Here is a 50,076-nt window from a genome sequence, read left to right as displayed (position 1 = left end):
TCCCGGCAGTCCTGCCAGCCGATGCCTTTCCGGCCGCTGCCACCACGCCAGGTCCGGGCCCGGTAGAGCAGCCCTGGGCCGCCACCCGGGGCGGTAGCAGACCATCGGCGACCACACTCACCCGTCCGGACCCGCCCGGCCGGGTACCCGCACCACCGGTGTTCGCCCACGTCGACCCCAGGTCCGTGCCCGTGGCGGCCTGCGGCTCTGTCCTGTCTCGCCGAGGAAACCCGGCCCAGGCCGCTTGCTCCAGACAGTGCGGGGGCGTGGTTTGTTGCCTGTCACGCAGCGGGCGTGTCGGTGCCGCGCAGGATGTAGAGATCGTCGCCGAAGACGGCGGTGATCTGGATCTGGCCGCCGAGGGCCTGGACGTAGCGGGCGATGACGTCGACGGTGGAGACGTCGCCGCGTTCGATCTGGGAGACCCGGCTCTTGCTGACACCCATGTGCTCGGCGACCTCGGTCTGGGTCAGGCCGAGGAGCCTGCGGCGTTCGGCGAGGCGGTGGCCGTCGATGTAGGCCTGGTTGCGCCTGCGGGCCTCGGTCAGGGTCTCCTCGGCGTCGGCGATCAGATCGGCGCGGACGTCGTTCCACCGGGGGAATCTGGTCATGAGCTGCCCTCCTCGGCTTCCCGTTCCTTCATGTACTCGGCGTACAGCGTCTCCGCGCGTGGGATCGCCGTGCGGTACCAGCCGGACCAGTCGCCCGACTTGTCCCCACCGACCAGCAGGATGGCGCAGCGCCAGGGATCGAAGACGAACAGGACGCGGATCTCCGAGGTGCCCGCGGAAGCTGGCCTGAGCTCCTTGAGATTGTGGATCTCCGAGCCGACCAGGCGGTCGACCAGTGGTCGGCCCAGGCTTGGCCCGGCATCGGCCAGCCGATCGATCGCGTCGACGACGAGCGCCCTGGACCTCGGATCGAGCTCGTTGACCCAGGCCAGGAACTCGTTCGTCACGCGGACTTCCCATTCGTCCACAGACAGAGTTTAGCAAATTCTCGACCTCGGACGTGGGAGCGGCGGCGCCGGGCTCGCTGTCTTNTACGTGGCCGGCCGTGGTGTCTCGACCTCGCGGACACGTAGCGTGGCCACGTCGCGTACCCGAGTTTCGGTGAAATCTGCGAGCAGATCTACTATCCCGTGCTTGAGGCAACCGTAGGCCGGCCGTACGCGCGGCAACAGCGACACCACCGGCGCGATCCGCGGCGGTGGTGTCACCACGGGGCTGAAGTGGAAGCGCCGGCGTGAGCCGCTGTCGATCGTCGGCGAAGTGGACGCCGCGGTACGCGAGGCGTGCTGGGAACTCGGCGCTATCGTTGCCGCCAGTCTGGCAGACGGCTTGAGCGCCGCCCCCGTTGGCCGTGTGGATCGGGAGCTAGCTGTGCGGCGCCGTCTGGGATGTCGGTGTTCGCCGGTACGGTGCCGCCATGTCGAGTCCGCCTTCGCCGCATGACGCGGTGTTCCGCCGGGTCCTCGGTGTGCCGTCGAACGCGGCGTCGCAGCTGCGCGCGACGCTGCCGGCGGCTCTTGTGGCCCGCCTCGACCTCGACCGGCTGGCGATTGTCCCCGGTAGCCTGGTCGACGCCACGCTGCGGTGGCGGCACACCGACCTGCTCTTCACCGCTCCGCTTGACGGCCATGAGGCGTTCATCTACGTCCTCGTCGAGCACCAGAGCAGCAGCGACCCGCTTATGGCGTTCCGGATGCTGCGTTACGTCGTGCGTGTTTGGGACCGCTACCTGGCAGACCATCACAAAGCGGCCCGGCTGCCAGCGGTGGTCCCGCTGGTCGTGCACCACAACGAGCACGCGTGGGTCGCCCCGACTCAGGTGCTCGACCTGGTCGACCTGGCTCCGGACCTCGCCGGCGCCTGGCGGGAGCATCTGCCCCGGTTCCNGTTCCTGCTCGATGACCTGGTTCGCGTTGACGAGCGGGAGCTGCGGGAGCGTCCGCTGACGCACTCGGTGCGGCTCACTCTGCTCCTCCTCAAGATCGTCCCTGGTAACCCCCGGCTCGCCCAGGACCTGCGACCGTGGGTCGACGAACTGCGCGCGGTCCTCGACGGCCCGGATGGCAGGGAGGAGTTCGCCACTTTGCTGCGTTACATTGAGCTGGTCGGAGAAGCGGACGCCCGCGACGAGTTGCATGACCTGATCGCCGGCCTTGGACCTGAGGCGGAGGATGCCTACATGACCATCGCAGAGATGCTCCGTGCCGAGGGTCGTGTCGAGGGTCGCGTCGAGGGTCGTGTCGAGTCGCTCCTCCAGCTGTTGACCCTCAAGTTCGGTCCGCTTCCCGAGGCCGCGCTCGCCGCTGTGCACGACGCCTCCGCCGGCCAGCTCCAGACCTGGACCGCTCGCGTCCTGATCGCCGACACGCTCGACCAGCTTTTCCTCTGACCAGCTGCAACGCCGCGGTAGCTCTCTTCGCGCGGGTTGCCTGTCAGCACGAGCACGCGTCCTGACGCGCCTTCAGCCCGGCCGCGGCGATGTTGGCCGGGTCGCCGCGGGGGATCGCGTCGGTGACCACGCGCACCAGGCGCACCCCCACCCATATGCACGTACTGGCCTTCCCGGACATGGATGATCCGTTCGGGTCCCCCGCTCCGACCGTGGTAGCCGGAACCCCCTGCTGTGCGAGATCATCCGGGCGCTCACCGCGACGGACCTGACAGCCGTCCCGCTGCGCTCGCTGCGGCAGGTGACCGAGCTACGGCTCGGCCTGCCCCAACCGCGCGACGACCGCGTCGCCGCGCTCACAGCGGCGCTGGCCGGTGATCCCGCCGATCCGCGGACTCGGGCCGAGTTCGGCGCCACCGTCGGGGCGAGTGAACGTACAGTGAACGTACCTTGAGCCGCCTGTTCCGTTGCCAGACCGGGATGACCTTCCCGCAGACCGTGCTCAGGTCCCCCAAACTCACCGGTCGACGGATCGCCGTCACCTTGGTATGTCGATTTATCCTGTATCGTCCCCAATGGCATCATGAGCGGGGTGCCCCGGGGGACCGGGGAGAATCGGGAAGCCGGTGAAAGTCCGGCACGGGCCCGCCGCGGTAACCGGGAAGTCGCCGTCCATGCGCGTCGCGCAGCCACTGGGCCCTCGGGTCCGGGAAGGCGGACGGCCGGCGTTGATCCGGAAGTCCGAAGACCGGCCCCGCATCGACGTCGCCCGTCGTCGTGCGGGCGGCCGGACAGCGGGAGCCTGCCATGCCCACCGACAGCCACCCCACCGACAGCCACCCCACGAACCTCCGCCCCACGGACCTCTACGATGTCCTGCACCGGCGGCGCGACGTGCGCGGCCAGTTCACCGGCGCGCCGATCCCCGCCGACGTGCTCGACCGGGTGCTCGGGGCGGCTCACGCCGCGCCGAGCGTCGGCCTCAGCCAGCCCTGGGACTTCATCCTCGTCACCGACGAGCGGTCCCGGCGGGCCTTCCACACCCATGTGCACCGCGAGCGCGCCGTCTTCGCCGGGGCCCTGGCCGGTGAGCGTGCAGCCCGGTTCGCCCGGATCAGGATCGACGGCATCCTGGAGTCGTCGTTGTCGCTGGTTGTGACCTACGATCCGCACCGCGGGGGGCCGGCGGTGCTGGGGCGGCACGCCATTGCCGACGCCGGCTTGTACTCGGTGTGCCTGGCGATCGAGAACCTGTGGCTCTCCGCAACCGCCGAGGGCCTCGGGGTGGGCTGGGTGTCGTTCTACCGGGAGCCGTTCGTTCGTGACCTGCTCGCCATCCCCGCCGACATCCGGCCCGTGGCGTGGCTCTGCCTCGGGCCGGTAACCCACCTTGAGCACGTTCCCGACCTCGAACGCCATGGCTGGGCCCGGCGGCGTCCCCTCGCCGACGCCGTCCACGCCGAGCGCTGGGGCGCGATGCCGTCCGGGGGCGCGATGCCGTCCGGGGGCGCGATGCCGTCCGGGGACGGTGCTCCCGCTGATCCTGGAATCGAGGGGCCAGCGGGTGTCCAACACTTGTTGGACTTCAGGTATGACTGTGGTGAGCATGCGGGATCTCAGCCACGCCGTGGGTACCTGGGTTGACCGTGCGCACGCGGGAGAATCGATCGTCATCACTCGCAACGGACGACCGTGGGCGAGGCTGGTGCCCGAACTGACGCAGACGGGCAGTGACTACCTGGACCAACTCGTTGCCGAGGGGCGCGTTACCGTCCCCACCGCGAGCCTGGCTGATCTCCCCGAACCGACGTCTACGGGCAGCTGGGACGGCCGTGACTCCGTGGACGTGGTGGCGGAGCTACGCGGGGAATCTTCTTGAATTATCTGGACTCCAGCGCATTGATGAAGTTGACCCATCCGGAGCGTGGGACGCGTGCGCTGCGCTCCTGGCTTGCCGTCCGGCCAGGCGTCGCGGTGTCGTCCGCGCTTGTGATGCTCGAAGTGACCCGAGCGTTGCGCCGCAGCGNCCCCGCCGCTCTTCCCCGTATCCCCGACGTCCCGTCGCGGATCACGCTCGTGCCCATCGACCAACCGATCATGGTCTCCGCCGCGGCCTTGACGGATCCGTTGCTGCGTTCGCCGGATGCCCTGCATCTCGCGACGGCGCTCCGGCTCGATGCGCCGTCACTGGTCTTCGTCAGCTACGACAAGCGCCTGTCGACCGCCGCCGCCCAGGAAGGCCTGACCGTTGCTGTGCCCGCCTGAGCCACCGGGCGCATGCCGAGCCTGGCTGGTTTCTTCGCCCGAGCCGGTGGCCGGCGTTGGGAGCGGACCATGCCTGAGGAAGGGTGGACCATGCCTGAGGAAGGGTGGACCATGCCTGAGCAAAACGTGGCGTCCGAGCAAAATATGGCGTCGGTGCTGCCCCGGTCCTTGGGTACTTCCTCGGATTCGCGCCGAGGATGGTGAGCCGGGCACCCCCGTTCGGCCCCACGTTTCCGTTCAGGTCGTGTTGAGCATTCCCGAAACCCGTGGCCAGGCTAGGCTCGTCCCACGTGAACGGCGTTCCCGAGCCACTGAACTAGCCGCTGAAAGGATCCTCATGCGACGGCGTCTGTCGATCACCCTGGCCGGCCTCGGCTTGTTCACCGCGTTGTTCGCCGCTGCGGCCTCGGCGGTGGCACCGGCGGCTCCGAGCGCCACGAGGGTCGTCGCGGAGCCGGTCGCGTTCACGACCTGGAACGAGAAGCAGCCACCGGCGGCCGTCACCTACGACCGGCATCTCGTTCCGGTCGGCGCCGGGGCGGTCGTACTGGCGGCCGGCGGACCTCGTACCGTGGTGGGCTTGGTGGTTCAGGGGCTGCTGCCCGGCCACAGGTACGGGGCGCATGTTCATCAGAAGGCGTGCGGCGCGACGGGTACGGCGGCCGGGCCGCATTACCAGAACGTGCCGGATCCGGTACAACCCTCTGTCGATCCGGCGTACGCCAATCCACACAACGAGGTCTGGCTGGATTTCAGTACGGACGCCGACGGCAACGGCCAGGCGTTCGCCGTCGTCGACTGGAACTTCCGAGCCGGCGGTGCCAGGGCCGTCGTGCTCCACGAGCACGGGACGAGTGGCATGCCCNGCGNAGCCGGATCCGCCGGTCCGCGGGCGGCCTGCATCACCGTTCCGTTCTCCTAAATTTTTCCTAGATCCGATCGCTTCGCTATCTTGTGGCGAAGCCGAAGGCGGCGGTCGCGTAGCCGGTTTGCCACAGTCAGAGTCTCCGGTGCGTGGTGGATGAGCACCAGGACGCCGGACAGTGGCGTGACGCGGCCGTGCGGCGGGTTCAGCAGGGCGGCCGTGCGGCGGGTTCAGCAGGGCGGTGCGGTCGTCGCGCCCCCGACTGGGGCGCCCGTCGGGCAGCTTGTCGCCGTGGTCGAGGCGCCCGGGCTCGGCGACGGGGNCGGCGCGACCGTCGGGGAGGCGCCCGTCGGCTGCGATGGCCGGCTCGTAGGCGTGGCGCTCGGCTGCGCGCTCGCCGTGGTGGGTACCGGTGTCGCAGTGCCCGGGTCCGTCGGTGTCATCGGCTGTTCGTCGCCGACCGGGGGTGGGCTGGCCGGGCCGGGCCGAGCCGGGCCGGGCCGGGTGCCCGGCGTCCACAGCGGAGCACCGGCCGGCGGCTGGTTCGCGGGGCCGCCGGGGGCCGCCGGGCCGAACGACGGGGCGGGGGCGGCCGGTTCCACCTGGGGATCGGAGCCGCCGGCCCCGATGAGCGCGGCGACGAGCCCGACGAGCCCGACGATTCCAGCGAGCAGGACGACCGGCAGCGCTCCGTGCGCGCCCGGTGCCTGCCGCCGCCAGGACGCCGGGAGCCGGCCGAGCAGCATGCCGAGGAGCCCGCCGTCCGCCGGGTGTCGCGGCGGACCGGCTGCGCCGCCGTCGGCGGGATCCTGCACCGAGCCGTCCGCGCCCCGGCGGGGCACCGGGACGGTGCGCCACGACTGGTCGTCGCCCGGCGGTGGCGTCGGCCGGTTGGCCAGGGGATGGGTCGGCTGATCGGGCCGGTCAGGGTCCAGCGGCGCGCCGTTGCTGTTGCTGTTGCTGCCGTTGCCGGGTCCCGCGCTCAGCGGCGGGCGGGCCTGCCAGGGGGNGAGGGCCAACGCCGCAGCCCGGTCGGCGTCGGCCGGGGTGCGGACCGCGGAGTCCGAGACCAGGCTGCGGACCAGTTCGGCGGCGCTCGGGCGCTCCTCCGGCCGACGCCCGAGCGCCGCGCGCACCAGCGGGGCGAGCTTCACCGGCACGCCGGCGATGTCGGGTGGTCGGTCCTCGCGCATCCTGGTCAGCACGTCGGACTGCTCGGAGGCGAACGGCGGATGTCCCGTCGCCGCGTACGTCACGCAGGCGCCCCAGGCGAACACGTCGGCGGGGGGCCCGGCCCGTTCCCCGCGCAGCTGCTCGGGCGCCATCCAGGCCAGCGTGCCAATGAGAATCCCGGTGCGGGTGTGGCTGGGGATCCCCGAGGCCCGCGCGATGCCGAAGTCGATGACCTTCGGGCCGTCCCAGGCCAGCAGGATGTTCGAGGGCTTGAGGTCGCGGTGCACCACTCCGGCGGCATGGATGGCGATCAGCGCGTCGGCGAGTCCCACGCTGAAGCCGTGCAGCAGCCGTTCCTCCAGCCGGCCGTGGCGCAGCACCGCGTCGGCGAGGCTGGTGCCCTCCACGTATTCGGTCGCCAGCCACGGCGACGTGGCCTCGGGATCGGCGTCGAGTACCGCCGCGACCGCCCGGCCGTGCACCCGGCGGGCGGCGGCCACCTCGCGGCGGAACCGTTCCCGGAATTCGGGGTCGTCGGCGAACCGGGCGTCGGGAACCTTCACCGCGGCGGCCCGGCCGTCGGCGTTGAAACCGAGGTACACGGTGCCCATGCCGCCAGCGCCGATCCGGTTGTGGATCGTGAACGGGCCGACGTGGCGCGGGTCATCGTCAACAAGCGGGGTCAGCATCGTGCCGCCTGTCCTGATCGCCGCGTTCGGTTCCGCGTTCGGTTCCGCGTTCGGCCGTGAGACTCGGAATGCCGGGGCTCACCCGAAAGCTCACTCCTTCGTCGGCGGTGGGCACGGGCCGAGGCCCGATGGCCGCCGGCCCGCGCCGCACCGGTGTCCGTGGGTCGACGGCATTCACAGCGTCATTCACAGCGTCCACGGCATCCGCGACGTCCACGGCCCCGCGAGACCCCTAACCCTGAACCGTAATGCTTCCAGCGCAGCGATGTGCGGCTGGGCGCGGAGGCGGGCGCCTCGGGTCCGCCACCCGCCACCGCCNTCCGCCACCCGCCATCCGGTACCGCCCGCCGCCACCCGGACCCCGGCGGACGGCCCTACCGTCGGCTGCCGGAGACATTCGGGTCGCTCGGCGGAATCTTGTCCAGGGTGGAGAAGATTGTGCCAGTCCAGCGGAAGCGGACGTCGGCGTGGCCCGACGGGGCATCGACCGGGTCCCGCGGGTCGTAGGTGGCATAGCGCAGCACGACCTCATGATCGTTGCGCTGGCGCTGGAGGGTGATGCGCGCGCTGGGTGCCTTCGTGTCCGTGCCACGGTACTCACCGTCGGCGAAGACGAAGGCGAGCTGCCGGGGGGTGTCCCCGGCCGGCTGGCCGGTGCCGATCACTACGTTCAGTCGCCGGTCGGCCGCGTAGGTGCTCATGTCCGGCTCATAGCCCTTCCGGCGCACCGTGGCGGCGGCGTCGGCGGCGGACAGCGTCGCCACCGTGGTCGCCACCGTGGTCGCCACCGGTGTCGGGCTCGCTGACGCCGACGCCCGCGCCCGCGCCGATGCGGGCCCGGTTGTGGCGGGCGGCGCGGCGGCCTGCAACGGACCCGTCGTCCCGGCGGCCTGCAACGGACCCGTCGTCCCGGCGGCCGTCCCCGCCGTCGCCAGCGGGTCTGGCGTCGACCCCGTGATGGTGGGCGTGTCGTCGCTACGGTTGAGCACCAGGGCCGCCGCGAGGCCCCCGCTGAGCAGCACCGCGAGCAGCGCGGCCACCGCCACGACGGCTCCACGCCGCCCGCCGCCCCCGCTCCCGCCTCTGCCCGACCCGACGCGCCACCCGTCGTCCTCCCAGCCGTCAGCGCCGTGGCTCACGGTCGGCGGGGCGGACGCGCGGTGGTGGGCGGACGCGCGGTGGTGGGCGGACGCGCGGTGGTGGGCGGACGCGCGGTGGTGGGCGGACGCGCGGTGGTGGGCGGGATCGGGACCGTAGCCGGCGTCGCGGTACCCCCCGTGGGGACCCTCGCCGTCCGGCGGGGTCGGCGGCAACGACCACCAGCGGGCCAGCGCCGTCTCGCTGGCCCGGTCCGATTCGGCGGGGGNGCGGACGTCGTGGCCGACCAGTCGGGCGAGCAGCTCGGTGGCGGCGGGGCGGCGCGCCGGCTCCTTGTCCAGGGCCGCCCGCACGACGCCGACCAGGGACGCGGGCAACCCGTCGAGGTTGGGCTCCGCGGTGAGGATCTGCAGGCCGATCGCCTCCGCCCGTTCGCCCCGGAAGGGGGGCCGGCCGGCGGCGGCGAAGGTGACGCAGGCCCCCCAGGCGAAGATGTCGGCCGCGGGTCCGGCCCGCTCGCCGCGCAGCTGCTCGGGCGCCATCCAGACCAGGGTGCCGATCAGCATTCCCGTCCGGGTGTGGCTCGTGTTGTCCCCGGCGCGGGCGATGCCGAAGTCGATGACCTTCGGGCCGTCCCAGGTGAGCAGGATGTTCGCCGGTTTGAGGTCGCGGTGCACCACCCCGGCGGCATGGATCGCGACCAGGGNGTCGGCCAGACCGACGGCGAGTCCCTGGACCAGTCGATCGTCGAGCTGGCCGCGGGTGGCGACCGCGTCCGCCAGGTTCCTGCCCTCGACGTACTCCGTGGCCATCCACGGCCGTTGCCCGGTCAGGTCGGCGTCGAGCACAGCGGCGACGGCGCTGCCCCTGACCCGGCGGGCCGCGTCGACCTCGTGCCGGAAACGGGACCGGAACTCGGGATCGTCGGCGAGTCCGGCCGACGGCACCTTCACGGCCGCAGGCCTGCCGTCGGTGCCGAAACCGAGGTAGACGACGCCCATCCCACCCGCGCCGATGCGGTTCGCCAGCCGGTAGGGGCCGATGCGTCGGGGATCGTCCGTGGTCAGGGGCGTCAGCACGCCGCTTGCCTTCTCTCCGTCGTCGGGTGTCGGGGTAGCCCGGGTGTCGGGGTGGCCCGGGTGTCGGGGTGGCCCGGGTGTCGGGGTAGCCCGGGTGTCGGGGTGGCCCGGCGGTTCCGGCGCACCTCGCGACGGTGCGGGGTGGAGATGCGCCGATTGTCTCCCGTGCCGTCCCCTGCACTCATCTGACGGCGTTGCCTTCGCTCTGTGTCAAGTGTCCGCCACTTTATGTGTGCGGTGTGGTCGACGCGCCGCTCGCGGTGTGGTTGACGCGTCGCCGCTACGCCCTGACGACCTTCGCGCGAAGATTTGTCCAATGCTTGGTATGGAACGAAAGAATTAGAGGTTGTAGCGTAATCTTGCAGGGATATTTTCGTAAGAAGATCGACGTCGCCGAGACGGCTCGTGGGATGGCGACGGGATCCGGATGAAAGTGGTCCGGGGGAGGAGAGCGGGATGGTCGTCCCCTTGCGGTCAGCCCAGCCCTTGCGGTCAGCCCAGGTGTCTGCGTCCGGTGCCCGGTCGGCGGACGCGATGCCGGCGGAGGGGCTAGCGGCGGACGCAGTGCTGAGCACGCTCGGTCGTCACGTCCTCGTCGACGGCTTCGACCTCGTCTGCGACCTGGCGATGAGCCGCGGCAGCGTGCTCGTCGACGCCCGTGATGGGCGGCGCTATCTCGACCTCTACAGCTTCTTCGCCTCGGCGCCGCTCGGGATCAACCCGCCGGACCTCGTCAACGACGCGGGCTTCGTCGCCCGGCTGGGCCGGGTGGCGGTCAACAAGCCGGCGAATCCGGACGTCGCCACCGTCGCCTACGCCGAGTTCGTGCGGACCTTCGCCCGGGTCCTCGGCGATCCGCAGTTGCCGCATCTGTTCTTCGTCGAGGGCGGGGCCCTGGCGGTGGAGAACGCGCTCAAGTGCGCCTTCGACTGGAAGAGCCGGCACAACGCGGCACACGGCCGTCCCGCGGCGCTCGGCCGTCGGGTTCTGCACCTGCGGAACGCCTTCCACGGACGCAGCGGCTACACCCTCTCGGTCACGAACACCGATCCGGTCAAGACCGAGCGTTTCCCCGTCTTCGACTGGCCGCGCATTGACTGCCCGGCGATGATGTTTCCCTGCGTGGGGCCGGCCCTCGACGCCGTGATTGCCGCGGAACGTGTCGCGCTCGGCCAGGCCGAGGCCGCCTTCGCCGCCCATCCCCACGACATCGCCTGCTTTCTGGCCGAACCGATCCAGAGCGAGGGCGGGGACAACCACCTGCGGGCCGAGTTCTTGGCCGCGATGGCCGCGCTCTGCCGGCGCCACGACGCGCTGTTCGTGCTCGACGAGGTGCAGACCGGTGTCGGCGCCACCGGCTCGGCGTGGGCCTACCAGCAGCTCGGCCTGCGCCCGGACGTCGTCGCGTTCGGTAAGAAGGTCCAGCTCGGCGGGGTGATGGCCGGCCGGCGGGNCGACGAGGNCGCCGACAACGTCTTCCGCGTGCCCGGGCGGATCAACTCCACCTGGGGTGGTGGCCTGGTGGACATGGTCCGCGCCACCCGCATCCTGGAGATTATCGAGGCACAGGGGCTCATGGCCCGGGCCGGCGAGCTCGGCGTGGGCATGCTTGCCGGGCTGACGGAGCTCGCGGCCCGCCACTCCCGGCTGCTGCGTAATCCCCGTGGGCGCGGTCTGCTCTGCGCGGTGGACCTGCCGGGCAGCGCCGTCCGGGACGAGGTGCTGCGGCGGCTGCGGGTGCGCGAGGGAGTCCTCGCGCTGCCCGCCGGGGAACGGGCCATCCGGTTCCGACCGGCGCTGACGGTGAGCGCCGAGCAGCTCGCCGCCGGGATCGCGGCCCTCGGCCGGGTCCTCGACGGACTGCCGGGTGGTGGATTGGACGGGCTGGGCGGATCCGATGGGCCGGGCGGATTAGATAGGCCGGATGGACCCGGTGGACCGGATGGGGGATCGTCATGACGCTGGTACGGCCACGGCGGGTTGGTGCGCTCATTGGCGGACGTCCGCGGGACGGACGTCCGCGGGACGGGTGCGCGCCGCCCGGCGCGGCCGAAGCGGAGCTCACCCCGGTCCGGACGGTGCCCTCGACCAACCCGGCCCGGCTCGACGACGTGGTCGCCGAGGTCGAGCTGGCCGGCCCGGAGACGATCCTTGCCGCCGCGGTGGCGGCCCGTGACGCCCAGCGCACCTGGGCAGACGTGCCGGCCCCGGTCCGGGGAAGCGTGATCGGCAATCTCGGCCGGCTCGTCGCGGACAACGCCGCCGCGCTCGCCCGGCTCGTCACCCGGGAGATCGGCAAACCGGCGGCCGAGGCTCGCGGCGAGGTCCAGGAGATCATCGACACCTGCGAGTTCTTCCGCGGCGAGGGACGCCGGCTTTACGGCGAGACCGTTCCCTCCGAGATGCCGGACAAGCAGCTGTTCACCTTCCGGGAGCCGGTCGGGGTGATGATGGTGATAACAGCGGGGAACTTCCCGGTGGCGGTGCCGTCCTGGTACATCGTGCCGGCCCTGCTCGCCGGCGACACCGTGGTCTGGAAGCCTGCCGAGTACGCGGCGGCCTGCGCGCAGGCCCTGGTCGAGCTGATGGCCGCCGCCGGGGTTCCCGCCGGCGCGGTGAACCTCGTGCCCGCCGACGGCGCGGCGACGTCGCTCGGGCTGGAGCGGGCGCTGGCGGCCGGCGTCGTCGACAAGGTCGGCTTCACCGGATCCACCGAGGTCGGCCGGTTCATCGGCGCCCTGTGCGGCCGGTACCTGCAGTCGCCGTGCCTGGAACTCGGCGGGAAGAACCCGATGGTCGTTGCGCCCGACGCCGATCTCGACGCCGCCGTCGAAGCGGCGGTGTTCGCCGGGTTCGGCACCGCCGGGCAGCGGTGCACCTCGCTGGGTACGGCGATCGTGCACGAGTCGGTGCACGCCGAGTTCGTGCGTCGGCTCGACGCCGCCGTGTCCGCGGCGGTCGTCGGCGATCCGACCCGGGACGTGCTGTACGGGCCGCTGCTCGACGCCCGGTTCGCGGCCGGGTTCGCCGACCATCTCGACCTGATCCGGGACCATCACCGGATCTTCGGGTCCACCGCGGTGGGACGGATCACGNCGGCCGGTTTCGGGACGTCGGCCGGTTCATCGACGCCGTTGACACCGGCAGGGCCGGGAAGGTGGCCGGGCGGACCGCGTCGCGGCTTCGTCGGCGATCCCGACTCCGGGCTGTACTACCACCCGGTGGTGCTCGACGGCGTGCGCCCGGACGACGAGGTGTTCCGCGAGGAGACGTTCGGTCCGATCATCGGCGTTACCACCTACCGCAGCCTCGACGAGGCCATCGACCTGGCGAACCTGCCCGGCTACGGGCTGTCGTCGTCGATCTACACCGGCGATGCGGCGAGCGCGTTCCGGTTCCGGCGGGGGGTGCGGGCCGGGATGGTCAGCGTCAACTCCTCGACGTCGGGCGCGGAGGCCCACCTGCCCTTCGGTGGCAACGGGCGGTCCGGTAACGGAAGCCGCCAGTCCGGTCGCTGGGTCCTCGACCAGGTCACCCGATGGCAGTCGATGAACTGGGACTACTCCGGCAGGTTGCAGAAGGCCCAACTCGACACGGCCGTGCCCCCGGCCGACCTGTCCTTCCGCCTGTCGGACCCGTGACGTTCCGACTGAGACGGGTGCCGTGCTGCCGTCTCGCCGTGCTGCCGTGCTGCCGTCTCGCCGTGCTGCCGTGCTGCCGTCTCGCCTCATGGACCCGATGGGGTTTTCTCGACGATGCGGAACAACGCGGCTGGTCACGGCGGATCGGGGCGTCCGGAGGTTCCGCCGTCCCGGTGCGTTGTCGCATCTCGCCGCATCCAGGACTGGGCCCCGGCGCCGGGCGCCGGTCCGCGCCATAGTCGGCGCATGCCAGACCTGGTGATGCAACCGATGCCCGGGATGCGGCCGACCCCCGGCACACGACGGGCCGGCCGCCGGGAATGGGCCGGTCTCGCCGTACTCGCCCTGCCCTGCCTGCTGCTGTCGATCGACGTGACCGTGCTGTACTTCGCCCTGCCGTTCATCACCGCACGCCTCGCCCCGAGCGGCGCCCAACTGCTCTGGATCGTCGACATCTACTCCTTCGTGCTCGCCGGCCTGCTGATCACGATGGGGACGGTCGGCGACCGGATCGGGCGTCGCCGGCTCCTGCTCTACGGCGCGGCCGTGTTCGGAACCGCGTCGGTACTCGCCGCCTACGCCACCGGCCCGGTCATGCTGATCCTCGCCCGGGCGGCGATGGGCGCCGCCGGTGCCACCCTGATGCCGTCGACCCTCGGGCTCATCCGGGTCCTGTTCGTCGATCCGGACCAGAGGCGCGTCGCCGTCGCCATCTGGACGGCGAGCTTCTCCGGCGGTGTCGCGCTGGGACCGCTGCTCGGCGGCTTCCTGCTGGAGCACTTCTGGTGGGGTGCCGTCTTCCTGATCAATGTGCCGGTGATGCTCCTGCTGCTGGTGCTGGGTCTCGCGTTCCTGCCCGAGTTCCGGGATCCGCGTCCCGGCCGCTTCGACCTGACCAGCGCCGGGCTCTCCCTCGCCGCCGTCCTCAGCGCGGTCTACGGCATGAAGCGCATCGCCGAACACGGCTGGACCGCCGTTCCGATGACCGCCTTCGTCGTCGGTGTGATCCTGGGTGGCCTCCTTGTGGTCCGGCAGCGCCGGGTCGACCAACCGCTGATCGATCCGCGGTTGTTCGCGTCCCGTGCCGTGCGCACGGCGTTGGCCGTCAACGCCCTCGCCCTGTTCGCCCTCGTCGGGTTCAGCTTCTTCGCCACTCAGTACCTGCAGCTCGTGGCGGGCCTGACCCCGCTGGNCGCCGGACTGTGGACGATGTTGCCGGCGACCGCAATGATTATCTCTGTGCTGGCCGCCCCCCGGCTGCTGCGGCTGCTGCGGCTGGGCGGCGCGCTTGGCGCGGGGCTGGTCGTCACCGCGCTGGGATTCGGCATCGCCAGTCGGCTCGGCGTCTCCGGGGGTCTGCCGGTGCTGCTCGGCGCCTATGCCGTGCTGATCAGCGGGGTCGGTGTCGTCCTCACGATCTGCACCNACGTCGTGCTCGGCAACGCCCCACCCGAACGGGCGGGTTCGGCCTCNGCCCTGTCCGAGTCGGCCATCGAGTTCGGGGGCGCGCTCGGGGTCGCCGTTCTCGGCAGCATCGCCACCGCCGTCTACCGGAACGAGGTGCCGACGCGGGCACCGTCCGGCCTGCCCACGATCGCGGTCGACGCGGCGCGGGAGACCCTCGGCGGTGCGGTGGAGGTCGCCCACCGGCTCCCCGGCGGCCTCCACCCGGGTGGTCTTGGCGACATGCTGCTGCGGGTGGCACAGGAATGCTACGTCGACGCGATGTCGGTGACCGCCCTGATTGCCATGACGGTCATGGCGGTCACGGCCATCGCCGTCGTGGTGGTGCTGCGCCGGGACGCTGCGCCGTCGATGCCTGAATCGTCAACGGTCGGATCGTCAACGGCCGGGGACGCGGTCGCCGGGCGGGCCGAGAGCGTCGGCACCGAAGGGTCCGACCGTACGGTGGCGGACTCCGCCGCTCCCGGGGCATAGGCGTCGCTTCCGATCGTAGACGCCGCTCCCGGGCGGGCTCCCGGGCGGCATAGCCGGGTCAGCCGGCCGTCGACTGGCTCGGTGCGGTCGTGGGCGTCGGTGCGGTCGTGGGCGTCGGTGCGGTCGACTGGCTCGGTGCGGTCGACTGGCTCGGTGCGGTCGTGGGCGACTCGAAGCGGGGCCGCAGGGGCATGCCGGCGGTGCCGGCGTCCGGCCGGACCGCGAGGGNCTGGTGGATCTGGGTCCGCCCGCTCTCGAAGCTCAGCGCCGATCCGGCCATGTAGAGCCGCCAGACGCGGGCCCGACCCGCCCCGACCATGCCGACCGCGGCCGGCCAGTTCTTCTCCAGCAGGCGTACCCAGGCCCGCAGGGTCAGCGCGTAGTGCTCGCGCAGGGACTCGACGTGGCGCGCCTCGAAACCGGCCGCCTGCATCAGGGAGACCATGACCCCGATCTCGTGTAGTTCCCCGTCCGGGAAGACGTAGCGCTGGAGGAAGTCGCGTCCCCTCGGCAACGGGACCGGGCCGAGGCCGGGCCGGGCCCGGCGGGCCCCCGCGGGGTCGCCGGGAAACGAGATGCCGTGGTTGAGCAGGCGCCCCCCGGGGCGCAGCAGCCGGTACAACTGGTCGAAGTAAGTCGGGAGCATCGCCCGGCCGACGTGTTCCACCATGCCGATGGAACTGATCGCGTCGAAGGGGCCGTCCGGGATTTCCCGGTAGTCCTGCAGGCGGATCTCGATGACGTCGGCGAGGTCCGCCTCGGCGACGAGGCGGCGGGCCTGCGTGGCCTGTTCCACCGAGATGGTCACCCCCACGCCGCGGACCCCGTGGTGGCGGGCGGCGTGGATCAGCATGCTGCCCCAGCCGCAGCCGATGTCCAGCAACCGCTCGCCGGGACGCAGGCCCAGCTTGCGGCAGACCAGCTCGTGCTTGGCGTTCTGGGCGGCGTCCAGGCCGACCTGCTCCGATTCCCACACCCCGCAGGAATAGGTCATCGTCGGGCCGAGGATGAGGCGGTAGAACGCATTGGACACGTCGTAGTGATGGGATATCGCCGCCGCGTCCCGGTCCCGGGTGTGCTGCCGGCCGCGCAGCCGGGCCTCCTCGGGCGGCGGGGCCGGCATGCGCGGGCCGAGTTCGCGCAGCAGGGTCGCGGCGGCGCGGGCGGTCGCGCCGGTCAGCCGCGAGCCGGCACCGGNGATGCCTCGGCGCACCGCGAGGGCGGCGAAGATGTCCCCCTCGACGTCGATCTCCCCGGCGACGAAGGCCCGCGCGAAGCCCAGCTCACCCGGGCGGAACAGAATGCGGCGCAGCGCCTCCGGCGAGCGGACCAGGATCCGGGTGGTGGTGTCCGGTCCCAGCACCGAGCCGTCCCACAGCGCGATCCGTACCGGCGGGNCGTCCCCNATCAGGCTCTCGAACAAGATGCGCGTCGCCCGCGCCACGTTCGGTGACCACTGCGGCTCCCGGCGCGGAATGGTCGCTTCGGCAGGGTCGTGCTCCGCCGGCTGTCGACTGATCGTCACGGCGCATCCTCCGGTTGTTACCTGGGCTCATCGTCCCCCGGAAACCTGCTGCCGCAACGGTGTCGGGTGTTGCATGTCCGTATCCCCGACGGGATCCTCGGTAGCGGGAATGCTCCGGTCCGTCCCGCGCCGCTCAGGCCACGGCGGAGGCGCCGAGCAGGGCCTTGAGGTCGCCCATGAGGGCCGGAGTGCGCTGGACCGTATGCGCGTCGTCGAACCGGAACACGGTGGTGCGGCTCGCGGTCTGCAGCCGCAGGTGCACTTCCGTCCGCCCGGGAGGGGCGCCGAGAACCTCCCGCAGCCGCTCCACCGTCAGCGGCGCACCCGCTGCTTGAGCGGGCGGGATTCCGGCGCGACGTACGCCTCGCAGCCGATGATGGGCTTGACGCCGGCCGCCGTCGCCTGCTTGTGGAAGTCGTAGGCGCCGTACATGTAGCCGTGATCGGTGATTGCGACCGCCGGCATCTGCTGGCGGAAGACCTCTTTGAGCATGTCCTTCAGCCGAGCCGCCCCGTCCAGTGTCGAGTACTCGGTGTGAACGTGAAGGTGGACGGAAGAGTTGGACCGTCAGACCTTCCCGCGCGCGCGGTCCGGACACCTCCGCCGTCGTGTCTGCCGGGTACTACGAAGCGATACCGCCGCGGTGCGTACCGCCGCCGCTCGGCGCCGCCACGGTCGTCCCCCGCACGGTCGTCCCCCGCACGGTCGTCCCCCGCACGGTCGTCCCCCGCACGGTCGTCCCCCGCGCCTCGGCGACGGCGGCCTCGATCACCGCGATCGTCCGCTCCACCTCGCCGTCCGAGGTCGACCAGTTGCTTACCGAGATGCGCATCGCCGTGCGCCCCCGCCACACCGTGCCGCTCACGAACGCCTCGCCGCTCGCCGTCACCGCGGCCGTGACCGCCGCCGTCAGCCGGTCGCCCTCCGCCCGCCCGGCCGCCGTCCGGTCGCCCTCCTGGTCTGCCACCACCCGGATCAGCACCTGGTTGAGCTCCACGACGCGGCCCGGGCCGGCTGACCCGGCTGACCCGGCTGACCCGGCTGGGCCGGCCACCGAGTTCAGCACCGTCACCCCGGGAAGAGCGGCGAGCCGCACGGCGAAGCGGTTGGCATACTCGCAGCACCGGTCCACCAGATCGCGCAGCCCCGCCCGGCCGAGCGAGCGCAGCGCCGCGTATACGGCGAAGGCCCGTGCCCGGCGGCTGAACTCCGGTGTCCAGTCGACCGGGTCGAGCCGGCCGGCGGAGTCGAGGACGAAGTAATCCGCCGAGACCGACATCGACCGCCGGTGCGCCTCGCGGTCCGCGATGAGCGCGATCCCGCAGTCGTACGGGACGTTGAGCCACTTGTGGCCGTCGGTCGCCCACGAGTCGGCCCNCTCGACCCCGGCGACGAGGGCGCGCCGGGACGCCGCCGCCGACACCGCCGCCCACAGCCCGAACGCACCGTCCACGTGTACCCAGGCGCCGTGTTCGCGGGCCAGCGCGCACACCTCCTCGAAGGGGTCGAACCCGCCGGTGTTGACCTCCCCCGCCTGGGCGATCACGATCGTCGGCCCGCTCCCGCCGCTCTCGTCGGCAAGGGCCGCCCGCAGCGCCTCGGGGCGCATCCGCCCGAGTTCGTCGGCCTCGACGGCGATCGTCGCGCGGGTGCCGAATCCGAGCAGGCGCANCGCGGCGTCGACGGTGGCGTGCCGGGCGGCACCGACCAGGACCCGCACGGGCGGCGCCCCGGCGAGACCGTCCGTCTCGACATCCCAGCCGGCCCGCGCCAGCACCCGGTGCCGTGCGGCCGCCAGGGCGGTCACGTGCGCCATCTGGGTGCCGGTGGTGAACCCGNCGGACACCCCCGACGGCAGGCCGAGCAGTTGCGCGATCCAGCGGCCGGTCAGCGCCTCGACGGCGCTGGCGGCCGGGGAGAGGGAGGCCAGGGCGGCGTTCTGGTCCCACACGACGGTGAGCAGGTCGGCGGCGAGCGCCGCCGGCAGGGTCCCGCCGACGACGTAGCCGAAGAAGCGGCCCGAGCCGGTCGCGGTGAGGCCGCCGGCCACCGCGTCGACCAGGGCGTCGATGACCGCCACCGGGTCGCTCGGGCCTGCCGGCAGCGTGTCGCCGAGCCGGCGGCGGACCTGCTCGGCGGTCAGGCTGGGGCCGACCCGACGATCGGCCAGACCCGCCAGGTAGGCGTCGGCATGCCCGGCGGCGGCGCGCAGTGCCGCGCGGAGCGCGTCAACGGGCGGCATGCCTCGCATCGGTGGATCTCCTCGTCCGAGATGGATGATCGTTCGCCAGCGGGTCCGATGCCCGGCGGCGTCAGTCGGCCGCCACCGCCGCCGCCGGGCGTGCGCCGCCTCCCGGCCCAGCCAGTCCAGCACCAGCTCGGCGGTGAGCCTTCGCCTCAAGCATCGGCATGTGGCCGAACCTGTCGAGGATCTCCACCCGCCAGTCCGGGCGTTCCGCGGCGACATGGCGTGCCACGCCCACCGGGATCAGCCGGTCGGCGGAGCCGTGGACGAGCAGCGTCGGTTGCCGGACGGTGCGGACCATGTGCGCGAGCGAGGCCGGGCGCACCAGTGACCAGACGACCGAGCGCGCCGCTCCCACGTACGCCTGGTCCGCGCCGGGGATCCCGCCGCGCTCGCTCTGCGCGCGCACCATCGCCGCGATCGCCGCCGGCGGGACGCGGCCGGGGTCGGCGCAGAGCCGCCGCAGGTTCTCGTCGACGAGCTGGTGGGGGGTGTAGCGGCCGCGGCGGTACGCGAGGACCGCCGCGGCGAGGCGGGGGACCGGCAGACCGGGGNGAGCAGTGGGGCGAAGGCGAGCCAGGGGNGGTGGGAGCCGCCGAGACCGTGCGCGCACAGCAGCAGCGGGCCGTCGGGTGGCCCCCCCGAGGTCGACGTAGTGCACCGGCCCGTCCAGCTGGGCCCAGAACGACCGGTGGTTCTCCCGGCCGAACGGGTCCGCCGAAACCGGGGGTGTGGTCACCGGGGGTGTGGTGACCGAGGGGGCGGTCACGTCGCGGCTGCTCATGCTGTGACGGTAGGACGACGCTCCTCGTGGCCGACAGACCCGCCAGCGGTGAAGCCGACGGTGAAACAGCAAGGCCGGCCGCCCGACGGCGGCCGACCTCCAGAAGTCACAGTGACCGGGAGGCGCCGAGCCGGAGCCGGTTCGGGTTTGCGACGGACCCGAACGAGAATGTCTCCGTGGCCGGCTCGAAGACCTCCGCGCCGTCGAGGACGCCGGAGCCGGTCTCCCGCTGACCTGGTAGGGAAAGCCCCGGGACCAGGTGGGTCGTCTCATCCTGTTCCATGCGCAACGCTCCTTCCATCGTTACCGACACCTGTCCCTAAAACGGTATCGAGTGGACGTGGCGCGCAAAGTCTCCAAGTGATCCTGGTCACACCACAAATCCGAACGATGGCGATGCGTTGNGCCCTTCATTGGCCGTCGGATGGCCCTGGCATGCGCGGATCGTGCGCAGAGCATGCGCGAGCCGTTGGTCAGGCGCGTTCAACCGGCCAACCGGCCAACCGGCCCGGTCGAAACCGGGGCCGGTCGGCCGGAGCCCGCGGCCGGGGCGGGACGTCCGGTCGGGCCCGCAGGGGCGCGCCGGAGCCGGCGGTCAGGCTGTCGGTGCCGGTGCGGTGGAGGCCGTTCCGGGAGCGGCGCCCCGGCGCGGCGGGCGGCCGTGCCCGGTCGCCGGCCGCCCGAACCGGTGCCCCTCTCGCCGGGCGGGCCGGTGCTCGTTGCCGCGAGGCGTACCGCCGCCGCGCGGTCCCCGCCCGCCGCCCGTGCGGGCTAGCGGGATCTCGTCCTTGCTGATCCGGGGCGCGGGCGGCCCGGCGAGCTCGAGCACGATCGGATCGTCGGCGGTCGTCGGGATCGGCCTCGCCTCGATCCCGACGGCGCGCAGCAGCCCGCGCACCTTGCCGCGTTCGGCGGGCAGGGTGACGAGCACGTCCGCACCGTCGGCGCCGGCTCGGGCGGTCCGTCCGCCTCGGTGCTGGTAGGTCTTGGCGTCCTCCGGCGGACCGAGGTGCACGACGAGCCGGATGCCGTCAACGTGGATGCCGCGGGCGGCGACGTCGGTGGCGACCAGCACCCGGTAGAAGCCGTCGGTGAAACCGGCCAGCGCCCGGGTCCGCGCCCCCTGTGGCATTCCGCCGTGCAGCGGCTCGGCCGGCACCCCGGCCCGGCTCAGCGACTCGGCCACCCAGTCGGCGTCACGCTGGGTGCGCACGAACACCAGGGTGCGCCCCGAGCCGCCGGCGAGCGCGGTCACCAGGGCGACCTGCGCGGCCCGGTCGACGGCCTCGAGCGCGTGCCGGGCGAGCGTGGTGACCTGGGAGACCTCGGAGTCCACCGCGACCAGGACCGGGTCGGGCAGGTAGTCGCGCACGAGCACCTCGACCTCCCGGTCGAGCGTCGCGCTGAACAGCAGCCGCTGCCCGTCCGCCGGAGTGGCGTCGAGCAGTGCCTTCACCGCGGGCAGGAAGCCGAGGTCACACATGAAGTCGGCCTCGTCCAGGACCGTGATCTCGATCCCGTCCAGCACGCACGCGCCGCGCTCCACCAGATCGGTGAGCCGACCCGGGGTGGCGACGACCAGGTGCACACCGCGGCGCAGCGCGGAGATCTGCCGGCTGATGGACGTCCCGCCGTACACCGGCGCGAGCCGGAGGTTGAGCGCCTTGGTCAGGGGCTCAAGCGCGTCGTTGACCTGCTGGGCCAGCTCGCGGGTCGGCACGAGGACGAGCGCACGGGGCCGGCGGGGCTGGGCCGGCCCCTGGCCGGCCAGGCGGGCGAGCAGCGGCAGCCCGAAGGCGAGCGTTTTGCCCGAGCCGGTCCGGGCCCGGCCGAGGACGTTCTCCCCGGCGAGGACGTCGGGCAGGGTCGATGCCTGGACTGGGAACGGGGCGGCGATGTCCCGGTCGGCCAGCGCCTTGATAAGCCGGCGGGGCAGGCCCGCGGCCTCGAAGGACTCGGCCGGCGGCCGGGGCTCACGCGTGGTGATGGTCGGTCCGGCCGGGCGCGCCGGGCCACCGGAACGGGAGCCGCTGTACCGCGGGCCGCGCCCGCCGGCGCCGCGGCCGCCGGCGCCGCGGCCGCCACCCCGGGCCCCGCCACCGCCCGGACCGCCGCGGCCCCGGGCCGGGCGAGGCTGGCGCTGCGGGGCGTGCGACTGCTGGGAGCCGGGGGACTGCTGGCCCGGGTGGGACTGGGAGTTTCCGTACTGAGACAGAGGATCCGCCGATCAGGTCAGGGCCGCCATGGGTCCACCCGGACTGGATGAGGTGTCCCACACCAGTCCGCGTATCGTCCGGAGGCCGGGGGTACGGCCGGGTTTCGCGACCGGACCCACCGGCGGGTCATCCCCGCTAGGGCGCTCGCACCGACCTCGCACACCCGACCGTTCGGCCGGGCGCGGACGGCCTTGCAAGCCGTCGTTCTGTTCAAGGTACATCGCCGTTCCGCCACGCGGAGTGTGAGAGACGCCGATCCTGCGGCTGTACGTCTCGGGCTCACCCGCTGGTTCGTCCCGGGTTGCTCTTTCGGGCGAGCGGGTCGCCGGCCGCGGTGCGCAGTCCCCGGTCGCGGGCGGTGACGTGCCCGGCCCAGGCCACCAGGGTGACGACGCCGACGAGTGTCCCGTAAGCACCCACCACCCGCCCGGCCGCGCTGTGCCCCGCCGCGAGATTCACCACCGCGTCACCGAGCCCGAACACGACCGCGAGCCCGAGCCCGACCGCGAGCCTGAGCCTGGCGGGCGTCGCAGCCCGCCCGCCCGCCGCCGCGACGGTCCGTCGCCGGGTGGCCGACGGCCGCGACGTCCGACCGGCGTGCAGCGAGCTCAGCACGAGTGGCCCGAGGATCGCCGTGACAGCCAGCAGCTCCATGGTGGTGCTGCGGTGGGGCGTCACGAGGAACCAGGAGCTCACGGCGAACGCGGCGGTCGGACCGGGGGAGACCGGCCCCACGCACGTGGGTGGTTCCACCGGAGTGCCCGATCCCGCGGCGGTGCCCGGTCTCACCGGAGTGCCCGATCCCACGGCGGGGNCCGGCCCGATGGGGGCACCGGATCCGACCCGGCAGCCCGGTCCGACCCCGGCGTCCGCGAGGCTTGGACGAGGCGCGCTGAGTACGAGCAGCGGTGCGACCAGCAGGAGAAGGTAGTGGCTCCACACGATCGGGGAGGCGAGGATCGCGGCGGCGACGGCACCGGCGAACAGCAGCCGTTCGTCGTGGCCCCGCCGGGTGGCCGCCCAGCAGACCGCGAGGACGGCCAGGGCGCAGAGCCGGGCGATCGACGCGGCGGCCTCCATCGCGACACCGATGTTGACAAGCAGGCCGGTGAGGCTGAGCCCGTTCGGGGCCTCCGCCCGGGCGAGCGCGTCCAGCATGCCGACGTAGGTCGCTGTTCCCACCGGGCTGAGCAGCTCACCGGCCAGGAACAGGGCGCCGAGACCGGCGAGGGCCACCATCCAGGCCCGCAACCGGCGGGCGAGCAGCAGCCAGAGCAGCAGCGGCGCGAGAAACAGCTTGCTGTAGACGAGCAACGCGACGACGCCGCCACAGGTCCAGGGCCGGTCGCGTCGTTGCCAGGCCAGTGCCAGCCCCGCGAACAGCAACGCGTTGAGGGTGCCCATCTGCAGCCCGATGATGGTGCACGACGGGGCGATGACCAGCGCGTACACCCGCCAGTCCCGGGCGCCGGCGAGGTGGGTCCCGCCGAGCAGGGCGAGCACGGATCCCGCGACGAAGATGTCGTCCGCATGTGCCAGGCAGGACAGCGGCGCGAACGGCATCGCCGTGAGGTAGGGGTAGACGAACGCGAAGCCGGAGTACACCGCACCCGTGCCGGGGGCGGGATAGGGATCGAGCCCGTGCCGCACGGCCGCGCCGGCCCGCAGGAAGACGTCGACGTCGTAGTGGCCGATCCGGGTGATCAGTCCGAACCAGACCAGCATGATCAGTCCGACGACCGGCAGGGTGGGCCGACCGGGTGGCGTCGGCCATGACACTCCCCGGACGAGCTGTCGGTTATCCGGGCCGGGCCGGCTCCCACGCTCGTCGCCACGGCGATCGTCCTCGTTGCCCCGCATGCTTCCCTCAGCTCCACCCGTTGCGTCAGAAGGCGAGTTCGGTGACCAGGTGGATGATCAGTCCCACGAGGGCGCCGACGACGGTGCCGTTAATCCGGATGAACTGCAGGTCGCGACCGACGTGCAGCTCGATGCGCCGGGAGGCCTCGTCGGGCTGCCAGCGGCCGACAGTATCTCCGATGACCGCGGCGATGTCGTCCTTGTGCCGGCACACCACGCGGGTGGCCGCGTTCGCCACGGTGTGGTCGACGGTGCGCGCCAGCTCCGGATCGGTGGCGAGCTGGGCGCCGAAGGCCGCGAGTTCGTCGGTCGCGCGGACCCGGGCCGTGCTGCCCGGATCGGAGGCAAGATCGAGCAGGATGCTCTTCGCCGTGGCCCACATGGCGGAGATCACCCGGTCGACCTCGGGATGGGCCAGGAGCCGGTACTTGATCTGCTCGACCTGCCGTCCCAGCGCCTCGTCGGTGCGCAGCCGGCCGGCGAAGCCGCGCAGGAACGCGTCCAGGGCGCGGCGTGCCCGGTGCTCGGGGTCGGTGCGCAGCGCCTCGGTGAAGCGCAGCGCCTCGCTGTACGCCTTGGCCGCGACCGCCTCGTCCAGCCACTTCGGAGACCAGCTTGGTGCCCGCTCCTGCACGGTGCGGGCGAAGACCTCCGGGTTCTGCTTCAACCACGTCTCGGCCTCGGTGACGATCACGTCGACCAGTCGATGGTGCAGCCGGTCCTCGACCACCCGTTCCAGCGCCATTCCGAGAGCCCCGGCCCAGGGCCGTTCGACGACGCGGGGCAGCACCGCCTTCTCGACGAGTTCGCGGACCAGGTCGTCGTTCATCCCGGAGAGCACCGCGATGAACCGCTCCGCCGCCTCGGTCGTGACCCGTTCGGCGTGCGACGGCTGGCACAGCCAGGCACCGACCCGGGCGGACACTCCGATGCCGTCGATCTTCTCCCGGATCACGTCCTCGGCGAGGAAGTGGGTGCCGACGAAGTTCTCCAGACTCCGACCAAGCGCGTCCTTACGTCGAGGAATGATCGCCGTGTGCGGGATCGGGAGGCCGAGTGGGTGGCGGAACAGCGCGGTCACCGCGAACCAGTCGGCCAGTGCGCCGACCGCGCCCGCCTCGGTGGCCGCGGCCACGTACCCGATCCACCCCGGGCCACCGTTGGCCTGCCAGCGGGCGGCGAGGAGGTAGATCGTCACCACCGCGGCAAGCAGGCTGCCGGCGATGAGCCGCATCCGGCGAAGCCCGCGGCGCAGGCCCACCTCGTCGGTGGTGCCGCGCGCGAAGCCAGCCGACACCGGCCCGGAGACGCCCTCCGGATCGTTCATCGCCGCCCGTTCGGTCGGCAGCCCGTCCCGCCGCCCACTGAGATCCTCCTGCTCGTTCCGCCAGCCGGATCGGCGCGGACCGACCAGGCTGGCGGGCGAGCCTGGCGGTGCCGGACGCGGCGATCCTCGGCCACCTTATGCGGGAGCACCGCCCATCCGGACCGGCGTGGGGATCATTCGGTCTGGCGCCGGATCCGTTGCTGGATGACGACCAGATCGACGATGGCGACGAGGGCGAGAAAGGCGAGGAAGGCGGCGCCGGCTGTCTGCCCCCGGACGGCGAAGAAACCGGCGAAGACCCCGCAGAACACCAGGCCGAACGCGGCGAGGACGCGGCGTAGCCCGAATGCGCTGTGAGCCGGGGGGAACCCCCCCGGATCGGAGGAGCCGCAGGAGAAGGCGCGGCGCCACCAAGGCCGGTGCCCGAGGGCACTACCCCGGTCGCGTTGGTGCGGCAGGGAATGGGTCACAGACACCGGTATGCCCCGCCCGGACGGGGCGAACCGGTCGCCCTCGTCGCCGTTGCGGGGATGGTCCTCCCGGATCGCACGGACGGCATCGAGCGGGCGGACACCGACGTCGGTCAGCCCTCGGGTGGTCGGTCAACCCTCGGCTGCCGACGTGCCGTGGCGGCCCGGCAGCCTGGCGGTCATCGCGGATCTCGCCTCGTCGCTGACGAGGCGCTCGGTGAAGATCGAGCTTTCGACGTCGATGCGCGCCAACACCTCCGGTGTCCCGCCGTCGTGCAGCAGGGCGCGAGCTGCCGCGAGCGCCTGCGGCGGCTGGGCCAGCAGCGCCGCCACCCGGTCGTCGACCCGGGCGCGTAGCGCTTCGGCGTCGGGAAGTACCTCGGTCACCACCCCCAGTCGGGCGGCCTCGGCCGCTCCGAGGGACTCGCCGAAGTAGACGAGGCGGGCAGCGATGGCTGGTCCGACCCGGCGGGGNAGCAGGAGGGNCGACCCGAACTCGGGGATCACCCCCAGGTTGACGAACGGCATCCCGAGGGTGCTGCGCTCGGTCGCGTAGACCAGGTCGCAGTGCAGCAGCAGCGTGGTCCCGATGCCCATCGCGGGCCCGTCGACCTCGGCGACGAGAAGTTTCGTGCTGCGGGCCAGCGTCCGGATGAAGGTCAGCGTCGGACCCTCCGCCCGGAGGGCGTCGGCGGCCAGAAAGTCGACCAGATCGTTGCCGGCGGTGAAGGATCCGCCGCTGCCGGTCAGCCGGATGACCCGGATCTCCGGGTCGGTCTCGGCCTTGTCGAACGCCTCCGCGAGGGCGAGGTACATCGCCTGGGTGAGGGCGTTGCGTTTCTCCGGGCGGTTGATCCGTACCGTCAGCGCGCCCTGGCCGGGTTCGCTCTCGATCTGGCTGCTCATCCGTGTCTCCTCACCGGTCCGTCGGGTTCCCTGGCCCGGCCGTGCTCCCGACCCGGCCGTGCCCGGGGGCGTCAACCGTGCCCGGGGGCGTCAACCGTGCCCGGGGGCGTCAACCGTGCTCAGGGGCACAGTGCCACCGGCTGGCCTCGGGTGAAAGTAGTTGTGCCACCTCCGCCGCTTCCGTGACCTCCGCCGCTTCCGCCAGCCGGGGCCTCGCTCGGCGATTAGCGCAGCAGTTCAGCAGTTCAGCAGCAGCTCATTGGACGGGAGTTGATGGGGAGGTCTGTCGTGGAGTTGTTGTGGAGTGATTGAAGCTTCGGCGGACCGGGTAGGGCCTGATCGGCAATCGTCGACGCCTGATCGGCAATCGTCGACGGGGGTGACTGCTGGGGCGGGGTGACCCAGTTCCCGTCGCCAGGTGTCTGCAATGTCTACAACGTCTGCAATGTCCACAATGGAACCACTCTTCATGATCTGGCAAGAGGTGGGAGCTGCGGCCCGGGCGGGGGTCGGGTGGGCTGCGAGGGTGTGATCTGTGTGGCCTCGGATCGTGCGATGTGCTTCCAGCAACATGCCAACATGTGATGTGTTTGCGTTGTCGAGCGCGGTGCGACCGGTTGATCGGAGCCTTCGTGGCCGCGGAGGATCTGCGCCGGTTGGCGTCGACTGCTGCCCGTCAGTGCTAGTTCATGCGCATCGTCGTTGTTTGGTCCGGGCTGCGCTCATGTAATTCGGGGCGGGTTCTGGTTGCGCGTTGCGCGCCCGCGAATGTTCGTCACCCGGTGCTACCTCGCCATCCTTTTGCGTTGAAGGCGGGTGCCCCCAGTCGGGCTAGTTCTTCACCCGCTACAGTTGTCCGCGCCCCCGGAACATTCACCCGATGTCCGGACCGCCTACTCCAATGCGCTGGCCCGGTGTTGTCGTCTGTGGTCTTCCGGTGACATGTCCCGATGGAACTCGACTACTCACCCCCGCACACGAGGCACTCGACTCCCGGGTGCCGGACGAGAGGACCGGATGCTCCAGAATTGGCCCATCCGCTCGAAGCTAGTGGTGATTCTCGTCGTCCCCCTGGCTGCGCTCGCGGTACTGAGCGCGATACAGGTGCGGGGGAACGTCGACAACGTGCGGGTCGCCAACCGCATCAAGGCACTCGCCGACTTCTCGATCAAAAGCAACGAGCTGGTCCAGGCCCTGCAGGTCGAGCGGTACGCCACGAACTCCTATGTCGGTTCCAACTACATGGCCGTCGCTCAGGAGCAGGCGGCGCTCGCCGCCCGCGGCCCGGTGGACAAGGCCCTGGCCGTCTATCGGGCCGGTGAGGCGGCGCTGCCCGCGGCGGGTCGTGACACCCTGGCGACCACGCTCGCGTCGATCTCGGAACGCCTCGGCAAGCTCTCTGCGCAGCGCAAGGCGATCGACGCGCACCAGGCGCAGGTGGACCAGAACATTGCTTTCTACTCGGGTGCCGTGGACGATCTCCTCGCCCTCAACGCCCAGGTGGCGGCCGGAAGCCGCAACACCTCGCTGGTCAACGGTGCCACCACACTGGTGAGTATCGCGCAGGCCAAGGAACAGGTCGCCCACCAGCGCGGCGCCGTCGTCCGCGTGATCCTCCTCCAGCAGACGGATGCGGCCACGCTGCGGGAGATCCAGACCAGGAGCGGGGCGGAGGACGCCTGGCTGGCCCAGTTCCGCACCACGGCCACGGCGGACGAGCAGGAGTTCTACAACGTGACGGTCGGCCGGACGATCTCGGCCGCCGCGACATTGCGTGACGGCACGGTCAACGCCGTGCAGAACGGCCAGCCGCTGACCGTTACCCCGCAGATCTGGCTGGAGGCCTCCGACGCGAAGATCAATGCGATGCGGCAGGTCGAACGCCGGATCGCGGCCGACCTCGCAACGACCAGCGCGAAGATCGCCAGTTCGGCCACCCGCGACGCGCTCCTCAGCGGTATCGGCGTGGCGCTGGTGCTCGTGGTGTCGGTGGTGATTTCTCTCCTGGTGGCGAGCCCGATGATCCGGGACCTACGCCGACTGCGCCGCGGCGCCCTCGAAGTCGCGAACGAGCGGCTGCCCGGGGTCGTCGACCGTCTGCACCGCGGGTCGCCGGTGGACGTGGCCGAGGAGGAATTCCCGGTCGAGGTCCGGAGCAAGGACGAGATCGGTCAGCTCGCCGAGGCGTTTGGCACCGTGCACGCGGTGGCCGTGCGGACCGCGGTGGAGCAGGCCGCGATGCGCAAGAGCATCGGGGACACGTTCCTCANCCTCGCCCGCCGCAGCCAGGCACTCATTCACCGCCAGCTCAAGGTGATCGACGCCCTGGAGCGCAAGGAGACCGACCCGGACGAGCTGGAGGAGCTCTTCCGTCTCGACCACCTCGCCACCCGCATGCGCCGGCACGCCGAGGACCTCATCGTGCTGTCCGGCTCCAAGCCGGCCCGTGGTTGGCGCCGGCCCGTCCCGGTCAAGGACGTCGTCCGTGGCGCCGTCGCCGAGGTGGAGGACTACACCCGGGTGCAGGTGATGTCGATCGACGGAGGGGCCATCAGCGGTCACGCCGTCGGTGACGTCATCCACATGCTCGCCGAGCTGATCGAGAACGCCACCTCCTTCTCTCCGCCCCACACGCCGGTGCATGTCTCCGGGCACGAGGTGTCGAACGGCTTCGTGATCGAGATCGAGGACCGCGGGCTGGGCATGAGTCCGGAGGAGTTCGACGCCGTGAACGAGCGGCTGGCCAACCCGCCTCCCTTCGACCTGTCGACCAGCGAGCGTCTCGGCCTGTTCGTCGTCGGTCGGCTCGCCGAGCGGCATTCCATCTCGGTGAAGCTGCGGTCCTCGCCGTACGGCGGCACGATGGCGATCGTCCTGGTGCCGACCACGCTGCTGCGGCAGGTCGACACCGACGGGGAGGCCCGGCCGGAGCCCGCGCAGATCGCCCCGCCGCTCCCCATGACGCGGGTTCCGGCTCTCGACGGCCCGGCCATCGACGAGGACCGGTTCCGTGGNTCGCTGGTGGACGCGGACGGCAACCTCGCCGGTCCCCCCGCGCGCTCCGAGGACGCGGCCGCGGCTGCGCACGGTCAGGACGAGACGCTCATCGACGATCTGCCGGTCTTCGCCACGGTGCGATCGAGCTGGTTCGTCGCCGACCGCCCGCGGCACCGTTCCAACGGCAGGCCTTCGGACGCTCCGCCGCGTCCCTCGACCCCGCGCTCCGACCCGGACGGNGGGTCGGGCGGGAAGCCCGGCTCCCGCGACTTCGGTGNCCCCCCGCCGCTGCCGTCGCGCCGTTCGCGTGGCGGCCGCAGGGCCGTGGGGGACCAGCCCCACCCCGCCGTCCCGGACCATCCCCAGACGCCCGGGTCGGACGACCCCGGCGGTCCGCCGGCCCGTCCGGGACAGGACACATCTTTCCGGGATGAACCCTTCCGGGAGGAGCCCTTCCGGGATGGCCCCTTCCAGGACGGACGGGACGTCCCCGGTCCGGGTGGCCACGACGGTGCGCCCGGCTCCGAGTATGGCGGCGACGGCGGACCCGGCAGCCGTGTCACCTCGCTGTTCGGTGACAGCCCCATGGCCAGGGAGCGGTCGCGCGGTGGTGAGCCCGGCTCCGCCGACCCGCGGGAGGCCACCCGAACCGATCCGTTCNCCTCACCGCTGGGCCGGCCGGTGGGACGCTCCGAGGGATTCCAGCGCGAGGACNCCCCCGCCATGGGCCAGACGGTCGTCCCCCTCGGACGCCCGGCGCCTTCGGCCCGTTCGGACGAGCCCGCTGACCCGGCCGGGCCCGGCGCGGACGGCCAGCTGCCCGTCGATTTCACCGAGGTGGGCCTGCCCAAGCGCACCCGGCGGGCCAGTCTCGCGCCACAGCTTCGTCGGGACACTCCCGAGGAGCGTTCCGGAATACTCGCCGCGCAACGGAGCCCGGAAGAGATCCGCAACATGATGTCGTCCTTCCAGAACAACTTTGGTCGTGGTCTGGCGGACGGCCAGGTTTCGAACGACGGTGACGATGTAGGAAAGGTGACCTGATGCGTCCGCTGGGGCCGTCCGAGAACATGAGCTGGTTGCTCAACAACCTCGTCAAGAAGGTGCCCGAAGTCACCTATGTGATTGCGCTTTCCTCTGACGGGTTGTTGCTCGCCACCTCGTACGGGATGGACCGGGCGACCGCCGACCAACTGGCCGCGGTGGCCTCCGGATTCAACAGCCTGGCGCGCGGCGCGGGTCGTTTCTTCGGGGGTGGAAACGTCCGGCAGACCATTGTCGAGATGGACGAGGGATTCCTGTTCGTCACCGCGGTCGGGGATGGATCGTGCCTGGCCATTCTCAGCAGCCCCGGCGCGGACATCGGTCTCATCGCCTACGAGATGGCGCTGCTGGTGACCCGGGTCGGCGAGTTTCTCACCCCGGAACTCCGGGCTCAGATGCAGTCCGCGCTGCCACTCTGACATCGGCCCGGCGATCGGGTGGGGGTCCGATCGGTTGGTGGGTCAGCCGGTCACCCCCTGCCATCACCGACCGGATGACAGCAGAATTCTCAAGGCAGGAGGACCGGTATGTCGCGCGATGATGAATGGTTCGACGAAGAGGCTGGTCCGGTCGTCCGCCCCTACGCTGTCACCGGGGGCCGGACACGGCCGACGAACCAGACGTTGGAGCTGGTCGCGTTGGTGACCACCACGCCCAACGGCCGGCTGATGATGCGGACGCTGGAGCATGAGCAGCGCGCCATCGCGCTGCTCTGCCAACGCGTGCAGTCGATCGTGGAGATCTCCGCTCGGCTGAATCTTCCGGTCGGGGTCGCGCGGGTCCTCGTCGGCGACATGCTCGACGCCGGCCTGGTGACCGTGACCCGACCGGCCCGACCCTCCGACCGCCCTTCCATTGCCCTCATCGAAAAGGTGCTCGATGGACTACAGGCCCTCTAGAACGGGGTCGCCGGAAACGGCGCCGCCGCATCCGGTAAAAATCATCATCGCCGGCGGGTTCGGAGTCGGAAAGACGACGTTCGTCGGTTCGGTGAGCGAGATTCAGCCCCTCACCACGGAGGCCGCGATGACGGCCGCAAGCATAGGGATCGACGACACCAGCGCGGTCGGTTCGAAGACGACAACCACGGTCGCGATGGACTTCGGTCGGATCACGCTTCTCGACAGCATTATTCTCTACCTTTTCGGCACCCCGGGCCAGGACCGGTTCTGGTTCATGTGGGATGAGCTCGTCCTCGGCGCGATCGGCGCGGTGGTCCTGGTGGACACGCGGCGGCTGGCCGACTCCTTTCCGGCCATCGACTACTTCGAGGAGCGCGACATCCCGTTCCTCATCGCGCTGAACCGGTTCGACGGTGCGCGGGAGTACCGGGTGGAGGACGTCCGGGCNGCGTTGGACCTCGATCCGCGCCGTCCGGTGGTGTTCTGCGACGCCCGGCAGCGGGAGTCGGTCCGGCAGTCCCTGGTGTCGCTGGTCCGCCACGCCCTCGACGTGGTGTCCGCGGAGTCCCGGCCGGGCCTGCCCCAGCGGTCGGGGTGAGCGGCCGCGTCGGTCCGGTGGGCACGGCTGGTCCGGTGGGCACGGCTGGTCCGGTGGGCACGGCTGGTCCGGTCGGCGTCCGTCGGCCACGTCCCGATCCTGCTCCGAGGAAGGGGAAGGTGCTCGATCTTTTCGGTATCGATGAGGTCACCCTGGCCGCCTATCGGCTGTGGCTGTGCCACGAGGTCCTGAGCGTGCCCGAGGTGGCGGAGATGCTCGGCGAGCCGCTGGTCGCCGCGAGGCGGGCGCGTGATCGTCTGGTCGAGCTGGGTCTGCTGCTGCCCTCGCGCGAACGGGCCGGTCACTACGTCGCGGTGCATCCCGAAGCCGGGCTCGACCACCTGCTCCAGGCGCAGCACGAGCAGCTGATCCGTCGCCATGAGCGGCTGCTCCTGGCCCGGGCACAGATCAGCTCCTTCGTCTCGGACTACCTGGAGAGCCGTCCCGGCGGGGACACCGCCGAGGTAAGGCGGATAGACAGTGCCGACCAGGCCCGTGCGGAGCTGCTCGCGATCGTCGGGCGAGCCGAGCGGGAGGTGCTCGCGCTGCATACCCGGCGCGAGTGGTCCTCGACCCTGACTCGCGAGGTGATGCCGGTCGAACTGCGTGCGTTGCGGCGTGGTGTGGTGATGCGCAGCGTCCTGCCCCGGTCGGTGCGCCTGGACGAGCTCGGCGCCGGTTATGTGCGGACCGTGGCGGCGCATGGCCTGGACGCCCGAATGATCGACGATCCCCGGCTGGACGCCACCGCGGTCGACGGGCGGATCGGCCTGGTCCGACTGGGCCGGGGGTTCGCGACCGGCCAGACCCTGCTCGTGCGCACCCCGGAGCTGACCGCCCTGCTGCTCACCCTGTTCGAACAGGTCTGGGAGGCCGCCGAACCGCTGAGCGGCGAGGCGATGGCCGCTCCCGGGGACGGTGACGACGCGCCGAACGACACCGAACGGCTGCTGCTGCGTCTGCTCAGCCTCGGCATGAAGGACGAGGCGGCCGCGCGCCATCTGGGCGTCTCCGTCCGCACCGTGCGCCGCATGATCGCCGATCTGATGGCACGGTTGAACGCCCGTAGCCGATTCCAGGCGGGTAGCCTCGCCGCGCAACGCGGCTGGTTCTGAGCGGCTGGTTCTGAGTAGCCGGCTCTGGATGTAGCCGGCTCTGGNGTAGCCGGCTCTGGATGTAGCCGGCTCTGGGTAGCACCATACCCGACCAGGCCGAGGCCGAGCGCGGACGACGTGGTTCCCACGAGATCGAGATCCCGGTTCTCCTCCGGTGGCGTGTCGACCACCCCCGGGCACCGGGAAGCCCGCTCGCGATGGTTGTAGCCGCGTTGTGCTCTCCGTGTGCACTGGTTGGCATTTGACTGCCAGGGCAACTTGCTGCCAGGGGAAATCCAGGACAGCCGCGCCGCGTGGCCCCATGCTCTCGATGAGTCAAAGAAGCCGACTGCTTTAGAAAGGCTGGCTGCTTCAGAAGGGCTGTCGGGTGGGAAGCGGTGGTCGCGCACCGGTCACTCCCGGCCGGCTCCATGCTCGTCGGCGGATTCCCCTGCCACCTGTAACGCGTCGCAAGGTGCCGGGGCCGGTCCGTCATGGCCGGTCCGCCTGACTGCCCATGCACACGGTACCCGTGCTTGCCATGCACACGGTACCCGTGCTTGCCTGGGGTCAAACACGCGCTTCCCAAGAACATGTCGAGGAGATTCTTGTGCCCTCAGTCACCGGTCCCTCAGTCACCGGTCCGCAGAACCCCGCCACGCCGTCCGGAGGTCAGTCACACCGGACTCTCATCGTGGCCAGGATGAACCCTGCCGACGCTCCCGCCATCGCGGCGACCTTCGCCGAGTCCGATGCCGGAGAACTACCCGGAATCGTGGGTGTGACCAGGCGTGACCTGTTTCACTTCCATGGCCTTTACTTTCATCTTATCGAGGCTCCGACTAACGTCAGGAACACCGTCGAGAACGTCCATGAGCATCCGCTGTTCGTCGACGTGAGCAAAAAGCTCGGGAAATACGTCTCCGCCTACGACCCGGAGACCTGGCGCACCCCCGGGGACGCGATGGCACAGAGTTTCTACTCGTGGACGGCCGGCTGAGCCCCCGGTGCGCCACCGGGCTCCTGATACACGGCCGGGCTCCTGTACACCGCCAGAGCACCGGGCCCGCCGGCTGCGGCCGCGACCGGTCATCAGCGACCGCGTCCTAGATCCCGCCCACCGGTACGCCCAGTTTTTCATGTGAACCCCGAAACCCGAAAATGAAAAAGGGAGTACGACATGCCCCGGCAATGGTCGGCCGATGCCCTGCTCGACTTCCTGGTCGAGCAGGCCGGTCTGCCCTCGGACGAGCGGCCGACGGACCTGGATGTGACCTTCATCGACATCGGCCTCGACTCGCTCGCCTACCTCCAGCTCTCGGCGGAGGTGGCCGGGACCTTCGGGGTGGACCTCCCGGCCGAGCTGCCGGAGAGCTGGNCCCTCGCCGAGATCCTGGCCACGGTGAACACGGCTCTCGGCCAGCGCGAGACGGTCTGAATCCGCCGTTAGTTCCCACGCCCCATACCTTCCAGGCCGACCGGAGCCGACGTGAGCGGGCACACTGACAACTCGATTTTCATCGATGCCGACATTGAAACCGTCTGGACCATCACCAACGATCTGAAGTCCTGGCCTGACCTCTTTACCGAATACGCCTCGGTAGAGATTCTTGAGCACCATGAGAACACCTTCAAGTTTCGCCTGACCATGCATCCCGACGAGAACGGGACGGCGTGGAGTTGGGTGTCCGAGCGGACGCTCGACCCGGCCACCCGGCAGGTGCGCGCGTACCGCGTCGAGACCGGTCCGTTCGAGTACATGCACATCCACTGGAGCTACACGCCGGAGGGCACCGGCACCCGCATGCGCTGGGTGCAGGACTTCCATATGCGCCCGTCGGCGCCGGTGAACGACGAGCAGATGACCAACCGCATCAACGCCAACACCGCCCGCGAGATGTCGGTGATCCGGGAGAAGGTCGAGCGGGCCGCCGCCGAGCTGCCCCCGGTCTCCATCGCGCTGCCGGAACAAGTCTGAGGAGAACGAGACCGGTGACTTCCGTGACAGCGATTCCGAAGGTTCTCTGCATTCACGACATGACCCCAAACCGTCGGCGCGGCGGTGACGTCCGCACGCTGCTTTCACCGGCGACCGTGGGCTCGACCTCGGGCTTTTTCGGCACCTTGACCCTCCAGCCGGGTGAGGTGGTGACCGAACACCTGCATCCCTACTCGGAGGAGTTCCTCTACTGCGTGCGCGGCATTGTGACCGCCCGACTGGACGGTCAGTACCAGGACCTGCCGGCCGACCACGGGGTGTGCATCCCGATCGGGATGCGCCACCGCGTCGTCAACACCGGTGAGGAGACCGCCTTCCTCGTCTTTCACCTCAGCCCGCTGGCACCCCGGCCCGACCTCGGTCATGTCGACACCGAGGTACCGCTCGACCCGGATGCCCCGCACGTCCCGGTCGCCCCGTCGGCGCCCACCGTCGACTCCCTGCCCCACGGGTCCGGACAGTGAGCGGACCAAGACGGACGGCGGTCACCGGGATCGGGGTGGTCGCCCCCGGTGGGGTCAACCGCAAGGAGTTCTGGACCCTGCTAACCGACGGCCGTACCGCGACGCGGCGACTGTCGTTCTTCGACCCGACCCAGTTCCGTTCCCAGGTGGCCGCCGAGTGCGACTTCGACCCGGCGGCGGCCGGCCTGACCGCCCGGGAGATCGCGCGTAACGACCGGTTCGCGCAGTTCGCCTTGGCCGCGGCGTTGGAGGCGGTGGAGGACAGCGGCCTGGACCTGCGGGGCGGCGGGGACGGTTCCGGGGACGGCGGGGACGGCGGGGACGGCCCGATCGTTGGCGTCAGCATCGGCAGCGCGGTGGGCGCGACCACCCGCCTGGAGAACGAGTACGTCGAGGTCTCCGACAGCGGGCGGGACTGGGAGGTTGATCCCCGGTACGCCAGCTCGTTCCTCTACCACGCGATGGTGCCGAGCTGCCTGGCCACCGAACTGGCCTGCCGGTTCGGCGCGCACGGCCCAGCCTTCGTGGTCTCCACCGGCTGCACCTCGGGCATCGACGCGGTCGGCTACGGCCATCAGCTCATCGTCGACGGCGAGGCCGACATCGTCATCGCCGGTGCCTCCGACGCGCCGATCTCCCCGATCTCGATGGCGTCCTTCGACGCGATCCGCGCGACGACAGCCCGCAACGACGACCCCGAACACGCCTCCCGTCCCTTCGACGCCAGCCGGGACGGCTTCGTGATGGGGGAGGGCTGCGCCGTACTCATCCTGGAGGAGCTCACCGCCGCCCGGTCGCGCGGTGCGCACATCTACTGCGAGGTGGGTGGGTACGCCTCGCGCTCGAACGCGTTCCACATGACCGGACTGCGCCCCGACGGGGTCGAGATGGCCGAGGCGATCCGGGTCGCGATGGACGCGGCGCGGGTCGGGGCCGACGACATCGACTACATCAACGCGCACGGATCGGGCACCAAGCAGAACGATCGGCACGAGACGGCCGCCTTCAAGCGTTCGCTGGGACAGCGGGCGTATGACATCCCGGTCAGCTCGATCAAGTCGATGATCGGGCACTCGCTGGGCGCGATCGGGTCGATCGAGATCGCCGCCTGCGCCCTGGCGATCGAGAACGACGTCATCCCCCCCACCGCCAACTGGACCACCCGCGACCCCGAGTGCGATCTCGACTACGTCCCGAACATCGCCCGGGACCACACTGTCGACGTGGCCCTGTCGGTCGGCAGCGGTTTCGGTGGCTTCCAGTCGGCGATCGTCCTCGCCGCCCCGACGCGATGAACGCCGCCGTGGAGGCCTCCGTCGCGACGGCCGCGGGACCCGCGTACCGGGACGGTTCGCCGCAGGCCCCGGTCCGGCCGGTCGTCACCGGTCTCGGCGTCCTCGCGCCCAGCGGCATCGGGACGGAGGAGTACTGGGCATCAACTCTGCGCGGCGAGCTGAAGATCGCGCCGATCAGCCGGTTCGACACCACCTGGTACGACGCCACCCTTGCCGGCGAGGTCGCCGGTTTCGCGGTCGAGGATTACGTCGACAAGCGGTACATCGTCCAGACCGATCGGTGGACCTGGTTCGGGATGGCCGCGTCGCGCCTCGCCATGACCGATGCGCGCTACGACCCCGCCGCGCACGATCCGTATGCGACCTCGGTGGTGTTCGGCAGCGGGTCGGGCGGTGTCGACATCGGGCAGCGCGAGCTGGGACGGCTGTGGACCCGGGGCCGCACCGCGGTGAGCGTCTATCAGTCGATCGCCTGGTTCTACGCGGCGACGACCGGGCAGACCTCGATCCGGTATGGTCTGAAGGGGCCGTCAGGGGTCCTGGTCAGTGACGGTGCCGGCGGAATCGACAGCCTGGCCCAGGCCCGGCGGATTATCCGCCGCGGCACGCCGACGGTGCTCGCCGGGGGGGCCGAGGCGAGCCTGACGCCTTATGCGATTGCCGGCCATCTGTCCGGTGGCCGGGTCAGCACCGCGACCGTCGCGGCGGACGGCTACAAGCCGTTCGACGTTCGGGCGAACGGTTACCTGCCCGGTGAGGGTGGCGCGACGCTCGTGCTCGAGGATCCGGCCGCCGCCGCCGCCCGGGGAGCCCCGCACGTCTACGGCGAGATCGCCGGCTACGCCGCGACGCACGACGCCGCCCACCACGAACGCCCCGCCCCGGACGCGCGCTGGCTCGCCACCGCGATGCGCCGGGCCCTGCGCGACGCCAGCCTCACCCCGGACGACGTCGATGTCGTCTTCGCGGACGGCGCTGGTTCACCGGACCTCGACGCCCAGGAGGCGGCGGCGATCCGCACGGTCTTCGGGGCCCGGACGGTCCCGGTGACGGCGCCGCAGGGCTTCGTCGGCCGGCTCCTCGCCGGCGGCTCGGCGTTGACGGTAGCCGCGGCGTTGCTGTCCATCCGGGACGGGGTCATCCCGGCGGTGGGCAACCTCGACACCCCCGATCCGGCCCATGGGCTCGACCTCGTGCGCACGCCCCGGCGTGTACCCGTGCGGGTGGCGCTGGTGAACGCCCGCGGCTACGGCGGTTTCAACAGCAGCCTCGTGGTTCGCGCCGTCGGTCCTTGCTGAGGAGGACGTACCCACCCGTATCGCCTGCCCGTATCGCCTGCCCCCGCTCACCAGCCGAACCTCACCAGCCGAACCTCACCAGCCGAACCTCACCAGCCGACACCTTGACACAGGAGACAGTCAGCGATGTTCCCAGACCTGGCCGGGCGACGCGCCCTGGTTACCGGCGGTACCCGCGGCATCGGACGGGCCGTGGTGCTCGGCCTCGCCCGAGCCGGAGCGACGGTCGTTGCCGGCCACCAGCGCCAGACCGAGGAGGCCGAGAGCCTGCGCCGCGAGCTCAAGGACACCGGCGGCGACCATCTGCTCGTCCAGGCCGACGTCGCCGATCCGGGCCAGATCACCGAGCTCGTCGAGGCCACCGGCACCCACCTGGGCGGCCTCGACATCGTCGTGAACAACGTCGGCACGATCAGCCACATCCCCTACGCGCAGCTGCCCCTGGACGAGTGGACGCAGGTGCTGACCACCANCCTCACCGCCACTCACCTCGTCACGCAGGGCGCGTTGTCGTTGCTGGGGGACTCCGGTTCGGTGATCAATATCGGATCCGGCTCCGGGGTGGTCGGTCTGCCGCTGCGGGNCCACTACACCGCGGCGAAGACCGGCCTGATCGGACTGACCCGCTCGCTGTCCAAGGAGCTCGGTGTCCGCGGCATCCGGGTGAACCTGGTCTCCCCGGGAGTCATCGAGACCCACCATGCCGAGGGCATCGACCCGGCCGTCAAGGCGGCCTACACCAACCGCATCCCGCTGGGACGCATCGGGACGGCCGAGGAGGTCGCCGCGGTCGTCCTGTTCCTGGCCAGCGACGTGTCGTCCTACGTCAACGGCGCCACCTTTGCCGTGGACGGAGGCATCTGATGACCTCGACCCCGCCTTTTCGGATCATGCTGACAATGCGGATCCACCCCGGTCGGGAGGCCGAGTTCGAGCAGACCTGGCTGCGGATCGGCGACGCGGTCACCTCGCACCCGGCGAACCTCGGGCAGTGGCTGATCCGCTCGGAGGAGGAGCCGAGCACGTACTACATCGTCAGTGACTGGGTTGACGAGGAGCAGTTTCGCGAGTTCGAGCACAGCGAGCGTCACCTGGTGCACCGCAAGGCGCTGCACCCGCTGCGCGCCAGTGCCTCGATGGTCACCGGTACCGTCGTCGCCCAGTTGGCCGGCGCGGCCTCCCTGACCGTTCCGGCGGGAAGCTGACCGTGGCCGGTCCGGCGAAGGTTCGGGTCATGCTGTGGGCGGTCGACCCGCCCGACGATCCCGGCGCGGTGGAGCGGGCTTACCACGAGATCAGCTCCAAGCTGGTCGGCACGCCTGGCCTGCTCGGTAACACGCTGCACCGGTCGGCGGCGGACCCGTCCCGGTTCGCGGTGGTCAGCGTCTGGGCGAGTATGGCCGAGTTCAACGTGTGGGAACAGGGGGCGGACCACCGCGGGACGACCTCACCGCTGCGTCCCCTGCAGGATCCGCAGCGCCCTCCAATGATCGACATCGAGATCGCCGCGTACGGCCCGGACGGGCCCTTCGGCGACGATCCCCCGGACTGATCAGCGGGTCCTCCGGCTCCGCTACCCGGGGACAGGTAGCCGGGCTCCAGTGGCCGGGGACCGATCGCCGCCGCGGCTGTGCCGGGGGCAGCCCCACCGCCCGAACGGGCGGTGGGGCTGACGCACGTGGAGCACGAAGAACGTCTTTCGGATGATCTACGGATATCATGGTGGGCGTGGACGAGTCATCCCGCCGGCCCATCCACCATCCAGTCTCTCGACGCCAAGACGATCATCCTATCGGAGTGTCGCTACGATCGTTTGACCCCGCCCTCTTTGACAGGGCGGGGTCGTTTCGCGACGACACCCTCTAGTTCGGCGGCGCCGGCTGCCAAGATCTCCTGGATCGCCCCCACCGGCTCCTCCGACGGGCTCAGGTCTCTCCGGCCGGTCAGGCCTGCCAGCATGGCCCGCTGTTCGAAGCGGGGCGGCCCGGTCGTCTGGTGTCCTCTTCGCCCGCTTCGACCAGGTGTCCGATGATGCCGCTGAGTGCCGGTTCTGCGCCGAGGTGTAGAAATGCGCGGTCTGCCCAGGACAGTCCCGGGGCGTACTCCTCGGCCGTGAAGGCGGTGGCGCGGGTGCCCCGGGCTCGGAATCGGGGGGGTTATGCCGGACTCATCCGCTCTTGATGTCCTGATCGGGCTCGCGTTGCTCTTTGCCGCGTTCAGCCTCGCAGTCTCCCGGATCAACGAGGCCGTGCTCGCTCTGTTCCGCTACCGGGGGCGCCAGCTGGAGGCCGAGCTGCGACGGCTGCTCGGCGGTGACCGGCCCGCCGAACCGTCCGATCCGGGGGCGGACCCGCCCGCGGATCGGACGGACCTCGTCGCCGAACTGTTAGACGGGCCGCTTCGGGCCATGCGTGCCACTGGCCGCGACACCTCCCTGCCGGCCATGGACGACCATCCGCCGGTTTCCGGTACCTGGGCCTCGGTGCGCCGCGCGCACACACTGCGGTTGCCGTCCTACCTGCCGTCCACCGCCTTCGCTCGGGCGCTGCTGGACCGGGTCGACCCGCCCGCCCGGGCCCTGCTGTCCCAGCTCCGCCCGGACACCCTGCCTGACCACGTCCCCGACGAGGCCAGGGCCGCGTACCGGCGGGCCTACGACGGTGCCCGGCATGCCCTCGGGGNGAGGNCCGCCCAGGCCCTGTACGACGCGATGCCTGTGGATCACCCCACCNGGCGGGTCGTGGCCGCCGCGCTCGTCGCCGCCACCAGGGCCGGAGCCGTGGGAACGATGGAGGACGGGCTCGCCGCGATGCCCCCCTCCCCGGCGAAGACCGCGATGACCACAGCGATAGTCCAGGCCGGCGGGGACCGCGAGAAGGTCGTCATCGAGCTGGCCCGGTGGTACGACGACGCGATGGATCGCCTGTCCGGGTGGTACAAGCGGCGCATCGCCGTCTTCCTGCTCGGCTACGCGGTCCTGCTGTCCGTCCTGTTCAACCTCGACGCGATCGGGCTCGCACGGGCGTTCTGGCAGGACGGCACCGTGCGGCAGGCGGCCGTGACCGCGGCCCAGGCCGAGGTGGGCTCATCCGGCGAGGCGGCCGGGAGCNCCGCNGGGANTTNCGCNGGGGANCCCGCCTCCGGCACCCGCCTCACCTCCGACCAGCCCATGGTGGGGGACGCCACGGAACAGGTGATCAAGACGGTGCGCGAGGCCTCGGGGCTCGCCTTCCCGATCGGCTGGGTCCACAACTCCGCGGGCCGCGACGACCCACGGGAGGTTCCCGACTCCGTCGAGGGGTGGCTCCTGAAAATCGCCGGCATCGCGATCGCCTGCTTCGCGCTCACCGCCGGCGCCCCCTTCTGGTTCGACCTGCTCGGCAGACTGGTGAACATGCGCGCCACCGGCCCCAAACCCCGGGCCGCCAACGGATAGATCAGGGCCCTTCCGTCGGCGAGCCGGCTGGTGCTGGTGCTGGTGCTGGTGCTGGTGCTGGCACCGGCACCGGGTGGATGCCGAGCTGGTCGAGACGTCGCACCAGCGCCTCCAGGGTCGGCCGAGGATGCCGGTAGAACTCCGAGCCGCGGATCCGGAAGAACGTCCAGCCGAGCCGTTCCAGGATCCGCTGGCGGCGCAGATCCGCCTCCCACTGGTCGGGCCCGTGGAAACGGTCACCGTCGCATTCGACCGCGAGGCGGGGGCCGCGGCGCCCCACACCCCCGGCGGTGGCTCCTTCGGTGACGGCTTGCTCGGCGGTGGCTCGCGTGGTGGCGACCCCTTCGACGACCAGGTCGATCCGGTAGCGCCCGACCGGATGCTGGGGGCGCACCCGGTAGCCGCGGGCGAGGAGCTCGCGCAGGACGGCCCGTTCGAACTCGCTCTCGCAGCGATCGGCCAGATCCGCGTCGAGCCGTCCGGTCTGCCCGGCGTACATGTACTCGATCAGCTGGCGCCGCACATCGTCGTCGCGCAGCGTGGCCGGGTCGACGCTGTGGAACACCCACATCTGGTTGCGGGCGCGGCTCGCGGCCACGTTGACTCGTTGCTGGTCGCGGCGGCGGGTGGCGGCCGAGCGGTTGTCGTCCGCGACGACGGAGATGAAGATGACGTCCCGTTCGTCGCCCTGGAACTGGTACGGGTCGCCGACCCGCAGGTCGCGGCGGGAGAACTCGCGCTCCCCGAGCCGTTCGACTAGGGTGTGTTCGATGAGGCGGGGCTGGCCGGCGCCGAGCAGGGNGACCACGCCCNTGCTCATCCCGTCGTAGGCCGGGTCGGCGCAGCAGGCGAGGACCCGCTCGACGAGGGCCTGCGCCTCCGCTGGGTTCGCGTCGCCGAAGCGGGTCTGCGACCGGGCGCCCCGGGGGACCCGGACGGGTCGCAGCGGCGCGCCGAGGGCGAGCTCCGGATCCTCCCGCAACGGCAGGATCTGCTGGTCGTAGNAGCGGCTGGAGAAGCCGATGATGTCGGGCAGGCAGCGGAAGTGCTCCTTGAGCACGATGGTGCGCGGGAAGACCCGGGCCGCGGTGTCGTAGAGACTCGCCTCCACGTCGAGCAGCGAACGCTGGGCGACGTCGGGCAGGTGCGCGTCGATCAGGGCATGAACCTTGGCCCGTTCGATGCCGACGGCCTCCGGACTCGTCTGGGCGTCGTCGCCGACGACGACAGCCTTGCGGGCCAGGCTCAGCACGCCGAGGGCCAGCAGGTCGCACTGGCTGGACTCGTCCACGATGACCACGTCGAACAGGTCGTCGGCGCCCGGGTCGAAGCTCTCCATCACCCGGTGCGTCGGCATGATCCACACCGGCACGGCGCCCATCGCCGCCCGCATGTGGGCCCGGGCCTCGGCGCGCCACCGCGGGGCGTACTTCCCGGTGCCCTTCCCGATCCGGTCGAGTGCCTGTACCCAGCCGGTCAGCGCCCGGCGCTGGGAGTCGCCGAGCCGGATCGCCAGGCCCAGCCGGGCGGAGCGACGCGCAGTCTCCAGCACCAGGGCGCGCACGTGCCGCGAGGCGTCGGCGAGCTGACGGCCGNGCGTGGTGAGGTCGCCGTCGGAGTGCAGGTCGTCGAGCCAGGTCTGGGCCTGGCGCCAGCGCCACGCCTCGCTGGCCCGCACCGCCTCGCCGCAGCTCGACGGGTCACCCTGTCCGGTGAGGATGGCGTCGGTCCACAGCGGCGCGACCGCGCGCAGCCGGGCCGCCAGCCGGTCCCGGCGTTCCACGCCGGGGCGCAGCGCCGCCAGCCGGGCGCTCTCGTCGAGCAGCGCCGTCCATGTCGCCAGGTCCCGCCTGGTCAGCGCCTCGTGCAGGTCGGCCCACACCCGGCCGGCCCGCGGGCTACGGCCTCCCTCGGCGAGCGCCCGTTCTACCTCGGCGAGCGCGCCGGCGATCTCCTTCTCGCGCCGTCGGCCGGTCGCCGTGGCAANCAGGCCGGCGAGGTGGGAAAGCGTGTCCGGGTCGGAAGGCGTCGTCGTGACGGGATGGCCGGTGGGATGGCCGGCGGGATGGCCGGCGGGGAAGACAGCGCGCAGCCGGGCGGACAGCTCCGGTGCCGCCCGGCGTTCCCAGTCGACGGCGTCGGCGAGGCCGCCGGCGACCGCGTCGAGCCGGGTGAGGACGTCGGGTGCCGCGGGCTCGATGGCCTCACCGCCGAGGGCGGCGGCGATCGCGGCCTGACGGGCGGCGGCGGCTGCCAGCGTCTGACGGCGGCGCACCTCTGCCTCGACGATTGCCACGTCCTCCCCCGTGCGCGCGGCCAGCCCATCGACGCGCACCGCGTCGTGCAGGTCCCGCAGCTCCCGTCCGCCGAGGCGGGGGATCCCCCGGCCGGCGGCGAAGCGGCCCCGCAGGTCGGCGAGCAGCCTCAGCTGGACCCGCGGGTCACCGGCGGGCAGCTCGATGGAACGGCCGAAGGNGAGGGNGGTCAGACGGCGCAGCTCGGCGACCTCGGCGGCGAGGGCCGTGGCCTGGTCGGCCCAGAACCTGGCCTGCTCACCCGACGCCGCGCACTGCGCCCGGGCGGTGGTGAGCCAGCCGACCGACAGCCGGCGCAGCCGGTCGGCGGCGGCCCGGGTGTCCTCGACCAGGGCACGGACGCCGTCGGCACCGTCGGCACCGTCGACGTCGAGCGCGTCGAGCGCGTCGACGGACAGGCCGGCCTGTTCGAGGTCGGCGAGCCCGGCGCGGATCTCGTCGAGTTCGTCGTGCAGCCGGCCGAGGGCGACCGCGCCCGGCAGCGACGCGCCGTCCGGCAGGTCGCCCGGCAGATTGCCCGCGGCGGCCCGGGCGTCGGCGGGGGTGATCTCGCGCGCGGTCCGGTAGAGCTCGGCGAGCTCGGCCGGGCCGAGCGGAAGCGCGCGGGTGGGGTCGAGCCGGTCGGGAACGAACCCGAGCTCCTCCGCGCGCTCGGCCAGCCAGCTCGCCACCTCCGGCGCGCGTTCCCGCCCGTGCGGCAGCTCGAACTCCCGCGCCTCGCCGGCCAGCAGGTCGATCATCCGCAGTTCGAGGGCGCGGGCGGTGGCGCGGGCGGCGTCCAGCTCCTCGGCGAGGGCCTTCACGGCCGCGGTCTCCCGCGCCGGGTCGACCTCGCTGACCGCCCCGGAGATCTCCACGATGGCGGCGCGCAGTTCGTCGAGGTCGGCCCGGCTCGACCCGAGCACGGCGACGGTCAGGTCGCGCAGCTCCCGCGGGATCTTGTCGCGCAGCACCGCGAGGGCCTGTTCGTCCTGCGCGGTGACGAGCACCCGCTGCCCATGCGCCACGAGGTGGCAGATCATGTTCGCGATGGTGTGGCTCTTACCGGTGCCGGGCGGCCCTTGCACGGTGACTCCGCGGGCGCCCGCGAGCTGCCGGGCGATCCGCTCCTGGTCGGCGTTCGTCGGCAGCGGCATCAGCAGGCGTTCACCGAGCCCCGCGGGGGAGTCGTCGTGACCGCGCCGGCCACGGCCTCGATCGGCGTGGGCACCCTCGGGGAGGGTGCCGTCGGCCCGATCGTCCCCGCCGAGCGCGGCGGCGACGAGCCTGTCGTCGGCGACCACGGCGGCGATGGCCTCGGGGAGCAGGTCCCGTTCGGCGAGGGCGGTCCGCAGCTCCGCGTAGAACTGCGCCTGCAGGGCCGGCCGCGGCCGCACGTACACCGCCCAGGTGTCGACCAGGACGGGGCTCGGCCCCGGCGGGGGCACCGGACCGGTGGTCGCGCGGGCGTCCAGCCCGAGCGGCGCGAGGATCTGGCGGTGCAGCTCGGCCTGGGCCGGGGCGTCCCACGGATCGGCCGGCGCCGTCCGCAGCCGGTCGCGCAGGGCCGACATCTCGTCCAGACCGGGGAGGCCGAGGCCGTGCAGGGGCTCGGTTTCCAGGCTCACCGGACCGTCGGGATGCAGCCGGATGACCCCGGAGTCCGGATCGACCGTCAGCACCATGCGGGTGACGAGCAGCGGATGGATGATCGTCGCGTCGCCGACCCGCCAGCACAGCACCGAGTGCCCCCAGGCCAGCTCCACGGTCGCGGCCTCGCGCTGCAGCCGCAGGCGCAGGTCGAACAGGCGCTGGTAGAGGGCGCGCGCGTCGCGGGCGGCGCGTGCCTCGGGCGCCCACGGCCGCCACACCTGACGCACCCAGGCGTCGAGCAGTGCGACGGCGCCCGGCGGAGCGTCCCGCTCCTCGCCCGGGACACCGGGAGGCTCGCGCTCCCCGGTCTGCTCGACGGCCTCCGCGTCCAGGAGATGGGCGGGGATGGTGGGTGGGGCGTCCGGGCTCACCACCGTCCCGGCCAGGTAGCGGTCGAGCGGGGGTGGCCAGCTCGGCGCGGCCGGCTGGGGTACCCGGGCGACCTCCAGCCAGCTCTCCCGCTGCGTTGTCGGGCCGAGCCGGACCCCCGGATGGGACGGGACGTCAGCCGGAAGGAGCGGAGCGGGGACGTACTCGGCGAGCTGGCGACGGGGGGCACCGCGCCGTTCGGCGGCGAGCGCGGCCAGGTAGTCCAGGAGCCGAAGCGACCGGCCACGGACCTGATCACGAGCGGACATCGGGCTCCTCGGCTGGCGGGCTGGGTCAGGGCGCGGCGGCGCGACGCCACCTGCCGCCCGCGCCTTCGCCTGATCGACCTTACGACCTGTCTCCGACACAATCGCCGGCTTCCGGCCTGTCCCGCTCGGACCGCCGCCCGGACCGCCGCTCGGACCGCCGCCCGGACCGCCGCCCGGGGACGCGCGGCGCGGTTCCGTCCGTGGCCGCACCTACGCCGGACGAGGCGGCCGACGCCTGATCCACTACCGGGGACGCACGTGGGGTGGTGAACTGTCGGCGTGTCGACCCTGTCGTCTCCTGGACACGCATAGTGACCATCGGTACCGTCCGACGTCGTCTGGTCCGACGTCGTCCGGTCGGGCTGCGCCAAGTCGGGCTGCTGGGGGAGAACCACCATGGGATTGCGTTCCGGCGGTGCCGCCGTGCTCACGAGCATGCTGCTTGTGCTGGCCGCGGTTCCGGTCGCGGCTTCGCGCCCCGCGGACGGCCCGTCGCGTTCCGTGGCGGAAAGCTCGCGTTCCATCGACGAGGCGCCGGACCAGGTCTCGCTCCGTGCTGGTGATGGGGACCACGGCCGTGGTGGTGATGGAGACCCCGGAGCGTCCGCCGGCACGGGTGCGCCTCGGCCCCCCGCCCCGGACAGGACCGGGACGGGGGGCCGCGGGAACTCGCTTTCCTATACCGGTGGGCAGATCAGCGTCCTTGCCGTACTGGCGGTGCTGTTGCTCGGTGGGGGAGCCTTCTGGCGGCGCGCGCACCGGGCCGGGTTGTCCTGAGCGCGGTGACCTGCCGGCTGCCGGCCGGCGAATCTGGGGGACCTGAGCACAGTTTGCGGTCCCTGGACCGTGACGGGCTCCCCCAAATTCGGCCGCCGCGCGATGGTGGTCACTGCATGAGCTGACCGTCTACCGGACTTCGCGGCCGCCGACGTCGCGGGGCTTCCGGATCCGGATCTGGTCTGGCCTGGCCTGGCCTGGTCTGGCCTGGGTTATCCGGCTCGGACGGTCTGCCCGCATCGCCTGCCCGCATCGCCCGGAGGTGTCCGCCCGGGACAGGTCGGGACGGGGTTGGCAGGTTGTTACGCCGGTTTCGCGCCTATGAAGCCATTGTTTCCGTCCGCAGGTTGCGGGTTATCCCGTCGACGGGGTCGTGGTGGGTGGTTTGGGTCGGTACTCTCGGGGTGGAGAAACCTAGGATGATCGGGGGTGTCCGTGCTCCTCTGGTCCAGGTAAGTATGAAGCGAAGTCACCGAGACTGATGTAGCGCCGATCGAGACGTGAGGGCCGGGTAACGGTGGGTGCACCAATACTGGTGGATAATGCCGATCTGGCGGTCAAGACCCTGGGGGTCTGCCGGATTGACTCCCCGCTCCTGCCGCTGCTGGGGGAGCGGCCGACGACGCAGCATTACATCGATGAGTCGGACAAGGTCCTCTACGACGACACCGCCCTGATGATCTCCTCGCGTGGTGTCGCGCTCGATGACCTGCCCGGATTCGAGCCGGCCGGGCCGCGCCGGAAGATCTACTTCGACCCGTCGAAGACCCGGGTGGGCATCGTCACCTGCGGTGGGCTCTGTCCCGGGTTGAACAACGTGATCCGCGGTCTGGTGCTGGAGCTGACCTCGCACTACCGGGTTCGGCGGATCTTCGGATTCCGCAACGGGTACCAGGGCTTCATCGCCCGCTACGGCCACGACGTCGTCGATCTCACCCCGGAGAGCGTCGCCAACATCGACGAGGACGGCGGGACGATCCTCGGCAGTTCCCGCGGCCAGCAGGATCCCGCCGAGATCGTCGACTGCCTCTCCCGGATGAACATCAACATCCTGTTCGTCATCGGCGGTGACGGCACCCNGCGCGGGGNCGGGCAGATCGCCCNGGNGGNCGAGACGCGCGGGGNGAAGATCGCCGTGGTCGGCATCCCGAAGACGATCGACAATGACATCCCCTACATCGACCAGAGCTTCGGCTTCCAGACGGCCTTCGGCAAGGCCGCGGAGTCCATCCGGGTCGCGCACGCCGAGGCGACGTCCGCGCCCGGCGGGCTCGGCGTGGTCCGGCTCATGGGCCGCCACTCGGGATTCATCGCCTGCTACGCGACGCTGGCGAAGAGTAACGCGGACGTGGTGCTCATCCCGGAGTTGCCGTTCAAGCTGGAGGGCGACGGCGGTCTGCTGAACTACGTGCGTCGCCGGGTGGCCGAGCGCGGCCACGCCGTCGTCGTCGTCGCCGAGGGTGCCGGCCAGGAGCTTGTCGTCGGCCAGCCGGAGAGCACCGACGCGTCCGGGAACCGCAAGCTGCACGACATCGGCCCGGAGCTCTCCCGCCGGATCAAGGAGTACTTCGACGCCGAGGGCATCGAGCTCAACCTGAAGTACATCGATCCCAGCTACGTGATCCGCAGCGTGCCGGCGAACCCGTACGACAGCGTCTACACGATCCGGCTCGCCCACGCGGCCGTGCACGCCGCGATGTCCGGCCGCACGGAGATGGTCGTCGGCCGCTGGCGGCGGCGGTTCATCCACATCCCGATCCCGCTCGCGATCAGCCAGCGCAACCAGGTCGACCCGGCCGGCGATCTGTGGATGTCCGTCCTCGAAGCGACCGGCCAGCCCCCCCGCTTCGAATAGCCGAGTAGCCAGCCCCNTCTCTTGCCTTTCCAGAGGGATAAAAGGGACGTCGAAGCCTCTGGATAGGCAAGATTCCCGGTGTGGCCGTGCGTGTCCACAAGGACGAATCGGGCTCGGGGCCTCTGGACAGACACCCACCGGAACAGCCCACGGTGTGCCGCGATCAGGTCGGGCCGGGTCAGGCCGGGTCGGGCCGGGTCAGGCGGCGGATCCACCAGAAGCAGAAGCCGGTCCGTCATGCCGGACGACGGGCGCCGATCACCGTAGGGTACGACGACAGACGCACCCGGCCCGCCGCGCCCGACCTGGATGTGCTGGCCGGACACTGTTCGGACCTGGTGGGTAGGAGGGCAGGGAGTACGTGGAGGTCTTCGAGACTCATCGGAGCCTGATCGAGGACTATGCGGCCTTCACCGACTCCCTCGTCGAGGTTCGCGACGAGAAGATCAAAGATTATCTCGAGCGGGAGCGGGCGGCGAAGGTCCGCTGGCCTGACCCGTGGATCTCGCTCAACCCTGCGTTCGCCTCCGGCGGCACGGTCGACGAACTGGTCGGCACGGGTCTGCTGCACCCCGACTGCGGCAGATTCTTCCGGGTCAAGAGGGATTCCGGCGATCCCGGCGGGCGGTCGCTGACGCTGTATCGGCACCAACGGGAAGCCATCGAGGCGGCCCGGGACGGCAGCAGCTATGTGCTCACCACCGGCACGGGATCCGGTAAAAGCCTTTCCTACATCGTGCCGGTCGTGGATTCCGTCCTCCGTGACCCCCGCCCGAACCGCATCTCGGCGATCGTGGTCTACCCCATGAACGCGCTGGCGAACAGCCAGCTCCACGAGTTGAAGAAGTATCTCGAATGGGGAATACCCGTGGATGGCCGGTCGGTCGTACGTATTCGGAAGTCCCGTTGTTGATCTTTTGGGGNGACGGCCTTCGGGGCTGGGTGTGGCCTGATGGTCGTGGTGGGTGATGTTCTGCCGGTCGGGGTGGTTTGCTGCGGTGCGTGACGGTTGTCGAGTCGGGGGCGGGNGCTGCCGCNAGCGGNGAGGTTGCCGAGGGCGCGGCGCTGCTGGCGGAGAACGCCTGGCTGCGGGCCCGGGTCGCGGAGCTGTTGACGGACATCGCCGGGCTGGTCGCGCGGGAGGCGACGCGTGAGGCCGAGGTGGTGGAGCTGCGTCTCCAGCTCGAGGCGTTGCAGGCGGAGCTGGCGACGTTGCGGCGGATGCTGTTCGGCCGGTCGTCGGAACGGGAG

The 50,076-nt window shown here is 71.5% G+C and carries 40 protein-coding genes, 4 pseudogenes and 1 riboswitch; of the genes and pseudogenes, 29 read left to right on the top strand and 15 right to left on the bottom strand.

All coding sequences use genetic code 11. The annotated features are described in order from the left end of the window. Positions 1-281: 281 nt before the first annotated feature. Positions 282-611, bottom strand: coding sequence for a helix-turn-helix domain-containing protein (locus CED_RS16065; RefSeq protein WP_011437269.1), 330 nt, complete (start codon positions 609-611; stop codon positions 282-284). Further along, a complete protein-coding gene (locus CED_RS16060) occupies positions 608-958 on the bottom strand; it encodes a type II toxin-antitoxin system RelE/ParE family toxin (protein ID WP_011437268.1) in 351 nt (116 codons plus the stop codon). The genes CED_RS16065 and CED_RS16060 overlap by 4 nt, the downstream gene beginning before the upstream one ends. 470 nt (positions 959-1,428) lie before the next feature. On the opposite strand from CED_RS16060, the gene CED_RS16055 reads away from it, so the two are divergent. The 7 genes and pseudogenes from CED_RS16055 to CED_RS16030 all read left to right on the top strand — a co-directional run bounded on the left by CED_RS16055 (position 1,429) and on the right by CED_RS16030 (position 5,587). Continuing rightward, positions 1,429-2,400 carry an Rpn family recombination-promoting nuclease/putative transposase gene (locus CED_RS16055; RefSeq protein ID WP_084680832.1) on the top strand — a complete coding sequence of 324 codons (972 nt, stop codon included), beginning with the start codon at positions 1,429-1,431 and terminating at the stop codon, positions 2,398-2,400. Between the two features lie 301 nt (positions 2,401-2,701). Continuing rightward, positions 2,702-2,854 (top strand): hypothetical protein, encoded by a 153-nt coding sequence (locus tag CED_RS25445; RefSeq protein WP_011437266.1) that lies wholly within the window; start codon positions 2,702-2,704, stop codon positions 2,852-2,854. 119 nt (positions 2,855-2,973) lie between these two features. Beyond that, a riboswitch (cobalamin riboswitch) is annotated at positions 2,974-3,172 on the top strand. Positions 3,173-3,207: 35 nt separating this feature from the next. Continuing rightward, a pseudogene (gene bluB, locus CED_RS16045) lies at positions 3,208-3,876 on the top strand (5,6-dimethylbenzimidazole synthase); the annotation flags it as partial. Then, positions 3,818-4,060: pseudogene (locus CED_RS26310) on the top strand (hypothetical protein); the annotation flags it as partial. The pseudogenes bluB and CED_RS26310, both read left to right, overlap by 59 nt. A gap of 45 nt (positions 4,061-4,105) precedes the next feature. Next, positions 4,106-4,279, top strand: coding sequence for a hypothetical protein (locus CED_RS25435; RefSeq protein WP_235187108.1), 174 nt, complete (start codon positions 4,106-4,108; stop codon positions 4,277-4,279). Then, positions 4,276-4,665, top strand: a complete 390-nt coding sequence (locus CED_RS16035) for a type II toxin-antitoxin system VapC family toxin (RefSeq protein ID WP_035911946.1) — start codon at positions 4,276-4,278, stop codon at positions 4,663-4,665. Before CED_RS25435 ends, CED_RS16035 begins: the two co-directional genes overlap by 4 nt. Positions 4,666-5,002: 337 nt before the next feature. Then, positions 5,003-5,587, top strand: a complete 585-nt coding sequence (locus tag CED_RS16030; RefSeq protein ID WP_035911944.1) for a superoxide dismutase family protein — start codon at positions 5,003-5,005, stop codon at positions 5,585-5,587. A 173-nt stretch (positions 5,588-5,760) separates the two neighbouring features. Here CED_RS16030 and CED_RS16025 read toward each other — a convergent pair whose 3' ends face one another. Beyond that, positions 5,761-7,392, bottom strand: a complete 1,632-nt coding sequence (locus CED_RS16025; protein WP_035911941.1) for a serine/threonine-protein kinase — start codon at positions 7,390-7,392, stop codon at positions 5,761-5,763. Positions 7,393-7,766: 374 nt separating this feature from the next. Beyond that, positions 7,767-9,569 carry an LppP/LprE family lipoprotein gene (locus CED_RS16020; protein WP_035911939.1) on the bottom strand — a complete coding sequence of 601 codons (1,803 nt, stop codon included), beginning with the start codon at positions 9,567-9,569 and terminating at the stop codon, positions 7,767-7,769. A 534-nt stretch (positions 9,570-10,103) separates the two neighbouring features. Between CED_RS16020 and lat the strand changes: the two genes are divergently transcribed. The 3 genes from lat to CED_RS16005 all read left to right on the top strand — a co-directional run bounded on the left by lat (position 10,104) and on the right by CED_RS16005 (position 15,148). After that, positions 10,104-11,528, top strand: a complete 1,425-nt coding sequence (lat, locus tag CED_RS16015; RefSeq protein ID WP_084588402.1) for an L-lysine 6-transaminase — start codon at positions 10,104-10,106, stop codon at positions 11,526-11,528. Next, entirely contained in the window at positions 11,525-13,210 is a 1,686-nt protein-coding gene (locus CED_RS16010) for an aldehyde dehydrogenase family protein (protein WP_035911936.1), read from the top strand. The genes lat and CED_RS16010 overlap by 4 nt, the downstream gene beginning before the upstream one ends. A 270-nt stretch (positions 13,211-13,480) precedes the next feature. Next, positions 13,481-15,148: an MFS transporter gene (locus CED_RS16005; protein WP_369807847.1), complete on the top strand. Its 1,668-nt coding sequence runs from the start codon at positions 13,481-13,483 to the stop codon at positions 15,146-15,148. Between the two features lie 58 nt (positions 15,149-15,206). On the opposite strand, the gene CED_RS16000 is transcribed toward CED_RS16005, so the two are convergent. From CED_RS16000 to CED_RS15960, 10 genes and pseudogenes are all read right to left on the bottom strand, one after another. After that, positions 15,207-16,673: a class I SAM-dependent methyltransferase gene (locus CED_RS16000; protein ID WP_035911934.1), complete on the bottom strand. Its 1,467-nt coding sequence runs from the start codon at positions 16,671-16,673 to the stop codon at positions 15,207-15,209. A 133-nt stretch (positions 16,674-16,806) separates the two neighbouring features. Further along, on the bottom strand, positions 16,807-16,983 hold the full coding sequence (locus tag CED_RS24385; protein WP_011437256.1) for a hypothetical protein: 177 nt from the start codon (positions 16,981-16,983) through the stop codon (positions 16,807-16,809). An 8-nt stretch (positions 16,984-16,991) separates the two neighbouring features. Beyond that, positions 16,992-17,234, bottom strand: a pseudogene (locus tag CED_RS15995) (PHP domain-containing protein); the annotation flags it as partial. A gap of 61 nt (positions 17,235-17,295) precedes the next feature. Further along, positions 17,296-18,924: a pyridoxal-dependent decarboxylase gene (locus tag CED_RS15990; protein ID WP_035911954.1), complete on the bottom strand. Its 1,629-nt coding sequence runs from the start codon at positions 18,922-18,924 to the stop codon at positions 17,296-17,298. A gap of 884 nt (positions 18,925-19,808) precedes the next feature. Beyond that, positions 19,809-19,985, bottom strand: a complete 177-nt coding sequence (locus tag CED_RS24780; protein WP_023840775.1) for a hypothetical protein — start codon at positions 19,983-19,985, stop codon at positions 19,809-19,811. Positions 19,986-20,297: 312 nt separating this feature from the next. Continuing rightward, entirely contained in the window at positions 20,298-21,566 is a 1,269-nt protein-coding gene (locus CED_RS15980; protein ID WP_035731820.1) for a DEAD/DEAH box helicase, read from the bottom strand. A 631-nt stretch (positions 21,567-22,197) separates the two neighbouring features. Then, complete coding sequence (locus CED_RS15975) at positions 22,198-23,778, bottom strand: glycosyltransferase 87 family protein (RefSeq protein WP_051868862.1); 1,581 nt, start codon at positions 23,776-23,778, stop codon at positions 22,198-22,200. A gap of 25 nt (positions 23,779-23,803) precedes the next feature. Then, on the bottom strand, positions 23,804-25,105 hold the full coding sequence (locus CED_RS15970) for a DUF445 domain-containing protein (RefSeq protein ID WP_035911931.1): 1,302 nt from the start codon (positions 25,103-25,105) through the stop codon (positions 23,804-23,806). Between the two features lie 173 nt (positions 25,106-25,278). Then, a complete protein-coding gene (locus tag CED_RS15965; RefSeq protein ID WP_084680831.1) occupies positions 25,279-25,581 on the bottom strand; it encodes a DUF6343 family protein in 303 nt (100 codons plus the stop codon). 126 nt (positions 25,582-25,707) lie between these two features. Further along, complete coding sequence (locus CED_RS15960) at positions 25,708-26,481, bottom strand: enoyl-CoA hydratase-related protein (RefSeq protein WP_035731823.1); 774 nt, start codon at positions 26,479-26,481, stop codon at positions 25,708-25,710. A 1,017-nt stretch (positions 26,482-27,498) separates the two neighbouring features. Between CED_RS15960 and CED_RS15955 the strand changes: the two genes are divergently transcribed. From CED_RS15955 to CED_RS15885, 15 genes are all read left to right on the top strand, one after another. After that, positions 27,499-30,522 carry a nitrate- and nitrite sensing domain-containing protein gene (locus tag CED_RS15955; protein WP_035911925.1) on the top strand — a complete coding sequence of 1,008 codons (3,024 nt, stop codon included), beginning with the start codon at positions 27,499-27,501 and terminating at the stop codon, positions 30,520-30,522. Next, entirely contained in the window at positions 30,522-30,941 is a 420-nt protein-coding gene (locus tag CED_RS15950) for a roadblock/LC7 domain-containing protein (protein ID WP_011437246.1), read from the top strand. The genes CED_RS15955 and CED_RS15950 overlap by 1 nt, the downstream gene beginning before the upstream one ends. Positions 30,942-31,049: 108 nt before the next feature. After that, the gene (locus tag CED_RS15945) at positions 31,050-31,421 is read left to right on the top strand and encodes a DUF742 domain-containing protein (RefSeq protein WP_011437245.1); all 372 of its coding nucleotides are present in this window, start codon (positions 31,050-31,052) and stop codon (positions 31,419-31,421) included. Continuing rightward, positions 31,402-32,022, top strand: coding sequence for an ATP/GTP-binding protein (locus CED_RS15940; protein WP_011437244.1), 621 nt, complete (start codon positions 31,402-31,404; stop codon positions 32,020-32,022). The genes CED_RS15945 and CED_RS15940 overlap by 20 nt, the downstream gene beginning before the upstream one ends. A 119-nt stretch (positions 32,023-32,141) precedes the next feature. Further along, the gene (locus CED_RS15935) at positions 32,142-33,137 is read left to right on the top strand and encodes a LuxR C-terminal-related transcriptional regulator (protein ID WP_011437243.1); all 996 of its coding nucleotides are present in this window, start codon (positions 32,142-32,144) and stop codon (positions 33,135-33,137) included. Between the two features lie 670 nt (positions 33,138-33,807). Continuing rightward, entirely contained in the window at positions 33,808-34,116 is a 309-nt protein-coding gene (locus tag CED_RS25430) for a TcmI family type II polyketide cyclase (protein ID WP_049761097.1), read from the top strand. A 180-nt stretch (positions 34,117-34,296) separates the two neighbouring features. Further along, positions 34,297-34,554 (top strand): acyl carrier protein, encoded by a 258-nt coding sequence (locus tag CED_RS15925; RefSeq protein WP_035911922.1) that lies wholly within the window; start codon positions 34,297-34,299, stop codon positions 34,552-34,554. 51 nt (positions 34,555-34,605) lie between these two features. Further along, complete coding sequence (locus tag CED_RS15920; RefSeq protein WP_011437240.1) at positions 34,606-35,094, top strand: SRPBCC family protein; 489 nt, start codon at positions 34,606-34,608, stop codon at positions 35,092-35,094. Between the two features lie 59 nt (positions 35,095-35,153). After that, entirely contained in the window at positions 35,154-35,579 is a 426-nt protein-coding gene (locus CED_RS15915; RefSeq protein ID WP_082456678.1) for a cupin domain-containing protein, read from the top strand. Further along, on the top strand, positions 35,576-36,874 hold the full coding sequence (locus tag CED_RS15910; protein WP_011437238.1) for a beta-ketoacyl synthase: 1,299 nt from the start codon (positions 35,576-35,578) through the stop codon (positions 36,872-36,874). The genes CED_RS15915 and CED_RS15910 overlap by 4 nt, the downstream gene beginning before the upstream one ends. Beyond that, a complete protein-coding gene (locus CED_RS15905) occupies positions 36,871-38,172 on the top strand; it encodes a beta-ketoacyl synthase N-terminal-like domain-containing protein (protein ID WP_011437237.1) in 1,302 nt (433 codons plus the stop codon). The genes CED_RS15910 and CED_RS15905 overlap by 4 nt, the downstream gene beginning before the upstream one ends. A gap of 126 nt (positions 38,173-38,298) precedes the next feature. Continuing rightward, entirely contained in the window at positions 38,299-39,036 is a 738-nt protein-coding gene (locus CED_RS15900; RefSeq protein ID WP_035911919.1) for an SDR family NAD(P)-dependent oxidoreductase, read from the top strand. Continuing rightward, the gene (locus tag CED_RS15895) at positions 39,036-39,377 is read left to right on the top strand and encodes an antibiotic biosynthesis monooxygenase (protein ID WP_011437235.1); all 342 of its coding nucleotides are present in this window, start codon (positions 39,036-39,038) and stop codon (positions 39,375-39,377) included. The genes CED_RS15900 and CED_RS15895 overlap by 1 nt, the downstream gene beginning before the upstream one ends. Positions 39,378-39,406: 29 nt before the next feature. Continuing rightward, positions 39,407-39,724 carry an antibiotic biosynthesis monooxygenase gene (locus tag CED_RS15890; RefSeq protein ID WP_049761094.1) on the top strand — a complete coding sequence of 106 codons (318 nt, stop codon included), beginning with the start codon at positions 39,407-39,409 and terminating at the stop codon, positions 39,722-39,724. A gap of 606 nt (positions 39,725-40,330) precedes the next feature. Beyond that, positions 40,331-41,608, top strand: coding sequence for a hypothetical protein (locus tag CED_RS15885; RefSeq protein ID WP_035911916.1), 1,278 nt, complete (start codon positions 40,331-40,333; stop codon positions 41,606-41,608). A 1-nt stretch (position 41,609) separates the two neighbouring features. Here CED_RS15885 and CED_RS15880 read toward each other — a convergent pair whose 3' ends face one another. Next, a complete protein-coding gene (locus tag CED_RS15880) occupies positions 41,610-46,193 on the bottom strand; it encodes an AAA domain-containing protein (protein WP_035911913.1) in 4,584 nt (1,527 codons plus the stop codon). Between the two features lie 396 nt (positions 46,194-46,589). Here CED_RS15880 and CED_RS15875 point away from each other — a divergent pair, with 396 nt between their 5' ends. The 4 genes and pseudogenes from CED_RS15875 to CED_RS15860 all read left to right on the top strand — a co-directional run. Then, complete coding sequence (locus tag CED_RS15875) at positions 46,590-46,970, top strand: hypothetical protein (RefSeq protein ID WP_011437231.1); 381 nt, start codon at positions 46,590-46,592, stop codon at positions 46,968-46,970. Positions 46,971-47,487: 517 nt separating this feature from the next. Further along, complete coding sequence (locus tag CED_RS15870) at positions 47,488-48,825, top strand: ATP-dependent 6-phosphofructokinase (protein ID WP_035911910.1); 1,338 nt, start codon at positions 47,488-47,490, stop codon at positions 48,823-48,825. Between the two features lie 361 nt (positions 48,826-49,186). Continuing rightward, positions 49,187-49,738, top strand: a complete 552-nt coding sequence (locus tag CED_RS15865; RefSeq protein WP_035911909.1) for a DEAD/DEAH box helicase — start codon at positions 49,187-49,189, stop codon at positions 49,736-49,738. 89 nt (positions 49,739-49,827) lie between these two features. Continuing rightward, positions 49,828-50,076: pseudogene (locus CED_RS15860) on the top strand (IS66 family transposase); the annotation flags it as partial.

It is taken from the genome of Frankia sp. CeD, from assembly GCF_000732115.1.
In the GTDB taxonomy this organism is placed as follows: Bacteria; Actinomycetota; Actinomycetes; order Frankiales; family Frankiaceae; genus Frankia; species Frankia casuarinae.
This window is presented reverse-complemented; position numbering and strand designations above follow the sequence as displayed.

Bases quoted from the DNA above. Each gene is read 5' to 3' on its own strand.
- CED_RS15890 (WP_049761094.1), top strand. From the start codon at position 39,407: ATGCTGTGGGCGGTCGACCCGCCCGACGATCCCGGCGCGGTGGAGCGG.
- CED_RS24780 (WP_023840775.1), bottom strand. From the start codon at position 19,985: ATGGAACAGGATGAGACGACCCACCTGGTCCCGGGGCTTTCCCTACCA.
- CED_RS16065 (WP_011437269.1), bottom strand. From the start codon at position 611: ATGACCAGATTCCCCCGGTGGAACGACGTCCGCGCCGATCTGATCGCC.
- CED_RS15895 (WP_011437235.1), top strand. From the start codon at position 39,036: ATGACCTCGACCCCGCCTTTTCGGATCATGCTGACAATGCGGATCCAC.
- CED_RS15875 (WP_011437231.1), top strand. From the start codon at position 46,590: ATGGGATTGCGTTCCGGCGGTGCCGCCGTGCTCACGAGCATGCTGCTT.
- CED_RS15950 (WP_011437246.1), top strand. From the start codon at position 30,522: ATGCGTCCGCTGGGGCCGTCCGAGAACATGAGCTGGTTGCTCAACAAC.
- CED_RS15915 (WP_082456678.1), top strand. From the start codon at position 35,154: ATGACCCCAAACCGTCGGCGCGGCGGTGACGTCCGCACGCTGCTTTCA.
- CED_RS15945 (WP_011437245.1), top strand. From the start codon at position 31,050: ATGTCGCGCGATGATGAATGGTTCGACGAAGAGGCTGGTCCGGTCGTC.
- CED_RS15905 (WP_011437237.1), top strand. From the start codon at position 36,871: ATGAACGCCGCCGTGGAGGCCTCCGTCGCGACGGCCGCGGGACCCGCG.
- CED_RS15970 (WP_035911931.1), bottom strand. From the start codon at position 25,105: ATGAACGATCCGGAGGGCGTCTCCGGGCCGGTGTCGGCTGGCTTCGCG.